The 57,671-nt window shown below is 41.9% G+C and carries 43 protein-coding genes and 1 tRNA gene (2 of these 44 cut by a window edge); 23 read left to right on the top strand and 21 right to left on the bottom strand.

Features of this window, described 5'->3' with window-relative positions; translation table 11 throughout:
• Nucleotides 1–120: the final stretch of a hypothetical protein gene (locus CYLST_RS22875; protein WP_015210115.1), read on the top strand. 243 nt of this gene lie to the left of the window's left edge; 120 of the gene's 363 nt are visible here — the last part of the coding sequence; the start codon falls outside the window, past its left edge; the stop codon is at nucleotides 118–120.
• A gap of 265 nt (nucleotides 121–385) precedes the next feature.
• Here CYLST_RS22875 and psaK read toward each other — a convergent pair whose 3' ends face one another.
• Nucleotides 386–646: a photosystem I reaction center subunit PsaK gene (gene psaK, locus CYLST_RS22870; RefSeq protein ID WP_015210114.1), complete on the bottom strand. Its 261-nt coding sequence runs from the start codon at nucleotides 644–646 to the stop codon at nucleotides 386–388.
• A gap of 454 nt (nucleotides 647–1,100) precedes the next feature.
• Between psaK and CYLST_RS22865 the strand changes: the two genes are divergently transcribed.
• From CYLST_RS22865 to CYLST_RS22820, 10 genes are all read left to right on the top strand, one after another.
• Nucleotides 1,101–1,541 carry a SufE family protein gene (locus tag CYLST_RS22865; protein ID WP_015210113.1) on the top strand — a complete coding sequence of 147 codons (441 nt, stop codon included), beginning with the start codon at nucleotides 1,101–1,103 and terminating at the stop codon, nucleotides 1,539–1,541.
• Between the two features lie 99 nt (nucleotides 1,542–1,640).
• Entirely contained in the window at nucleotides 1,641–2,624 is a 984-nt protein-coding gene (locus CYLST_RS22860; protein ID WP_015210112.1) for an alpha/beta fold hydrolase, read from the top strand.
• A gap of 33 nt (nucleotides 2,625–2,657) precedes the next feature.
• Entirely contained in the window at nucleotides 2,658–3,629 is a 972-nt protein-coding gene (locus CYLST_RS22855; RefSeq protein ID WP_015210111.1) for a CobW family GTP-binding protein, read from the top strand.
• Nucleotides 3,630–3,787: 158 nt separating this feature from the next.
• Entirely contained in the window at nucleotides 3,788–4,894 is a 1,107-nt protein-coding gene (locus tag CYLST_RS22850; protein WP_015210110.1) for a WD40 repeat domain-containing protein, read from the top strand.
• A gap of 78 nt (nucleotides 4,895–4,972) precedes the next feature.
• Nucleotides 4,973–5,245 carry a hypothetical protein gene (locus tag CYLST_RS22845; protein ID WP_015210109.1) on the top strand — a complete coding sequence of 91 codons (273 nt, stop codon included), beginning with the start codon at nucleotides 4,973–4,975 and terminating at the stop codon, nucleotides 5,243–5,245.
• 78 nt (nucleotides 5,246–5,323) lie between these two features.
• Nucleotides 5,324–6,385, top strand: coding sequence for a metal ABC transporter solute-binding protein, Zn/Mn family (locus tag CYLST_RS22840; protein WP_015210108.1), 1,062 nt, complete (start codon nucleotides 5,324–5,326; stop codon nucleotides 6,383–6,385).
• A 370-nt stretch (nucleotides 6,386–6,755) separates the two neighbouring features.
• On the top strand, nucleotides 6,756–8,600 hold the full coding sequence (locus CYLST_RS22835) for an ABC transporter substrate-binding protein (protein WP_015210107.1): 1,845 nt from the start codon (nucleotides 6,756–6,758) through the stop codon (nucleotides 8,598–8,600).
• Between the two features lie 473 nt (nucleotides 8,601–9,073).
• On the top strand, nucleotides 9,074–11,173 hold the full coding sequence (locus CYLST_RS22830) for a hydantoinase/oxoprolinase family protein (RefSeq protein ID WP_015210106.1): 2,100 nt from the start codon (nucleotides 9,074–9,076) through the stop codon (nucleotides 11,171–11,173).
• Nucleotides 11,167–11,817 (top strand): hypothetical protein, encoded by a 651-nt coding sequence (locus CYLST_RS22825; protein ID WP_015210105.1) that lies wholly within the window; start codon nucleotides 11,167–11,169, stop codon nucleotides 11,815–11,817. Before CYLST_RS22830 ends, CYLST_RS22825 begins: the two co-directional genes overlap by 7 nt.
• A 165-nt stretch (nucleotides 11,818–11,982) precedes the next feature.
• A complete protein-coding gene (locus CYLST_RS22820; protein WP_015210104.1) occupies nucleotides 11,983–13,557 on the top strand; it encodes a hydantoinase B/oxoprolinase family protein in 1,575 nt (524 codons plus the stop codon).
• A gap of 90 nt (nucleotides 13,558–13,647) precedes the next feature.
• Here CYLST_RS22820 and CYLST_RS22815 read toward each other — a convergent pair whose 3' ends face one another.
• The 8 genes from CYLST_RS22815 to CYLST_RS22785 all read right to left on the bottom strand — a co-directional run bounded on the left by CYLST_RS22815 (nucleotide 13,648) and on the right by CYLST_RS22785 (nucleotide 31,989).
• On the bottom strand, nucleotides 13,648–15,231 hold the full coding sequence (locus tag CYLST_RS22815) for a beta-barrel domain-containing protein (RefSeq protein WP_015210103.1): 1,584 nt from the start codon (nucleotides 15,229–15,231) through the stop codon (nucleotides 13,648–13,650).
• A gap of 170 nt (nucleotides 15,232–15,401) precedes the next feature.
• Nucleotides 15,402–15,545 carry a hypothetical protein gene (locus CYLST_RS34805; RefSeq protein WP_015210102.1) on the bottom strand — a complete coding sequence of 48 codons (144 nt, stop codon included), beginning with the start codon at nucleotides 15,543–15,545 and terminating at the stop codon, nucleotides 15,402–15,404.
• 40 nt (nucleotides 15,546–15,585) lie between these two features.
• Nucleotides 15,586–18,594 carry a peptidase domain-containing ABC transporter gene (locus CYLST_RS22810; protein WP_015210101.1) on the bottom strand — a complete coding sequence of 1,003 codons (3,009 nt, stop codon included), beginning with the start codon at nucleotides 18,592–18,594 and terminating at the stop codon, nucleotides 15,586–15,588.
• A gap of 117 nt (nucleotides 18,595–18,711) precedes the next feature.
• A complete protein-coding gene (locus tag CYLST_RS22805; RefSeq protein WP_015210100.1) occupies nucleotides 18,712–19,434 on the bottom strand; it encodes a peptidylprolyl isomerase in 723 nt (240 codons plus the stop codon).
• Nucleotides 19,435–19,971: 537 nt separating this feature from the next.
• On the bottom strand, nucleotides 19,972–25,416 hold the full coding sequence (locus CYLST_RS35575; protein ID WP_015210099.1) for a choice-of-anchor I family protein: 5,445 nt from the start codon (nucleotides 25,414–25,416) through the stop codon (nucleotides 19,972–19,974).
• Nucleotides 25,417–25,854: 438 nt separating this feature from the next.
• On the bottom strand, nucleotides 25,855–26,613 hold the full coding sequence (locus CYLST_RS22795; RefSeq protein ID WP_015210098.1) for a COP23 domain-containing protein: 759 nt from the start codon (nucleotides 26,611–26,613) through the stop codon (nucleotides 25,855–25,857).
• Nucleotides 26,614–26,683: 70 nt separating this feature from the next.
• On the bottom strand, nucleotides 26,684–28,252 hold the full coding sequence (locus CYLST_RS22790) for a M48 family metalloprotease (RefSeq protein ID WP_015210097.1): 1,569 nt from the start codon (nucleotides 28,250–28,252) through the stop codon (nucleotides 26,684–26,686).
• A 566-nt stretch (nucleotides 28,253–28,818) separates the two neighbouring features.
• Nucleotides 28,819–31,989: a hypothetical protein gene (locus tag CYLST_RS22785; protein ID WP_015210096.1), complete on the bottom strand. Its 3,171-nt coding sequence runs from the start codon at nucleotides 31,987–31,989 to the stop codon at nucleotides 28,819–28,821.
• Nucleotides 31,990–32,927: 938 nt separating this feature from the next.
• Here CYLST_RS22785 and CYLST_RS22780 point away from each other — a divergent pair.
• Nucleotides 32,928–33,350, top strand: a complete 423-nt coding sequence (locus CYLST_RS22780; protein ID WP_015210095.1) for a hypothetical protein — start codon at nucleotides 32,928–32,930, stop codon at nucleotides 33,348–33,350.
• A gap of 313 nt (nucleotides 33,351–33,663) precedes the next feature.
• Here CYLST_RS22780 and CYLST_RS22775 read toward each other — a convergent pair whose 3' ends face one another.
• Together CYLST_RS22775 and CYLST_RS22770 are read right to left on the bottom strand one after the other, a co-directional pair.
• Entirely contained in the window at nucleotides 33,664–34,710 is a 1,047-nt protein-coding gene (locus CYLST_RS22775; protein WP_015210094.1) for an N-acetyltransferase DgcN family protein, read from the bottom strand.
• Nucleotides 34,694–35,746, bottom strand: coding sequence for a dipeptide epimerase (locus CYLST_RS22770; protein WP_015210093.1), 1,053 nt, complete (start codon nucleotides 35,744–35,746; stop codon nucleotides 34,694–34,696). Before CYLST_RS22770 ends, CYLST_RS22775 begins: the two co-directional genes overlap by 17 nt.
• A gap of 130 nt (nucleotides 35,747–35,876) precedes the next feature.
• On the opposite strand from CYLST_RS22770, the gene CYLST_RS22765 reads away from it, so the two are divergent.
• Nucleotides 35,877–36,485 carry an NUDIX hydrolase gene (locus tag CYLST_RS22765; RefSeq protein WP_015210092.1) on the top strand — a complete coding sequence of 203 codons (609 nt, stop codon included), beginning with the start codon at nucleotides 35,877–35,879 and terminating at the stop codon, nucleotides 36,483–36,485.
• Between the two features lie 113 nt (nucleotides 36,486–36,598).
• Here the strand turns inward: CYLST_RS22765 and CYLST_RS22760 are convergent, their stop codons facing one another.
• Nucleotides 36,599–37,522 (bottom strand): nucleoside hydrolase, encoded by a 924-nt coding sequence (locus tag CYLST_RS22760; RefSeq protein WP_015210091.1) that lies wholly within the window; start codon nucleotides 37,520–37,522, stop codon nucleotides 36,599–36,601.
• 17 nt (nucleotides 37,523–37,539) lie between these two features.
• On the opposite strand from CYLST_RS22760, the gene CYLST_RS22755 reads away from it, so the two are divergent.
• Nucleotides 37,540–37,971 (top strand): nucleoside deaminase, encoded by a 432-nt coding sequence (locus CYLST_RS22755; protein WP_015210090.1) that lies wholly within the window; start codon nucleotides 37,540–37,542, stop codon nucleotides 37,969–37,971.
• Nucleotides 37,972–38,062: 91 nt separating this feature from the next.
• Here the strand turns inward: CYLST_RS22755 and rbsK are convergent, their stop codons facing one another.
• Nucleotides 38,063–39,004, bottom strand: coding sequence for a ribokinase (rbsK, locus tag CYLST_RS22750; protein ID WP_015210089.1), 942 nt, complete (start codon nucleotides 39,002–39,004; stop codon nucleotides 38,063–38,065).
• Between the two features lie 629 nt (nucleotides 39,005–39,633).
• Between rbsK and CYLST_RS22745 the strand changes: the two genes are divergently transcribed.
• Nucleotides 39,634–40,017, top strand: a complete 384-nt coding sequence (locus CYLST_RS22745) for a calcium-binding protein (RefSeq protein WP_015210088.1) — start codon at nucleotides 39,634–39,636, stop codon at nucleotides 40,015–40,017.
• A gap of 10 nt (nucleotides 40,018–40,027) precedes the next feature.
• Here CYLST_RS22745 and CYLST_RS22740 read toward each other — a convergent pair whose 3' ends face one another.
• Nucleotides 40,028–40,588, bottom strand: a complete 561-nt coding sequence (locus CYLST_RS22740) for a sugar O-acetyltransferase (RefSeq protein ID WP_041233227.1) — start codon at nucleotides 40,586–40,588, stop codon at nucleotides 40,028–40,030.
• Between the two features lie 116 nt (nucleotides 40,589–40,704).
• Here CYLST_RS22740 and CYLST_RS35570 point away from each other — a divergent pair, with 116 nt between their 5' ends.
• The 7 genes from CYLST_RS35570 (at nucleotide 40,705) to CYLST_RS22705 (ending at nucleotide 47,694) form a co-directional block, all read left to right on the top strand.
• Nucleotides 40,705–41,007 (top strand): type I restriction-modification system subunit M N-terminal domain-containing protein, encoded by a 303-nt coding sequence (locus CYLST_RS35570; protein WP_041233226.1) that lies wholly within the window; start codon nucleotides 40,705–40,707, stop codon nucleotides 41,005–41,007.
• A gap of 58 nt (nucleotides 41,008–41,065) precedes the next feature.
• Nucleotides 41,066–41,836: a hypothetical protein gene (locus tag CYLST_RS22730; RefSeq protein WP_051056146.1), complete on the top strand. Its 771-nt coding sequence runs from the start codon at nucleotides 41,066–41,068 to the stop codon at nucleotides 41,834–41,836.
• Entirely contained in the window at nucleotides 41,833–43,092 is a 1,260-nt protein-coding gene (locus CYLST_RS22725) for a restriction endonuclease subunit S (protein WP_015210086.1), read from the top strand. The genes CYLST_RS22730 and CYLST_RS22725 overlap by 4 nt, the downstream gene beginning before the upstream one ends.
• A 41-nt stretch (nucleotides 43,093–43,133) precedes the next feature.
• Nucleotides 43,134–43,349: a hypothetical protein gene (locus tag CYLST_RS22720; protein ID WP_015210085.1), complete on the top strand. Its 216-nt coding sequence runs from the start codon at nucleotides 43,134–43,136 to the stop codon at nucleotides 43,347–43,349.
• Nucleotides 43,350–43,351: 2 nt separating this feature from the next.
• Entirely contained in the window at nucleotides 43,352–43,756 is a 405-nt protein-coding gene (locus CYLST_RS22715; RefSeq protein ID WP_015210084.1) for a type II toxin-antitoxin system VapC family toxin, read from the top strand.
• Between the two features lie 64 nt (nucleotides 43,757–43,820).
• Nucleotides 43,821–44,441, top strand: a complete 621-nt coding sequence (locus CYLST_RS22710) for a Uma2 family endonuclease (protein WP_015210083.1) — start codon at nucleotides 43,821–43,823, stop codon at nucleotides 44,439–44,441.
• A gap of 13 nt (nucleotides 44,442–44,454) precedes the next feature.
• On the top strand, nucleotides 44,455–47,694 hold the full coding sequence (locus CYLST_RS22705) for a type I restriction endonuclease subunit R (protein ID WP_015210082.1): 3,240 nt from the start codon (nucleotides 44,455–44,457) through the stop codon (nucleotides 47,692–47,694).
• Between the two features lie 115 nt (nucleotides 47,695–47,809).
• On the opposite strand, the gene CYLST_RS22700 is transcribed toward CYLST_RS22705, so the two are convergent.
• The 7 genes from CYLST_RS22700 to CYLST_RS22670 all read right to left on the bottom strand — a co-directional run bounded on the left by CYLST_RS22700 (nucleotide 47,810) and on the right by CYLST_RS22670 (nucleotide 55,208).
• A tRNA-Ala gene (locus CYLST_RS22700) sits at nucleotides 47,810–47,882 on the bottom strand.
• Nucleotides 47,883–47,913: 31 nt separating this feature from the next.
• Nucleotides 47,914–48,663, bottom strand: coding sequence for an HAD family hydrolase (locus CYLST_RS22695; protein WP_015210081.1), 750 nt, complete (start codon nucleotides 48,661–48,663; stop codon nucleotides 47,914–47,916).
• Nucleotides 48,660–49,577, bottom strand: a complete 918-nt coding sequence (locus tag CYLST_RS22690; protein WP_015210080.1) for a class I SAM-dependent methyltransferase — start codon at nucleotides 49,575–49,577, stop codon at nucleotides 48,660–48,662. The genes CYLST_RS22695 and CYLST_RS22690 overlap by 4 nt, the downstream gene beginning before the upstream one ends.
• 164 nt (nucleotides 49,578–49,741) lie before the next feature.
• Entirely contained in the window at nucleotides 49,742–50,584 is an 843-nt protein-coding gene (locus tag CYLST_RS22685; RefSeq protein ID WP_015210079.1) for a nitrate ABC transporter ATP-binding protein, read from the bottom strand.
• A gap of 167 nt (nucleotides 50,585–50,751) precedes the next feature.
• Entirely contained in the window at nucleotides 50,752–52,755 is a 2,004-nt protein-coding gene (locus CYLST_RS22680) for an ABC transporter ATP-binding/substrate-binding protein (protein WP_015210078.1), read from the bottom strand.
• 179 nt (nucleotides 52,756–52,934) lie between these two features.
• Nucleotides 52,935–53,774, bottom strand: a complete 840-nt coding sequence (ntrB, locus tag CYLST_RS22675) for a nitrate ABC transporter permease (protein WP_015210077.1) — start codon at nucleotides 53,772–53,774, stop codon at nucleotides 52,935–52,937.
• A gap of 51 nt (nucleotides 53,775–53,825) precedes the next feature.
• Complete coding sequence (locus tag CYLST_RS22670; RefSeq protein WP_015210076.1) at nucleotides 53,826–55,208, bottom strand: CmpA/NrtA family ABC transporter substrate-binding protein; 1,383 nt, start codon at nucleotides 55,206–55,208, stop codon at nucleotides 53,826–53,828.
• Nucleotides 55,209–56,590: 1,382 nt separating this feature from the next.
• Between CYLST_RS22670 and CYLST_RS22665 the strand changes: the two genes are divergently transcribed.
• Nucleotides 56,591–57,671, top strand: partial view of an RtcB family protein gene (locus CYLST_RS22665; RefSeq protein WP_015210075.1) — the 5' portion only. It continues 101 nt past the right edge of the window; the window shows 1,081 of its 1,182 coding nt (coding positions 1–1,081); the start codon lies at nucleotides 56,591–56,593; its stop codon lies beyond the right edge, outside the window.

The raw sequence follows: 57,671 nt of genomic DNA, 5'->3' as shown, positions 1-57,671 counted from the left end.
GCTGAACTAGAATTTACTGAGGAAGAGAGTAATGAGGCTATCAATTTGTTTGGCTGTGATTGCCCACCCTGCCTCAATGCCGTGCGTAAGATGCGCGGTTTAGCACCGATGCCAGTTTAATAAACTGTCCAGTAACTAGAATCACGAAAATAGTATTTATCTTTACCTGAGACCCGTAAACAATCAAAAGCTAATAGAGACTCTGTTTCTAGGAAAAATCGTCGGCTTTGTCACCAAATATTTACGAATAAATTTGGTTTCTAGCATCTGCTACATAAGTCCTGAGCGATTTACTATGGCGATATAAAAGAGCCAGAGAGTTATTTCTCTGGCTCTTAGCTTGAGACAAAACAATCATTACTTGCAGGAAAACTTCGGTAAATTCTTAGATTCTGCCGATGTTATGCAGCCCTAAAATGATGCCTGCTCCTAAGATATGCCCAAAGGAGGTAGTTGCGAGTACGGCTGGTAAACCAAAACCACCAAAGAAATTGGCTGCGGGTAAGGCTGGTTCTGTGCTGGGATAGTTAATGGTAAATTTGCCAATAGCGATCGCCAAAATATTGGCAAGAATCATAATAATGCCAATGGTGGGACTCCATTCCAGGTTTGAGGGCACAGCAGCGAGTAATGTTGAGGTAAACACCTGATTTGCTCCTGAAATTTTGAATTATTGCAAATATAATCTGAGAATTACCGAAGAAATTTCAAGAGAAATCGCGATTTTGCATTAATATTTAACGTTTATTCTAAATGCTTAATCTAAACTGTTCCCGTATTGATGTTACTTAGGGGAAAATTTTTTGTATTCAGCAATACTATTACTGGCTGATATAGCAATCCTATTTGAGTTGTGAACAGCAGTATGTTTTTAACGAACTACAGAGACGCAGAGAGCGCAGAGGAAGAGAAAAAAGAGATGTGATGCCTACGGCACACTCCGCGAACACATCTAATTTAGGATCGCTATAGGGGATTTTATGTCAATGGCGGTCGGCAATCGCTAAAATAGAAGGTAGTAAGCCAAGCTGAAATCTAGGAGCAATCGCTCTCAAGATAATTTACACTCAAACTCATAGTGATTATTTCCCGCTTCTGTTATGTCCTCAACTATTGATTCCCTACCCCCAGCGCTTGCTAAAATTGTCCAACGCTTTCAACGCGCTGCTGAACCAAAGCGCCGCTATGAACAGCTAATTTGGTATGCTCAGAAGCTGCCGGCGTTTCCAGAATCTGATAAAGTCCCAGAAAACAAAGTTCCTGGTTGCGTTTCTCAGGTTTATGTTACCGCAGCGCTAGATGATGGCAAGGTGGCGTTTCAGGGCGATTCTGATTCTCAGTTAACCAAAGGGTTAGTAGGGCTGTTGATGGAAGGGTTAAATGGTCTAACACCCACAGAAATTGTCCAACTCGCCCCAGATTTTATTCAAGAAACTGGTTTAAATGTCAGTTTGACACCTTCCCGCGCTAATGGGTTTTATAATATTTTCAAAACTATGCAAAAAAAAGCTTTGGAATGCAAGTTAGATATTTCTAATTAAAGCTGATTAGCAAGGCTCAATATATTCGCTCTGGTGGTAATTAATCGGATAAAAGCAATTACCAATTACCAACTAAAAAGCTAGTGAAATTGAAGGAAAATGTCTACAAGATTTTTAAATGTCCCTGCTAGTACCGGCTTTGGGGGCGTAATTGAAGAATATCTCTGGAATTGGGAAAATCAGGAATTGGGTGTGATTTATGAAACCCTTGGCCAAGGTTCTCCACTATTGCTCCTCCCAGCTTTCAGCACCGTTTCCTCACGATTAGAAATGGGTGAACTCGCTAAATTACTAGCTCCCCATTTTCAAGTTGTCGCCGTAGATTGGCCGGGTTTTGGGGAATCTGACCGAGCGAATTTAGATTATAAACCAGCTTTATATCACCAATTTTTGGCGGATTTCGTCAGATTTGCGTTTAAAATGCCCATTAGCGTGGTCGCTGCTGGTCATGCGGCTGGTTATGTGTTGCAGCTAGCTTTTAGGCAACCAGATGTATTTTCACGGATTGTGTTAGCGGCCCCCACTTGGCGCGGCCCTTTGCCGACAATGGGCGCAAGTCAACAGATAGCTGGTATGGTGAGGGGATTGGTGCGATCGCCACTTCTCGGTCAAGCAATCTATCAACTCAACACCTCCCCCTCTTTCTTAAGTTTTATGTACGGTCGCCACGTCTTCACCGATGCGACTAAACTCACACCCAGTTTCATCAAACAGAAATGGCAAACAACGCAAATACCGGGAGCGAGATTCGGTTCTGCTGCCTTTGTCACAGGCAATATTGATCCTGTCCGCGACCAATCCGAGTTTCTCACACTTGTGCGATCGCTTCCAGCGGGGCGTAGCCCATCACTTCCAGCGGGGCGTAGCCCATCGCCTACGGCGGGGCGAAGCCCATCGCTATCTATCCCCCTAAAAGTCATCATTGGGGAATCCAGCCCCCCCAAATCACGGCTAGAGATGGATGCCTTAGCAGCGTTACCAAATGTTAGCAGTGTCGTGATTCCTGGTTCCTTAGGACTGCATGAAGAATATCCAGATGTTTTGGCAGAAGCAATACTGCCTTTTTTAAAAGGGTTATCATAGGCAGATAATGATTATCAAAGCTGCTTTGAAATTATGATTGCTGCGGAAACATCGAATTCAGTACCTGTAACCGTTTTAACTGGCTATTTAGGAGCAGGCAAAACAACCCTACTCAATCACATTCTCACTTACGAACACGGCAAAAAAGTTGCTGTGATCGTTAATGAATTTGGGGAAGTGGGCATTGATAATCAACTAGTTATTGATGCGGACGAAGAAATCTTTGAAATGAATAACGGCTGCATCTGCTGTACAGTACGGGGCGACTTGATTCGGATCATTGGCAACTTGATGAAGCGGCGTGATAAATTTGACCATTTAGTAATTGAAACGACTGGACTAGCTGACCCTGCCCCTGTGATTCAGTCGTTTTTTGTAGATGAAGATTTGCAAAATAAAATGTCTCTCGATGCAGTAGTCACGGTGGTGGATGCCAAGCATATCTGGCAACATTGGGAAGCAGACGAAGCACAAGAGCAGATTGCCTTTGCCGATGTGATTTTACTAAATAAAACAGATTTAGTCACGCCAGAAGTTTTAGAAGAATTAGAAAAACGGATTCGGGCGATGAATGCGATCGCTAAAATCTACCGCACCCACAATTCTGAACTAGCAATGGATGCTTTGTTAGGCGTCAAAGCCTTTGATTTAGACCGTGCTTTGGAAATTGATCCAAACTTCTTAGGAGAAGATGCCCACGTACATGACGAAAGCGTCTTTTCTGTAGCTTTAGTCGAAAAAGGCGCATTAGATGGGGAAAAATTAAACGATTGGATTGGCGAGTTACTGCGTACCCAAGGGCCAGATATCTTCCGCATGAAAGGCATTTTGAACATCGCCGGCGAAGATAATCGCTTTGTCTTTCAAGGAGTACACATGATATTTGATGGTAAACCAGATCGCCCTTGGAAAGACAGCGAAACCCGGAAAAATGAATTAGTTTTCATCGGTCGCAATCTGGATGAAGCCCAACTCAAGCAAGATTTTCTCGCCTGTCTAGCTTAAATACCAGCGTGAGTGTTAATAAGTTCTGGTAAAAATCCAAAATCAGGATATTAAGCACCACAGATGCACCACAAGATTTACACAGATGAATTATCTGTGTGCATCTGTGTTTATCTGTGGTTTCATTTTCCTCTTCCCTACTTGCCCTGTGTACAGATATGAACTCTACCACCAACAAATCTAAAGAATTTGAACAACTCTATTCAGGCACGCTTGCAGATTATGTAACAGCGATCGCCTGGAAACCACAAGGTAAAACCTTAGCAGCAACTTCCGCTGCTGGAGAAGTTGTGTTGTGGGATGATGGCGAACTCACCACCTTGCAGACTGGAAACGGTAAATCAGTAGACTGCGTAGCCTTTTCCCCAGATGGTAAATTTTTAGCTGTTGGCGGACAGGATGGACTCTTGAAAATTTGGCGAGAAAACGAATTAATCGCCACTTTAGAAAATGCCCCCGCTTGGGTTGACAAGCTAGCTTGGAGTCACACCAAGAACCTACTAGCTTTTAGTTTGGGGCGATACGTCCAAGTGTGGGATGCCGATACATCAGAGATTGTCATCACCTTAAATTTTGAAAACTCCTCAGTCTTGGGTATTGATTGGCGACCTGATGGGCAATATCTAGCTATTAGCGGCTATCAAGGTGTCAAAATTTGGGACACTCAAAACTGGGATGACGAACCATACGTACTCTCGATGCCTACTGTCAGTGTAGCTATGGCTTGGTCGCCTGATGGTAAATATCTAGCTTCCGGGAACATGGATCGCAGCGTTACCGTTTTGGAGTGGGAGAACCCCGACCCTTGGGTAATGCGTGGCTTCCCTGGGAAAATTCGTCAATTGGCATGGTCAGAAGCTACCAGCAAACAAAGTGCGCCTCTTCTTGCTTCCTCTAGCGTGGAGGGGATTGTGGTGTGGGAGAAGTCAGAGGATGAATCATTGGGTTGGGAATCGCGAATTTTAACTAATCATGTCGATGTGATAAATGCGATCGCCTTTGCACCCAAAAGCTTCCTACTCGCCTCCGCCGCAGCTGATGGCTGGTTGTGTTTGTGGAACAAAGCCCAGGAAGTATCCCAAATTATCACAGGTGTTTCCGCCGGCTTTTCTACCCTAGCTTGGCATCCCAGTCAGGGCGGGGAGACCCCGAATCAGCCAAATCAGGGCGGGGAGACCCCGCCCCTACTCGCCGCAGGTGGAGAACAAGGCGAACTACTCATTTGGTCAAAAGTATTACCAGGTCAAGGTTTCAAACGTAGTTAAGCAACGCGCACTAATTGAGGTTGAATGTAACTAATAAATTGGCTATGCTGTATCAGCAGCAGCCCCTATGCGTAAATTATGAACATAGCCAAACTAATTTTGCTTGCTTGTCCGGCATTTCTGGCATCTATGCTACTGGTGGTCAATCCGTCCCATGCATTCAGCCTGAAATCTGCACCTACTACACAAATGATTGCAGTAGTATCTGCACAACCAATTTCCCAATTGGCAACACCAAAGTTGACTCAAGCAACAAATACAATAATTGATCAACTTGGTTGCAATTGTGGTAGCTGCGTTCAGTCTAAATTTCAGATGCTGCAAGGTAAATTACCTGTTGTTGACTTTTAATAAAGTTAAAATGTTGAATATTTTAGGGGCACAGCAATGCTGTGCCTTTATTAATTTTAAAATTTCTAAAGCCGATTTGTGAAAGATAGTGCCCGCTTAATTACTGGTAATTCCCGCCACTCAATTTTGGATTTTAGATTCACCCCATGCCTCAAGACAGGGGCGCTAAACAACTTCTTACGCGCCACCCTTTTGGCACTCACATTTGGATTTGTTGGCTGTGGAAATCAAGTAGTAAATACCTCCGTCACCCAGGCTACTCAGCCCACTAAGGTGAACAAAAATCTTCCCCAAGTTGTGGCAACTAGCAGCGTGCTATGTGACTTAACCAAACAGGTTGCGGGGAATACAATTAACCTCACCTGCTTAATTTCCGCTGGTGCAAACCCCCACACTTATCAACCAAAACCAGAAGACCGCAAAGCCATTGAGCAAGCTAAACTTATTTTTTATAGTGGCTATAATTTTGAACCAAGTTTGCTCAAAATAATTAAAGCGACTAAAAACCCTGCGCCCAAAATAGCCGTTGGTCAACTTGCAGTGCCTCAGCCACAAAAAGTTCTAAAAAAAGGCAAGAAAGTCGCCGATCCTCATCTTTGGCATAATGCCAAAAATACTATCAGAATGGTAGAAGTAATTAATCGCAATCTGGGAAAATTAGCACCCAGTAATGCTAAAAATTATCGTAGTAAGAGCAAACAAATTACCAATGAACTAACCCAACTAGATAGCTGGATCAAGTTGAGAATTGCCAGTATTCCCGACAAGCAGCGCACATTAGTTACAACCGATAATGCACTGGGTTATTATGTCAAAGCTTATGGTCTTGCTTATGCAGGAACTTTAAAAGCTGTTAACACCAACGCAAAACTAACAGATATACGAGAGAGAGATTTAGTTGAAAATATTCAAAAGGCTCAAGTGCCGACAATTTTTGCCAAAACAACAATTAACCCCGATCTGATTGAGTCTATAGCCACAAAAGCAGAAGTGAGAGTTTCAAAAAGGGAACTTTATACTGATGGATTAGGTAAACCCGGAAGCGATGGGGAAACCTATCAAAAAATGATGGCGGCCAATACACGAACAATTGTTGAAGGTTTGGGAGGAACTTACCTAAAATTTGAGCCGAGGTTATGAGAGACCGTAAGGGATAAGCAATGACAAGTGTATATTATATGCATTTAAGCTCACATACTTAGGGATTCGTAACACTTTTCTCAATTAGAATGGATGCTGATAACACTGCTATGTGCTGCTATGTAAATAGCAGAGATTGCGTTTTTCACGAAGTTTCTTTTACGTTAGATTGTTGAGATTGTTGAAAGCCAAAACACTTGTTCTGACAGCATTTCAGTCAGCGAGATTTTAGATGAATTAACATGGATGTGAAATTCGTCAGACATACCTCAACTTATAACGACATCTGTAGAAATTATTTCCACATCAATAGTATAACCTGAACTGAAAATCAGACTAACATTTTGAAGAAAGACGAAAACATCTGAATATGTGTCAACATTGTCGGCAAGTTATAGAAAAGCTAGCTATTAACATTGAACTTTTATTACATGATTTAGATTCTATTGCTGCTATCGCTAATAGAAAGAAACTCAGTGAACTAGATAGACTAATTATTTGTCACTCTTTATTGGGATTGTCTCGACAACAAATAGCTAATATATTCAAATTACCTGACCAAAAAGTTAGAGACCGATTAACTAATAACATTTATCCGAGACTCTCAGATCTAATGCGCGTTGAACAAGAGGAGATAGCTGGCAATTGGGTGAAAATTATTAACTTTTTACTCGACCCAGAGAAAGGTTATAAGTTAAATCCTGCGCCTCAATTAAATAGTGATAACTTTCAAGGAAGTTTTGGGAGACAAATTTTTCTTTATCCACCTAATCAAGAAATCGTTAAATATCAGATTGAAGGAACAAATTTTTATCAACAAGGGCTTTACTACCAAGCATTTCAATGTTTTTTAATAGCTTGGAATCAAGAACTAAAGATTTATGGCATTGGTAATCCAGAAGTATTAATCTACATTAATAACTGCTTAATTGAATATAAGAAATCTTTTTTACAAGGAAAAGGTATAAAAATTTATACTCTAGCTGTAGTTGTCCCATTTTATCATAATCAAGGTCACGTTGCTGCCGAGATTTTACGAGGAATTTCTCAAATACAATTACAAGTTAATCTGCCAAGCTTTGACAAAATTTCTTTAGGGACAGAGATAAATTTAGATGATATCAGACCTAATATCTTCTTGACCTTGATATGTAGTCAAATAGCCTTACAAATTCTAGTTGTTAATGATCCTAATAATTTATACACACCCTATAACCAAACAGCAGAAAAGTTAGCCGACTTAGCACCGCAATTAAACCTGATTGCTATCATCGGTCATTACTCAAGCGAAATGACCAAAAATGCACTGCACTTCTATACGCAAAAAGGGTTAACTTTAGTAAATTCTAGTAGTACATCTAATGAACTTTCCGAATTATCTATAGGTGAGAGTTTATCTTTTTTTAGATTGACTACCCCAGATAATATCAATGCTAAAAAACTTGCTAATTATTTGATAGAAAAAGTTTCCAACAAACCTCCCCAAAAAGTAGCTGTTATCTATAATCAAAATAGTAGTTACAGTATTTCCTACAGAAACAGTATTAAAAAATATCTAGAACAACATCAAGATAAATTTGTTTTCCTAGAAGAATGTAATTATATTAGTGAAAATTATTATCAAGTCCAAAAATATATAGAAAATATTAGAGAAGATAACGTTGATATTATCATCATAATTCCCGATGGAGGAATTGAACCGAATTCCCTCGATAATGCTGGGCTAATTAGCCGATTAAATCTCAATAACTGTTTAATAGCTGGCTCGGCAACTTTTTATCATGATAATGTTTTACATTGGATTCATGAGCAAAACCCGTGTAATGCCACAAATCAAAATAACCGCACAATTATAGCTTGTATTCCTTGGCATTGGCAGAGTCAAGAAAACGGGTGCGAGAGTTCTAATTTGATAGCACAGAGTTTTTGTCAAATAGGCGCTCAGTTTTGGGGAACAGAAAACTTAACATGGCGCAGTGCAACAGCTTTTGATTCAGTATTAATAATTTTAAAAGTTATAGAAGAATATCGTAGCCAAGCTAGCCAAGCTTTACTTACACACATGAATCAATATTTCAAAGAAAAGAAAAAACAGTTAAAAGGAGTCACGGGGCTTATTCAATTTGATAAAAGTGGTGATCGTCTCCATCCTCCAGCCGAAATAGTAGCCGTAAAATGGGATGAAAACCAACAAAAATGGCAATGGAAAATATAAAGTATTGAAATTTTACCTACAATCCATTATGAGCAGTTTTAGCATATACAGTCTCGGTTGATTATTCGGTGAAAACTTATTATTTAATGACTAGGAATGATTCAAGTTATCAATCTTAATTTATCTAAAATATGCTTGACCGGGGCTTCTTAGGACTCCAGTCTTGCTAGAAGGAAATGGATGTCAGTTATAAATTTATATCTTTATATCGCTTCTCTATGGGGTGCAATACAGTTTGACCTCTCTCCCCGAACCTGCAATAAAAGCTTTTCCTTTCCCCTCCCCTAGGAGGGGAGGGTTAGGGAGAGGTTGTTGGGGTTGGGGGTTAGGTCTGTATTGGACTCAACTGCAAACCGCTATAGGCAATTGTCTATTAGTTATCCACACCCGTCGTTAAAATCTTCCACACATGAAGTAGAAATACTCCTAATCCTATTGTTACTCTAGTTCCATAGCATTGAGGAAATTGAGAAATGTTAAAAGTATTTGCTGACCGTGGCGGAACATTCACAGATATTATTGTTGTGACGAATAATCAGGCAATTATAGATAGACTCTCAAAGCATACAGAACGTTTTTTGATTGTTCCTCTTCCTAACCAAGAATGGGTTATTGTCTACAAATTACTTTCAGAGAATCCGGAACAATATCAAGATGCAGTTATCCAAGGCATTAGGGATATTATGAGTCTTTCAAGCAATGAACCCATTCCCTATACAGAAATACAAGTAGTCAAAATGGGAACAACAGTAGCAACGAATGCCCTGTTAGAAAGACATGGCGAACGCGTTGTACTCATCATCACCAAAGGCTTCAAAGATGCGTTGCGAATTGGTTATCAAAACCGCCCTAATATATTCGCCCGTCAGATTATCTTACCCACGATGCTTTATGAACAAGTAATTGAGGTTTCAGAACGTTATGATGCCAAAGGAAATGAATTAAACCCTGTAAATGTAGAACAAGTTAAAAAAGACCTACAAGCAGTTTACAACACAGGAATTCGTAGTTGTGCTATTGTTTTTATGCACAGCGATCGCTATTCCTCCCACGAACAAGAAGTAGCCCAATTCGCCAAAGAAATCGGATTTACGCAGATATCTGTATCCCATCAAGTTAGTCCTTTAATGAAATTGGTTAGTCGAGGAGACACAGCAGTAATAGATGCTTATTTAACTCCTATTTTGCGTCGCTATGTCAACCAAGTAGCTAGTCAGTTACCCAATGTCAGATTAATGTTCATGAAATCTGATGGCGGCTTAACAGATGCCGAACAATTTCAGGGAAAAGATAGCATTTTAAGCGGACCGGCTGGCGGTATTGTTGGCGCAGTACAAACTAGCAAAAGAGCAGGTTTTGACTTAGTTATTACTTTCGATATGGGTGGAACAAGTACAGATGTAGCCCATTTTAAAGGAGAGTATGAACGTCAATTAGATGCCGAAATTGCTGGGGCGCGGATGCGAGTTCCTGTATTGGCGATTAATACTATTGCTGCTGGCGGTGGTTCAATTCTATTTTTTGATGGTTCTAGTTATCGTGTTGGGCCAGAATCCGCTGGTTCAAATCCTGGTCCAGCTTGTTATCGACATGGCGGGCCGTTAGCGGTCACAGATGCCAATGTCATGTTAGGCAAAATTCACCCCCAATATTTTCCTTCTGTGTTTGGGACTGATGGTAACTTACCTCTAGATAAAGAGATTGTCATTCAAAAATTTACCCAACTAGCTCAAGATATTGCATTAGTCACAGGAAATCATCGTACTCCTGAACAAGTTGCAGCTGGATTTATTGCCATTGCTGTAGAAAATATGGCAAATGCGATTAAAAAAATTAGTTTGCAACGGGGTTATGATGTCACCCAATATGTCCTTTGCTGTTTTGGCGGTGCAGGCGGACAAGTTGCCTGTTTAATTGCCGATACTTTAGGGATGAAAAAGATATTTCTTCACCCATATGCTGGAGTTCTCTCCGCTTATGGAATGGGATTAGCTGACATTCGAGCGACAAGAGTTGGGGGAGTAGAACAGCCTTTAAATCAAGCATTGATTCCACAATTAATGCAGCTGATGGAGTCTTTAGAAACCCAAGCTAGAAGCGAACTAAGTCAAGATGAAAGTAGTGGTCAAGAAAACATAATTCAAAAACTGAATTTAAAATATGAGGGAACTAATTCTACTTTTAGCATTGATTTTGATTCAGATGTGACGGCGATGCAAACAGCATTTGCAGATGAACATAAATCTCGTTACGGTTTCATTCAGTCAGAAAAAACCTTGATTGTGGAATCTATTTCAGTAGAACTAATTCAGAAAATGGAGACTCCTGAAGAACCTTTAATTACTTATAACCGTCCTGTGAAACAAGCAATTCAACCTGTTGAAATAGTCAAGATATTTACTGCTGATAAATGGCATGATACGCCAGTTTATCGCCGGGAAGATTTACAGCCGGGAGATTGGATCAACGGTGCTGCCATCATTGTCGAAAAAATTAGCACAATTATAGTTGAACCTAACTGGCAAGCAATATTAAATCAGCGTAATCATTTGGTTTTAAAACGTCCATGTTAAGTAACGAAAATATTCCTATTGGATTCAAACTATTTTGTGCAACACCAGAGCTTAGAATCAGGTACTTTGCACAAGCGAACTGTTGTGTCATCATCTTCTTACTACCATTTATTGTCCTTTTTATGGGACATATTTTCCTCTTGTTTTTCACGTTGTACGAAATTCTGAATATTGGTATTGTGCCAGTAATGCAGGAAATATTGCAGAAAATTACAGAGTACTGGATATTCCCCTTTAGTTTTTTACTATTAGGTGTTGCTACATCTCATGCTCTATGGATAACTTTTGGAATTACGGAGTTTTTAGCGGTTGATGATTCATTAATTGTGATTAAACGTTTATTGTGGATGTCTAAAGACCAAGAAGTTACTAGGATGAATATCCAATACTTCCAACAAGTTAAAGATGGAGGTGAAGGAGAGGACTCATTTCCATCGTGGGGTTTAGAATTGATCACAAATCAAAAAAAATATGATGGAAATATTTCTATTCCATCCTGGATTCCAGAAAGCACAATCAATGGGATGATTTATAAGAAAATTATTCTGCTAGATAAGCAGTCAATTGAAAAAAGCGATTGGTTAGGTACTGTACTAGCAGATTTTTACAAAGTTGAATTTCATTCCTCTGAAAAACGGCAATAGTACTAAGTCCCGACGACTAGAAGTTGTGGCTATAATTCTGCAAGCCAAGCCAGAGCCAGCAATTACTCATTCCCCTGGACATATGTTTATTAGTAATTTGCAGGATGAGTCTCTTACTTTTTAGGGTGTTATTTCACAAATTCAAATATCAAACAGGAGTCAAAAATGTACAATACATCTCAACCCGACCCCGTCCGCTTAGAAATCTTCAAAAACCTCTATCAATTTATCGCTGAACAAATGGGGATTGTTCTACAAAATACGGCAGCATCGGTAAACATCAAAGAACGCTTAGATTTCTCCTGCGCTGTTTTTGACTCTTCTGGATTATTAGTCGCTAATGCTCCCCATATTCCCGTGCATTTAGGTTCAATGAGTGAAAGTGTTCGGAGTTTAATTGATAATAAAGGCGACACTATAAAACCAGGAAATGTGTATCTATCTAATAATCCTTATAACGGCGGAACACATCTTCCTGATGTCACAGCAATTACCCCTGTGTTTCTGAATAATAATGAAAACACTTTAGGCTCCAGTCCCCTATTTTATGTTGCTGCTCGCGGACACCAAGCGGATATTGGCGGCGTTACTCCCGGTTCCATGCCCCCTCATAGTACTACGGTAGAAGAGGAAGGAATTATATTTGATAATTTTCTCCTAGTTGAGCAGGGAAATTTTCGGGAAATAGCAGTCCGAGAGTTACTGTTAAATCATCCTTATCCTGCTCGTAACCCCGATCAAAATGTCGCTGATTTTAATGCACAAATTGCCGCCAATGAACGAGGAGTGCAAGAACTCCGTAAAATGGTTTCCCAATACGGACTCCAGACAGTGCAAGCTTACATGAAATTTGTCCAAGATAATGCCGAGGAGTCAGTTAGAAGGGCAATTGATGTTCTCAAGGATGGCTCATTTATTTATGAAATGGATAGCGGCGCTTTAATTCAAGTTAAAGTGACGATTAATCGAGAAAATCGCAGTGCAATTATTGATTTTACTGGCACATCTGGGCAACTAAACAGTAACTTTAATGCTCCCAAAGCTGTAACTCAAGCAGCAGTTTTATACGTCTTCCGTACTCTAGTTGATGATAGTATTCCCCTCAATGCCGGGTGTCTTAAACCTTTAGAAATTATCATTCCTGAAGGCTGTATGCTCAACCCAACCTACCCAGCAGCAGTGGTAGCAGGTAATGTAGAGACATCTCAAACCATTGTTGATGCTTTATATGGTGCTTTGGGTGCGATCGCTGCTTCTCAGGGAACGATGAATAATTTTACTTTCGGTAATCAGCGTTATCAATATTATGAAACCATCTGCGGTGGTTCTGGCGCAGGGGCTAACTTTGATGGTACTGATGCAGTCCAAACCCACATGACCAACTCCCGCTTGACCGACCCAGAAATTTTAGAAACTCGTTATCCTGTACAAGTAGAGAGCTTTTGTCTGCGTGCCGATAGCGGGGGTAAAGGAAAATATTTAGGTGGTAACGGGGTGATTCGCCGCATCAAGTTTCTTGAACCCATGACAGCTAACATTCTTTCTGGTCATCGCCGTGTCCCTCCCTTTGGATTAAATGGTGGGGAAGCAGGACTTGTCGGACGCAACTGGATACAGCGTCAAGATGGAACACAAGAGAATTTAGACAGCACAGCAACAGTCGAGATGCTATCTGGAGATGTTTTTGTGATAGAAACTCCTGGTGGAGGAGGATTTGGTTCAATCCATAATTCACCTTGAGCCAGGGGAATAAAGATAATCCTGATCATCATTCCCCTCATCCTCAATCAAAGCCAAGGTGAAGTCGGCAACGGACTCAATATTCAGATATTATCGCATCTGTTTTAGAGTATCAACCTGCTTAGTAAATACCTCAGTAAACAAACTCATCACTGTTCGTTCTTCGCGGACTTTAATATTGGCACTAATCGACATACCCGACTGCAAATCGATATTTTTACCCTGAATCGTTAGAGATTGACTATCCAATTTGATTCTGGCAGGAAATCGATAAAACTGATGGTTTTGGTCTGGGGGTAATGCGTCTGAACCGATGCTCAGAACTTGTCCTTTAATATCGCCAAACTCGCTGTAAGGAAAAGAGTCAATCCTCACATCAACTTTCATATCTTTCTTCACGAAACCAATATCTTTGTTAGTAATGAAAACTTCAGCAATATAGTTTTCATTGGGGACAATTTGCAGCAGCTTTTGGGTAGGGTTTGCTACATATCCTATGTTTTTTGCTTGTAAATCAAAAACTGTCCCCCCTACAGGAGCGCGAACTTCTTGATATTTAACATTCAACTGTGTTTGAGATATTTTGCTATTGACATCTGCCAATTGCTGTTCATTCCCCAGAATAATCTTCATGAATTGGCTATCAATCTCGGCAATGCCCTTTTTATTATCAGCTATCTTTTCTGAAATGCCTTTATCAGAAAAAGCTACTGTATTGGTTAACTGTTGACGTCCTCTAGCAATATCAAACTGGATGCGTTGCCCTTCCTCTACTAATTGTGCTACTTCTGCCGTGAGGTTTTGTACCTGTTGTAGCTGGTTAAGATATTGGAGCTTAGAAATGCCCCCTTCTTCTGCCAATACTTTAAGTTTACCTAAAATCTGCTCTTGGATGGCTAAACTGGCTCGAGTATCTTGCAGTTTTATTTGAGTTTGAGAAAGTTGTTTTTTAGTTTTTTCAACTTCTAACTGTGCCGCAGCAGCACGAGAGTCTAATTCCCTTTGGGCAATTTGTAGACGTTGTTGTTCATCAAACCCCAGTCCAGTACCCCCATTTGAGGTTCTTAATTCAGTCCGCAACAATTCATTTTCTGCAACTAATGCTGCCCGACTTTTTAGAAGAAAAGCAGTTTCTGCTGGCAAGTTACCACGCAAAAAATTAGATTCAGATTGAATAGCAAAACTTGCCGCCATCAAGCGGCGATAAATATTGTTTTCTCTAATTAAACCAATGCGAATCTGATTTAAAGAACGTAATTCTGCTAGGGTGGCGATCGGCTCAAAACTTAGTAGTAAATCTCCTGGTTTTACTTGTTGTCCATCTTTCACATAAACTTCTTTCACGACTCCACTAATAGGAGCTTGAACGTCTTTAACTGTTCCTTCTGGCTTTAATTGACCTACTGCTGGTATTACTTGCTCGATTTTAGCAATACAAGCCCAAGCAATTCCAAAACAGGCTAACCCCATCAGGGTGAGCATAATTGTCCGCGACCAAACAGGAGATTGGCGTAAGACAACAGATTGCTCAAAGTTATCATCGTTGAAGTTAATTAAAGGCTTTTTAGCAGCGTTTCCTGGAGATGGAAGGGAGCGCAAATCTTGCTTGAATTCGTTGGTGTGCTTTCCATTCTGATGATTGCCGTTGAGGTGGTTACCATTAAGTTGAGCCATATCGATTTTGGATTTTAGATTTTGAATTGAAACTTAGTAATTGGTTATTGTGCTTATGTTGATAGACGAATCTTGTAAAGTAAATTTTGGCTAAGAGAAAATACATATTTGTTGCAAAATTTCAAACATCACTTTTACAAGTCCTGATTTACTACCCCATAGAACCTGCATTAATATCTAATTATCAGTGATGTAGCTGTACCATCTTCAATCCCATTCTTACCTGGGTTGACAGCGGCAATTTCTTTCTGTTTTTTTGCTGTGGTGTCGTGGGATTTCGACGATGTAGTTGTTCTGTGCTTTCTACTGTACATTTATTCAATCCTCTGGTGACTTTTAACAAATTATGATTAATTACAAATTCACTTCTTGTTGTTGATACAGATAATAGTAATGACCTTTGCCAGCCATTAATTCTTGGTGGGTTCCTTGTTCTATCACCCTGCTATTGTCCATGACGACAATGATGTCTGCATTACTAACGGTGTTGAGTCTGTGGGTGATAAAAAAGACTGTACTATCTTTAAATGCTTGGGCTAAATTAAGGCAGATTTGGCGCTCGGTGGGATAGTCTAGAGCGCTGGTTGCTTCATCTAACACTAATAATTTTGGTCGTTGCAAAACAGAACGTGCGATCGCAATTCTCTGTCTTTGTCCTCCGGAAAGGGCTGCACCTCGTTCACCCACGCGCGTATTGTAACCGTTGGGCAAATTCATGATAAATTCGTGAGCAGCGGCAATCTGAGCGGCTTCGATGATTTCATCAGTTGTGGCATCGGGATTCGTCAGGGCGATATTATCCTGAACGGTGCCGTCAAATAATAATGTCTCTTGGGGAACGATGCCAATTTGCCGGCGCAGTGAATAAAGTTCAACTTTAGAAATGTCGTAACCATCAACCAAAATTCTCCCAGACTCAGTTTCATAAAGCCTGAGCAGTAATTTCATCAGCGTACTTTTGCCTGAGCCGCTTTGTCCGACAATACCAATAAATTTACCTGCGGGAAAATCGAGGTTGACATTGCAAAGTTGCAAAGGGCCACTCGTGGCAAATCGGAAGGAAACATTGTCATACTTTACAGCACCGACAATTGCAGGTAAGGGAATGTTATCGCGGTCTGTTTCTGCTTCTTGTGGGGTATCAACAATATCGCTTAAACGCTCTAGAGATAACCCAGTTTCTTGGAAGGTTTGCCAGAGTTGAGCCAAGCGTAATATCGGGCTAGTGACGTAACCAGATATAATCCGAAAGGCGATTAATTCACCTAGGGTTAAATCTCCTTGCAGTACTAGATAAGCTCCTGCCCATAAAACCATTAAGCTGCTGAGTTTGTTGAGAAAATTACTGGCTGAATTGGCGAGAGTAGAAGTGGCAACGGTTTTAAAACCAGCCGCCACAAAACGAGCATAACGCTGTTGCCAGGAAAAGCGCGATCGCAATTCGATATTTTGCGCTTTTACTGTTTGAATGCCTGACATGACCTCAACTAAATAAGATTGAGTTTCGGCATTGCGTTCAGCTTTGGTGCGTAACTGTCGGCTGATGGTGGGAGCGGCAATTAAAGTGACCAGTACAAATAAGGGAATCGTGCCTAAACCTACCAGGGTGAGTTGCCAACTGTAAAACAGCATCACGATGATATAAACCACCGAGAAGAGGGCATCTAACACCACTGTTAAGGCAGTACCGGTGAGAAATTGACGGATATTTTCTAATTCATTGATGCGAGTGGCCAGTTCACCCACTGGACGCCGTTCAAAATAGCGCAGCGGTAGCCGGAGTAAGTGGTCGATAATTTGCGACCCCAAACCCATATCAATGCGGTTGGTAGTATCGACAAATAAATAAGTTCGTAAGGTGGTTAAAACTGCTTCAAATAGTCCAACTACTAATAGTAAAATTCCCAAAATATGTAGGGTACTAATACTATTTTGAGCGATAACTTTATCAATAATTAACTGGACAACTAGGGGGTTAGCTAATGCTGCCAATTGGACAAAAAAGGAAGCAATAAAGACTTCTATCAGGACTCGACGGTGCTGTGATAGATAAGGAAGAAACCACCGTAAGCCGAAGCGCTCCTGGGGTGTTTCTTTGGTTGCAGTCAGCAGTAATACCCTTATTTGTGGTGGAAGATTAGTTTCATCAACTTCTAATTGGGCAATTAGTTGAGCGGGTTTGCAGTACACAATGCCTTTAGATGGCACACCGACGACAACACTATTTGCATCTGCTGCATATAAAACAGCAAAACTCTCACCATAGCGAATTAATGCTGGTGTCGGCAGCCGCGTCACTGAGGTTGTGGGGATATCTACTAACTGTGATTTGAGTCCAATTAACTCTGCTAGGTAAGCACAAAGTTGGAAAGATATATTACCTTGGCGCTTTGTTTGCTCAGTTAAAATGCGCCGCACTACTTCCCGACGAAAGGGCATGTCCAAGTGCTTTGTGAGCATTTGGAAACAGGCCAGAGTGGCATTTAATTCTCCCTTACCGGGGAAAAATGGGTATTTTTGGCGTTTTTGTCTACTCTTTGGCAGCTCATCGGGATTTGATTGGGGGGTTTCTGCTGCTGGTGCGTAGGGTATATCTAACTCGTCTGCTATTTGTGATTTGGTGTTGTTGAGTTGCAGTTCTCCGTGATCACTATCTAGCAAGAATAAATCTGAGGGATGTACACTAAGCAACCGTGCTGGACTGTTGCCTGTGACTTCGATTGTTGCTCTAGCATCGCTTGCTTCTAAGCGAGAACCGGGGGGAAAATTGGTTACTGGACTGCCGCCGCTGACAAACCAGATTCTGTCACTTGCCAGTTGCTTAAAGGAAGTTCTTCCGGGGGGGAGGTAATGGATTTTTGTATTTAATAGTGCTCTTTGGGCGAGTTCTTTGAAGTCGATACTGGCATTAGCTTGCTGTGCTAATTGGGGGCTGAGAACATCGAAAACTTCTGCTAAATGACTATTGTTTTGGCGGGCATTGGCAAAAGCTGGGTAGGCAGAGAGAAAGCGTAAATAGCCGGTTGCATTCAATGTTAAACAGATTACTTCTGTGGAGGCGATCGCAGTTTCGCAGGCAACTTGGCGCAATAACCCAATCTCGCCGATAATTGCCCCTGGTTGCAGCTTGTTTAAGGTAATTGGTAGTTGGGTTTGGGGGTGGTATCCCAACAGCCGCACTTGTCCTTCATAAAGGATGACTATTTGTTCGGGGAGTTGTTCTTTACTGATGATTTTTTGACCGAGGCGGTAGCGCCATGCTTGTATTTGTGCTGATAAATTGGCGATCGCTTCATCTGGTAATTGATCAAATCCCTCAATCGTGGCGAGAAATTCGGGAAAAGCCGTCTTAATATAAGTCATGCCTAATTGGGTTAATAAGTTTATTTAAGGAGATCGGGCATTGCTAATTGTGCTTTCGTGCGTCATTTATTATGCCCAATACTCACTCTTTGTTTAAACAGTTGCAATATCTGGGGGTTAAAGAAGCCAATTTTGAGACGCCATCTCTGTTTGCAGCCAAGTACTAAAGCGTTCATTCAGTAACCGCTGACGCATTGAGCGGTCTAATTGAGCTGGTAGTAGCTTTTCTAGGCGAACGATGACAATCCAGTCTCCTATTTGAGTCGGCGGTACAAGTTGCTGCGGTTGGCTGATAGATAATATCTTCGCTAAAACTGGATGGATGGTTTGCAATTCCACTGGACCAATTAAACCATCTGTTTGGGACTCAGGCCCTTGAGCATATTCCCGTGCTAGTTGGGCAAAGGACTGTTCACCTTCTTGAATGCGGAAGTAGATTTCTTGGGAAATACCAACATCATTCGTGCTAATCAGGGAATAGATCGCCCTAGACAACTGAGATTTCCGTTGGAAAAAGTAAGCGTCTATATCCCCTCCCCAAGCTGTTTCTTTGAACTTCTCCAGTTTTAATTGGCGGATCGCGATCTGCTGTAACTGCTGCGGACTCATAGCCGGCTGTTGTCGCCCTTGATATTGTTGGGCTAATTGTTCACAGGCGAGCTTTTCTTCTTGTGGCGTTGACTCAATTTGTGCGATCGCTTGGTCGATGATCATCTCTTTTACTAATAGCGGCAGGATTTGGTAGTCTGCCAGCAACGGCAAAACCTCTGTCTTCGTCATTGTCCGTAGACGCGCGGCAGCTTGTTGGCAGACATCGCCCAATTGCAAAACTGGATTCATATCATTTGTACTCAGTGTTGCCACTGTTATAATTTATCTGGCTTCAAAAAAATAATAGAAATCGGTTGAGATTAAGTTATCTGCTGGTCGAGGTCACATAGCTATATCACAACCTTATTCTAAGTATTATCCGTTGTATATTTCTAAACACATAATAATGATCACCTAAAAAATTATACTTGCCCTTGTTAAACTTATTAACAAGAGTTTTCATAATTCATAGATGTAAAACAAAAATATCACAAATTAGTAACATTGCAAATATCCGGAAATATTAAAAAAACTTTCAAAATGAAAATTTATTTTCTACCTGCCTTTAAGTAACACTAATAGGGAGACAGAGAGATGGTAAAGTGCCCAACCTAGGTGAACGCGAACAACGTGCCAGAGGCCATGGCATGCGTGACTTGTCGTCCTGTTACAAACCATTACAAAACGACATTTGTCTGAGCTAAAAAACGTCCAAAATTCATCTCTACTGGTCTAGTTGTAGAAACCCCTGATTTTTCATCAGGGGAAGATCAAAAAGTTAATAGACTAAGCAAGACTCAAATTGGCTCTGATAATGAAATCATTGAAATCTTGATCACCACCATTTAGCAGATCCTCAAAACCAAAGACGTTATCCCCTAACAGGCGAATATGATCAGATTTATCTGCATTAGCGCCTAAGAATGGGAAGTAAACGGCTGGATCATTATTTAGATCACTATCAAGAACGGCATCAGGTCTGCCATTAACGATAATAAACGGAGCGAAGATGAAACCCGGCTGAAAAGTTCCGCTAAAAGTTGCAGTACCTTGATTATTTACCGTTAATTCAATACCCGCTACACGTCCACTCACCGCTGCTTGAGTATAACCAGCCTGTCCAGGGAGAATATCTGCCTGACCATCAGCATTGATATCAATACCACCATTCTCATCACTCACCTGATAGAAACCGACAAAGTTGTTAAAAGCAGCTTCTCTGTTGACCACAAAATCAGCCTTCACCTGAGTTGTGACATCTCGCAAATCAATCAATTCGCCCTGTAAATTATCTTGCAGATTCGTACCCAGAATTAAAGATTGATTTGTAGCTTTAATCTCCACCACTAAATTTTCAAAGTCTGCAACACTGTTATTAGATCCGTCTTTCCAAGCCAAAGAAAACCCATCATCACCCAAATCGGTAATATTTTGGTTTGAAGGGTCAGCAAATAATATATCTGTAGTTGGGGATACTTTAGCCTGTACAGCATCAGTTGAACTGCCTTTGACCAAATAAAATCTCAGGTTAGCACCAGAGTTCAATTCCAGTACCCTTGTGAGATTATCAGCATTAAACCCATTAGGCAAATTGGCAATAGCGGAGAAAATTACCTTGGCTCGGTCTAAAGCGGCTTCAGTGTAACCTGCGGCACCGGGACTAATTCCGTTAATCCTACCTTGAGCATCATCCACAGTGAAACATCCTAGTTCATTCACCGCATTAGCACTACTGCCTGTGAGAGTGACTTGGAATTTGGCTTTAATGCTGTCACCTTTGATAGTAAAGATATCGTTGTCAGCATTCTTTGTCAGGGTGGTTGGTATATTGAGGTCATTGACATTGATTGCTAACAATTTCTCAAAAGAGAGTCCACTTTGGTCAGTGCTGCTAACCAGAATATTGTAAATTGACTTAGTTTCAAAATCTGGGGAATTTTTTATTTTCAGAATATTACCATCAATGATGAAGGCGTCATTATCAGTTGCGGTTGTCCCAGAAACAAAGTTGTAAATGAAAGTGTTATCTTCGTCGGGGTCACTGGTGATAAATGTACCGACAATTGTCTCGGCTGGGACATTCTCGTTGATACTAATGGCGCTCAATGACAAATTAGTCGGGGCACTATTTGCAGACAAATTAAACCTAGCCACACTGGGGTCATGGTCACTATCTTGGTCAGCAAACTCGGAGTTGATGTGAACCACATCATACCCATCCAGCTTGTTGAGCAAGTTGTTACTGACTAAAATGTGGTCAAGAGTCTGGGCATTGCCTTCAAAATTGTAGGTGTAACGCTCGTTTGCAGGTAGAGTTTCAATTAAGGTGTTCAGTCCAGCGCTTTCTAGTGTGCTCAGGGGATGAGAAAACTCAAAATCATTTAAGTCACCCATCACCACCACATTGGCGTTGGGGTTAATTGCCAAAATGCTTTCGACAAAGTTTTTCACCACCGTTGCTTGCTGGTTGCGTTGCGTTTCACTGGTGAGAGTTGGTGATTGATTCGGCCCATATAAAGGTTGGTCACCACCTTTAGAATTAAAGTGGTTGCCAATCACATAGACAGTCTGACCGTTGAAAGTAAATTCACCAACTAAGGGTTTGCGGCTGTTGTCGAAAGCGGAGTTAGTGGGGTCAATGCGTCCGGGACTCGCCGAAAGGGTGGGAACACCATTGACATTGGTGACTGTGGTGTTAGATGTGGAAGTGCCGCCAGCATGGTCTACAAAGCTGACGCGACTGGGATTAAACAAGAAACCTTGACGAATATTTCCCCCAGGTTCCCCACCGTCTTGATCATCTACTGGGTTAATTTGTCGATATTGATAGGTGGGGCCGCCCGCTGCAACAATGGCATCAATCAACTTCTGGTAGGTTGCACTAGCATCTACCAAACTATTATTTGTCGCCCCATTGTTGTCTTGAATTTCTTCCAGAGTAATGATATCTGGTGATTTCAGGTTATTCACAATCCGGTTAGCTAAGTTGTTAAACTTAGTTGCACTCTCACCGGGGTGAAGATTTTCTACGTTAAATGTGGCAACAGTGAGTTGATTTGTTGTGGGAGTTAGGTTGGTGACTTCTCGTTGCAAACCGCCAGAGGTGACGCTGGGTAAAGCTTGGGTATTCAACAGCTTGAAGTTGCTAAAGCTGTAGTCAATCACTCCTGTAATCGAGCCATTGAACTGATCACCGACATTAACTTGGGGTTCATTGGTGATAATTGCATCATCAATGATGATGCGTTCTGGGTTAAAGTCACCAGGTTGAATGATAATCCCACCACGAGCCGTGCGGAGACCTGCATTGACGCCGTTATCGGCTAATACCGGAATTTCGCCAAAACTATTCGTTGGCCCCACTGCTACAGCATTATTTACCTGAACGAGCATTCCTTCTAAACTTTCGTAGAAGTCAATTCCATCCTCAGATGGGTCAAATGTGCCGCTAGTGGCAACGTTGCCAGTGGCATCATTTTCAATGGTTGTTGTGGGGATGGCCCGGCCGCCGTTGCCGAGGATCGTGGCTGTTGGCAAAGGGTTTCCACTGGATAGGGTGACAATTGTCGGGCTAGTAATTTCTGTGGTGGTTAAGTTGTTAGTACTACCACCAGGGAGAAACTCTGTAACCGTGCCACTGACTTTAACTGAGTCTCCCACTTGCACGGTTGGTGCTGATGAGGTGAAGACAAAAATCGCCTCGGATGTGGCATCATTACTATCTGGGTTGGGGTCTTGGAGGTAGAAACCGTTGCTGCGGATAACGGTGACAATACCGGAGACGTTATTCACTGTCTGATTTTCTAGGGGAGAACGGTGTGCGGCACCTTGAATGTCACTAATGCGAGTTGGCGGATTTACTTGATAGACGGTGACGGTTTTGCTGACTTCGTTGGACAAGATGAGCAAGTTTTTGCCGTTTGGGCTGTCGTTAGCAGCGATAAAACTGATGCCTTCAGGGGCTTGGTCTCCTGGTTGCGCGGGGGAATACTCGATAAACTGCGGTTTTTGCGGATTGGTAATTTCATAGACCATGACTCCGCCAACTCGTTCTAAACCGATGAAGGCGTAAGTTCGATGATTGACGATACCGATTGTGACGCCTTCTGGTTCTGGGCCTTTGTTATCGCTGCGGGTGTCGATACTGCCAGCAATACCATCAGAATTGAAGAGATTGGGGACTTGTTGAGCGGTAATTTTTTCAAAGTCTGCACCGCTGTTGTAGACTAAAGTTCCTTGGTCGTCCCAAATGGTGAAGGAGCGAGTTCCGTAGGCGTAAAGGCGATCGTAATCGCCGTCACCATCGATATCACCATCAATATTTGAAACCGTGAGCCGACCGAGGTTAGCATCTTGTTTGAGTGTGGCGGCATTGGGAAAAATTGTCGGGTCGAGATTTAAATCTTTTACCCGTGCTTCTTCGTTGCGGGCGTCTCCTTCGTTAGCTGTAACGTAGTAGGTGCGATTATTGGCGGTAAAAGAAGCGATCGCATCGGGCATATACATCCCGAAGACTGGTTGGTTTTTGATGTTGATGCCATCTTTATCGCTGGGGTCTAGTTCGTTTCCTGGCAAACTATGGTCAACTAAACCCAAGGGGATAATTTTGCTGACTGTGGCTGTGGCAATATCGATCACGGCGATCGCATTATTTTCTTGCAATGTTACCCAAGCTTGTGTCCCATCCTGGGAAAAAGTAATATATTCTGGTTCCACATCTTGAGAAACAGTTTTACCAGGAAAGATGCGAACGCCTTGACGAATCAATGCAGCTTCTTGACCATCAAAGCTGGTAAAGCTAGCGGTGGCTACAGTCGCAGCCGCTGCCCCTTGGGAAACATCAATAATGCTCACAGAACCGACAGGATCACCGGTGCTAGTGGGTTGTCCTTCATTAGCGGTGAGTACTTTGCTGCCATCGGGACTAAATGTCACCATGTCAGGAAGTACCCCAACAGTCACGGCTTTAATGAAGGTGCCATCGGTGTTATAGAAAACAACGTTGCCGGGGTCATTGGCATTAGTGGCTTCAATCGCGATCGCCACTAAACCGTTTTTGACAGCGACGCTGTTGGCACTGATACCGTAGGCAGAGAGATTAATCGTTGAAAATACTGTCGGGTTGGTGGGGTCACTGAAATTGATAATTTGAATATTTGCCGTACCATCCACCACGAATAGTCGCTGGGAAATCGGATCATAAGCAGTAATCTCGGCCCCACTACCACCAAAGCCACCAATTTTTATCAGAACTTTGCCCTCACCCCCATCACTATCAGTGATGGTGATGTTTTGAGAAATGGTGCTACCGAGTGTCATACCTGCCGATGGGCTGCTGATGGTGAGAGTTGCAGTTTCTGTGCCCTCAACTACAGCATCATCCACAACTGTAAAGGTGACAGAACCTATGGTGGAACCGCTAGGAATTGTCATGGTGTTGTTGCTGAGGGTGTAATCTCCTGGGGTGATGCCTGTTCCTGTCACAGCCAAGTTTACAGTTTGATCACCTGAAACCGCGCTGGAGGTAGTAGCGGTGACGGAGATTGCTGTGGTGCCGGCTTCGGTTCCTGCGTTGGTGCTGACTGATAAGTTGACTGTGGGAGTGGGAGTTACACCTGCGATCGCAAAGTTAGTGGTATTGGGAACGGTTGGATCATAGTTACCATTAACGCTATCGACTGTCCAATTGCTGAGGTTGTTAACCAGCGGTTTGTAATTGGCAAAACTGCCCTCTCCACTGCGCGAACCATTGTACTCACCATAGTCAGCGCTACTATTGAGCAAAATTGAATTAGCCCCAATAGTTAGACCCGCTGTAGTTAAATCAGTTGTCCCTTGTGGAGTCGTATCATTTGAAACTCCTGCTAAAAATACAGTTGGACTGGCAGCATTATTGCCAAGATAAGCATAAACAGTTTCATTACTTCCACTGAGACCGTAGTTAGAACTACCAGACACGGTAACCCGGCTAAATGTACCAATTGACGCTGCTAAATTGGTAGCACTATCAATTGCACTAAAGCGAATGACATTACCAGCAGCAATTGTATTAGCGCCTGAGTTCCACTGAAAATAAGACTCCCCAGTGTTAAAAGCCGTCAGGCTAGTAGCTTCGTTATCGCTGAAGTAAATGATCGTATTCGGGGCTATGTCTACAAACGTGACAATAGACCAACCATCCTCATCAGCATTGAAGGAGGTAAAAGCAATATCCCCTTGTGTCAAAACCATAATCTAGTGTCTCCTGGTAATTAATTAATAGTGAAATTTGTCTTGGTAGCTGTGGCGATCTTCCCAACTAAAATCAAAATTTTAGAGATGAATTTTGATTTTTAAATTTTTCCAAGCAAAACAACATCAATGGTGAAGATATACCTTGCTGTTAGGGCGATTGGAATAAAAGTTTGAGTATCTGAGGAATGTATTTTGTACACCATCGCCCAAGATATTTATTCTAGAAAACAGCAGCATTATTTACTTGGTATGGATTTGGATTTAACACACCAAAAATATGCTAATAAGATTAAAAAATAGCTAGCGAAAGGTTAAGGATATAAACAATTGCAAAAACCCCCTTGTAAAAATATACAAAGGGGCTAAACTTTAGACTTATTGACTTTAATTTATGCTTAATTATCCGAAAATATTCTCTGCAAACAGCACCTAAAATTAACGGAATATTCGAGGATTTAAGCGAATGGGGGTTTGCGGTTGGGTTGGACGAATTGTTGCTGCTGGTTTTCGCAGGCTGGTGGCGGTTCCGCCGTCTTTGGGGTCGAGGTAAGGTTTGAGATTGATGCCATTTTTAGTTGCAGTCACTGGCTTTTTGCTACCGCCGAAAATGGTGCGACCTAAGTTGTATAGTTCGCTGGTTCCTCCCTGACGGCTATTCCGATAAGTGCTGACTGCTGTGGTTTGTTGTCCACTGTCAGCAGTAGTCAAATTTTGGAATACGCTATTGCGGACGGCGATGGGGTCTTTGTTCCGAGGAACTGTCAGCACAATGCGACAGCCGGTGTTAGCTTCGGTTGTGACACAGATGATGTTTTCGTTATTTTCAAAAGCTGTTTGCAGTTCTTGCAAGCCATCTGGGCGATATAATTCTAGGCGAGAGGCGATCGCTTGACAACGCTTTTGTGCATCCCAACCACCACCCAAGGTTGTCGGTGCCGCCCAGGGGTAAAATTGACCTGGTTGGCTTTGGGGCTGATACATGACGGTGTACTGGCCATTGTTATTCTGACAGCTAAACCGAGTTGCACTGTCAACGGTGGTGGATGTCGGAATGGTTGATGAGTCTGTTGATGTGCCTGTGGGGACTACAACACTACCAGAATTATCAACTTGGGCAAATGCCACGGAATTGCCTAGGAATAAAGATAAACCTAGACTGCTCAAAAATACAAACTTCAGCGGTTGTAATGACATAAATTTAGCCTTCACTGGAAATCCCTAGGGACATTGATAGTTCTAGTGACGCAAAATTTTGGTTTTTGATTCATTCACCAGGTTCCTTTTTTTCCTCTTGTTCTTTTTTCTCTTTCAGTAGCTGTTTAACCTGTGCTTTAATTTGTGTATGTCGCTCTACTCCTTCGTAGGCGTAGCGGTTGTAGCTATTGCGAGTAATCAGGTTTTCTAAATAATTAACGCGATCGCTACCGCCAGGGTGAGAAGATAACCAAGGGGGAGGAGCATTTTTTTGTTGTTTATCTAGTGTCACCATTAAGTTACGCAAGCCATCAGCAGCGTAGCCTGTGCTGACAATCAACCTTGTACCTAATGTATCTGCCTGTTTTTCCATATCGCGGCTGTAACTGAATGCAAACAGTTGACCGATGGTGCCGCCGAGGGGTAGATATTGGGTAACGTTAGAGATCAGGTTGCCTTGGGTGGCTAATTGGAAACCGTGGGATAACACGACGTGGGATAATTCGTGACCGATTAAGCCGGCTAATTCGGCTTCTGAGTTGGCTTTAGCGATCGCACCGGCATTAATGAAAATTTTACCTCCAGGCAGCGCAAAGGCGTTAAGTCCTTCCTCGGCGATGACAAAGAACTCATAATTAAACTCATCACGTCCGGCTGCTTTCACCAGTTTTTGACCGATGTCATTGACATAAGCCAATATCTGATCGTCTAAAATTAACTCCAGTTGTTTTTTCGCCTGTTTAGACACCGATTCACCGATGGCTTTTTCACCCTGTAGCAGCATGATGCTGGAATCAAGGGCCGAAAAGGGGCCGAGTAGACTACCAGTGAGGGCGTAACCGACAGCGCCGGTGATAATGTTAGCGAGGGCATTACCTCTAATTTCTTCTTTGATATAAGATTTATAGCGTTTGAGATTGTCTTCTGCTAACTTGGTAAACTCAGGTGCTTGGGGGTCTTGAGGGTTGAGAATGGCAAATTGACGCGCAGCTATTGAGGCTTCCATCCATTTTTTAGCATCTGCCAGAGATGTAACTCTGGCTTTAACTAATTCTGGTTGATTGGGATAAAGAGAAACCGCCCGTTCTAAAATATCTATTGCTTCTGTGTTGCGATCGTATTTTTTCAGTTCTTGAGCAAATCGGATATAACCAGGGATAAATTCAGGAGACTGTTCAACCAAAAGTCGCAGAGGTACTAAAGTTCTGGTTTGCAACTTCTTTTCTATCCCCGCCTCTGATTCCCGCCAGTATACCTTACCTGCTGGGGATAGTTGCGTGGGGTCAACTATTGCCGTTTTGCGTTCTTGAGGTGCGCTAGTTTCCGCAACAGGTGCTTTCACCTGACGATAAATTTTTTCGGCTTCGGCGGTTTGTCCCGCCAAATAAAGTTTATCCGCTTCCATCAGTTTTTGCTGACGCGCAAGTTCTTCAGGACTGGGTTCAGGTTCCTTACTTTCTGGTGTAGCACTAGGCTTTGGTTCAGATTCTGTTGTTGGTGCTGGTGTTTCCTGACTTACAGCAGGTGCTTGTGCGGGAACTGGTGCGATCGGTTGCGTTAGGATAATCACAATTGATGTCCCAACAGACAGTAATAGCCAGTTCAAGGATAGCAGCAGAGATTTCCAAGTTCGTTTCATGCTGGGGTCTAACTATGCAAAAAGCTATTTTTTCAATGCTATGAGCAACGACCCACAACCGCCTAGAGCAAAAGTTATCTTTATTACCCGATTTCTATAAATTATCAAATAATCTTAACAAGTAGGGTGCGTTCCCTAACGCACCATTTTGATAACTAAAACCCCACCTTTAACCCCTCTTATCGTTCGTACTTGGTGAAAGGTTTAATTTTACGTCTTGTATATTCTTCTATACGCTCAATACATTCTTGAATATTACTCAAATATAAACGCAATATTGAGTATTTCTTCACGAAATGGTAGTAATAATTCTTCAATTAGCATAATTTAGTTGCTATATTGAATTTACTGATTATCTTCTCGTAACTGACATTTCATATATTTTATCCCATTTACCCAAACATGAGATAAATCATCAGTAATATCATATTTGGTAAATCAGATATTTAAAAGATTCCCGACTTCTTAGAGAAGTTGGGAATCTGAGGTTTTCAATTTTCATCAAAAGAGATTCAAATAATTAGTAGGGACACAGATTGCTGTGTCCCTAGGATAATCTGTGGTGTTTAAACCAATAGATTGGGAGTGATTACGGCTAAAACTCCACCTACTGCTGAGGCTACTAGAGAGACAACAGCGGCGTTAAATAACCACCAAGCAGCATCTGCAACGGCTTTTTTGCTGTCAATTGCTTGCTTTTTCGCTTGTTCTCTAATCGCTCTGAGTCTTCTTTGGGTTTCTTGCTGGATGCGTTCGGCTCGGTGTAATACGCTATCTCGTGCAGATTCGATGCGATTGATAATCTGATTGGCTTGCTCTTCGGAGATATCTGAACGCGAACTGAGGAGAGCAACTAAGGTATCACGGTCAAATTGTGAAAGGCGATCGCGCAATGCTTCAAATCCGGCTTGCGGATCATCAAATATTTTCGCAACATCTTGCTGAATCCCTTCATAACTGAGTTCGGGACGCTCCAGAGAGTTGAGATAGTCGCGAACCTTGTCGAAAGTTCTGTCAACTAGCGATCGCACTCTTCGTTGAATCTCTTGGTATTGTTCGACAATCGAATGACGCACAGAGTCGATTTGGTCTACAATGCGGTTAGCTTCTGCTTCTGAGATATCCTCACGTCCAGAAAGCAGCGCCACCAAGGTATTACGGTCGAAGTGAGAAACGCGATCGCTTAAACTACCAATACCCGCGCGGGGTGAAGACAGCAACAATTGCAAATCGCGCTTGATACCTTCAGGATTAAGTTCTTCCTTGTTGGTATTGCGGAGGTAGTTTTCTAGATTTGCTTCAAACTCAACCACTCGTTGGCTGGTGCGTTGCGCTAAACGTTGGGGTGCTTTAACAATATTAGCGATCGCTTGTTGAACCGAGTCGATGATTTGGTTAACTTGCTCTTCACTCAAATCTTCCCGCTGACTGAGTAGTTTAACTAAAGTTTCCCGGTCGAATTGCGATAAGCGATCGCGTAATGCTAAAGTCCCTTGTCTGGGGTCACTCAGCAACTTTTGCAAATCTTCCTGGATACCTTCTGGGTTGAGTTCTTCCAAGTTGGTACTCCGCAGATATTCAGCAATAGCTGAAGTTGTTTGTGCATACTGCTCTTTCGCCTTATCTGCAACTTTTTGTGGCGCTTGGAGAATATTATCTCGCACCTCTTCCAAAGCGTCTAGAGTTTGGTTGACTTGTTCTTCACTTAAATCTTGACGCTGACTCAAAAATTGTACCAGAGTATCCCTGTCAAATTGCGATAAGCGAGAACGAAAAAGAGTTATTCCCACTTGCGGATCTTCCACCAGAATGCGAAAATCACGCTTAATAGCATCGGGATTAAGTTCTTCTTTGTTAGTATTCCGCAGATAATCTTCTATCCGTTGACGCAATTCATCAGCTTTAGTTCTTGCTTGTTCTTGCAATTCTCTAGCACGATTGATCAAATTATCACGAGTGCTTTCGAGTTGACCAACAATATTATTAGCTTCTTCTTCGCTGATATCTTGGCGTTGCTGAAGTAATTGTACAAAACTATCCCGGTCAAACTCACCCAAGCGATTCTGTAAATCTTCAAAACCAGCTTCTGGGTCTTCCAACAAAGTACTAAAATCGCGCTGAATACCTTCTGGATTCAATTCTTCCTTACCAGTATTCCGCAAATAATCTTCAACTCTACTGCGAAGGTCTTGAGATTTTTCCTGTCCTTCTGCCTGCTGAACAACTTGTAAAACTTCTTGACGAATGCCTTCTAATTGTTCGGCAATTTCTTTAATTCTGTCTTCGCTGAGGTCACCCCGTTGTTTCAGCAAATTAGCAAAGTAATCTTGATTGATTTCTTCCAACTGACGTCGCGCCGTTCTAGCGTCTGCATTTGGGTCATAAATGACTTCTCTGAATTCATCTTGAACCGTAATCCGGTTGAAGTGCCAAGGAAAAGAATTGAGAATATACTCTTCTACATCTGTTTTAATCGTATTCTCAGGTTGTGTTGGTAATTTACCAGCTAATTGAGTACGAATCTTACTCGTTTGCTCAGTTGTTTTATTAGCAAAATCTTTCAGTTGACGAATAATTCTATCGATATCAACATCTTGAACCTTACCGCCAAGCTTTTTCAATTCAGTTGAGATTTCTTGAACATTGACATCAGAAATGTTAACCCTCTCTAACACTGCTGCCCCAGCAGCACCCAAGCCATATTTAATAGCTTGATTCACGATACCATTAGTTTGCTTGCCATTACCGCCACCCACAGTTATCAGTTGTTGAAGCCTTTCACTTAACTTTTCTGAAGTTAATTCTTCTGGACTAGCAGACTTCAGCAAATTTAGGACTTTCTCTGTTGGATTTTGGCGATTCAAAACTTGCTTCCAAGCATCTTCTAGTTGGTCGGCAATTTGATTTACCTCTTCTTTAGACAAGTCTGTGCGACTGCTAGCTAAATCAACAAAAGTCTGGCGGTTGACATTTTTGAGTAATTCACTATCGCCAATATCCCGCAAATTTACATCTTTTAAAAGCTGGTCAAATTGACTCCTAATTTGTTTGACATCTAGTTTTGGTAACTCTAGAGACTTCAAAGAAGTTTGCAGGGTATTTCTAATACCGTCAGCGTCAAAACCTGAAGTTAATTCTCGACGAACTGCGGCGGTAATTTCTTCAGCCGTAGAAACCATTTGTCTTTGAGTAGCACTAGCACCAAGAGCAGTAGTTGCTGTACCCAGCAAATTTTGAATGCCAGAAGTTACAGTGCTAACAAAAGAACCAACGAAAGAGCCTAAAGCACTGGAACCCAGCCACATGATGACTGTGAAGTAGCTAGACCAAATAACTACACCGATAATTGCTCCCAAAGCAGCACTTTCGATTAAGCTAATTTTCACCGCTAGAAAACAAGCGATAAATAATGCAACGCTGGAAGTAACAAGTGCCCAAGTACCAACTTTTGCTTCAGCTTTGCGAATTGTGCCTCCCAATGTTTCGGCATCATCGTCATCAGAATATGCACCAGTTCCGATGGCGGAAATTCCCAAAGCCAAGGAAAGATTAGTTAATAATAATTGAAAGGCAAACGCCATGACTATTCCACATAGCAATGCCACCAAAAATTTGGTACTAGAAAAAACATAAGGTGCTTGTTCTAGTGTGAAAATCTCACCAGTCGTTGTTATCGGTGCTAACCCTAATTGTAAAGCGCACCATTTGAAAGGAATTATCGTACTTTGAAAAATCATAGTTTCCTCTTATTACTCATATCCAGAGGTAAATTTAGCAGTTGATGTTAGACTTGTTCACCTGTAAGCCCAATAAGGTTCGGATAAGATCCCCCCATCTTCCGGGGGTAAAAGAGAGTTAAAAGTCCCCCTTGTCCAGGGGGGTTGGGGGGATCTTCGATAGATTCAGACTTTAACCGAGCCGTATTGCCTATAAGCCGACATGAGCAGACAAATTTATTTTAGGAGTTATGATTTTTTTGTCTGCTTCGGTTGTTAGGTGATTAAAATCTGGCTGGTTTTAGTCGAATTTTAGTTTGTGATCCCATACACAGATTAACTTCATTTTTTCTCTAAAGTCTTCTACCATTCGATACATAGGGTTCTATGCTGGAAGATGAATATATTTATCTGGCGACCAGTTACTCAGTATTAATTTTTAGATTGAGAGATAGGGGATTTCCAGGAAATAAATTATCCATCTTGTGGGGTGGGCTTCTAGCCCGCCCGGAATATTGTAAGTGTGGGGACACCCATCCCACAAGAAAATTTGGGATGTTTTTTTTATTTGGAAGTCCCTAGCAACACTACCCAGCAATGCTGGGTTTTTTCTGTTGCTTAAGGTCTTCCCAAAGAATACCTGTATATCTGTTTTTGAATGATTACTATTGCCCTTGGCTACTTGTAATCACTGGTATTACAGCCGCAAAGCCTATCTATCCAACCTGAAATCATGCCAGATAATGCAATGCCGATTAAGGTTGTTAATTGACAATATGTTGATCTATTTCCAGCTTAGACTAATATTGCTGAATTTTTATCCATAAATTGGGAACTTTCTTCTTATCTGGCTTAAGTCAGACATTTAGCTAAATCGTAACTCAATCCGTAGAATGATGATTTACAAGCAATTTTTTGTAAATCTTATGACATCAGTTTATTACCAAGAGGTTTCATTTATGGCTATCAATCGTGTAGGAATAGCATCTGTTGTTGGTGTTGGCTTGCTTATGTTCGGTGTTCCAGCTATCACAATCAGCCAACCGGCAGCGGCAGAGGAAACAACAAATCAAGCCACCTTCGACAATCTCATAGCTGCTCTCAACAACGTCACCATTGAGATTCAGGATTTGAGCATTCTAAATAATCTCACCCTTAGCCAGGTGAAGCTGGTTAATGTTGAGGATCTACTCAATAACGATAATGTAGAAGCTTTTAATAATGCCCTGAATAAAAACACTGTTCAGATCGTCACATTACGCAATGTTCTTAATAGTAATCAGGTGATTAAGAATGTGCTGAACAGCAACAATATCAATATCGGTCAAGTAGTTGCCATTAACGTTCTCAGCGGTGGTGACGTCATTGTCTTCTACAAATAGTTAGAGTTTATATCATGTCCGGTTGAATACTTATCATATCTGTGAGGGCTGGTAATGGGTAATGGGTAATTGGGAAAAAGGGAAAAAGGAAAACAGCAATTACCAACAAGGCCAAACTTATTATAAGTAATTAACCGGACTTGATATTAGACGACAATGTAGAGACGTTGCATACAACGTCTCTGCAAGATATGTATTCCATTCACATTCCCAGCGCTGTCAGGTTATTTCTCAGGGTTTTAGCCGTGGGAATGTCAGCAGTAGTAATTAATAACTCACTGTTGCCAGCGAGTTATTAAATTTATCTCGATATCTAACTTTGCATTACCGCATCTAACAGCATCCCAGCACCAAAGCGCACTGGATCTGTGCAGGGTAGACCGGTTTCTGATGTTGTTTGCGCGATCGCATCCCGCGCCCTTTCCTCATCCAAATCCCTGGTGTTCAAAGCTATAGCCACCACAGGCACAGGTGCAAAAGCGCCCCCCGCACCAGCCACAGCTTCATATAGCCGAATTACCTCTGGTAATGGGGGAATCAAGACATGGGGAAAATTCCGCACATGAACCTGTCCGGCCCGATGTACTAGCACCAGTTGCGTGGGTTGGGAACCACGAATCAGGGGTAAAGTGGCTGTTGAACCAGGGTGCAGCAGTGAACCTTGTCCTTCAATGTGTAAGATGTCGTAGTTCTTACCAAAGCGCATAATAGTCTGTTCTACAGCACCGGCAGCAAAATCTACCCGCACAGCATCTAAAGCGACACCATCCCCTTCTAACATCAAACCAGTTTGACCGGTTGCCAGAAACTTAGAACGCCAACCACGCAACTTTGATGCCCAATGCATTTCTAAGCTAGTTGACATTTTACCGATCGCCATATCGGTGCCCACAGTCAACACCCGCCGACAAGGCAGAGTGCGGGCCATGGCCGTTGCCACATCTAAATTAGGTGGTTCTTTCCGCACATCCCAAATTAATTGCCCTGGTTTCAGCAATGCTTTTAACTCAGGTATATTTCCCAAGGGAGTGTGTAAACCATTCACCAAAGACATCCCAGCTTCTAGGGCATCTTTGAGTTCAGGCCAGTAATCATCTGGTACAGCACCACCTTTCGGGGCAATGCCAATTACCAAAACTTCCGGCTTATACTCCAAAGCTGCGGCTACCGATGCCACAATCGGCACATCACGCTTGATACCTGTTAACTCTGGCAAAGATTGGCCCACACACTCGCGGTCAATGACTGCAACAATCGGGGCGTCGCTGTAGCGTAAAACTGATAAACCAGTTTTGCCAGAAACCCCACTAACACCTTCATGCAGCAGAATAGCTATTTTTTGATTAAGCGGCAGACGCACTGTATTGCACCCCCAAACCCGGTAAATTGTTTGGTAAAACTCTTCCTTCTTGCACCAATGCACCTATAAAAGGGTCATCGATTAAATTCAGGTGACTGTCTAAATCTAGATAATCAGCTAGTGGCGCCAGTTGGGCCGCCGCTGTATTCGCTAGGGAACTATCAGAATAGCAGCCGAACATCACTTGCAACCCATAAGCCCGCGCTGTATGTACCATCCGCATGGCTTCACTTAAACCCCCTGATTTCATCAGCTTGATATTAATGCCATCCACATAATTTGCCAAATGGGGAATATCGGAACTTGTAAAGCAACTTTCATCAACAAAAATGGGTAAAGGTGAATCTTTCTTGAGTGTTGCTAAATCTATTTCCTGACCTCGTGGTAGTGGCTGTTCTACATACTTGACACCAATATCAGCCAGCCAATGGCACATCTCCGTGGCATCACCCAAACTCCAACCCCCGTTTGCATCCACAAATAATTCTGTTTCTGCTGCTTCGGCAATGACCGCTGCGAGCATTTTCCGGTCTGCATCTATGCCATTGGGACTGCCTAACTTCACCTTGAAAAGCCGCACATCCATAAATTGCAACCAGTCCCGCACCCTAGCCGCTGCCCCTTCAGGGGAATTAATGCCAATTGTCACCGAAGTCGGGACAATCGCATCACCATCAAGTCCCCAGATTTGCCACAATGGTAGCCCCACCAGCTTACCCAGCCAGTCGTGCATCGCCATATCTAGCGCCGCCCTGACAGATGAAGGAACCTGATTTTGTGCTAATACTTGCTCAACTTGCTGCCGTTCCCAAGGACTAAAAGCTTGCAACAGCGGCGCAATTTGCTGTAAAGCAGTTTTAATGGTATCAGTGGTTTGTCGATGATTGCCCACACCAAACGGCGATGCTTCCCCCCAGCCTTCGATACCAGCTTGAAAAATTTTTACCCATACATTCGTCGTCTGTGCCGTTGTTCCCCGGCTAATTGTCAATGGAAACCGTTTATTAACTGTAAATAATGTGAAACCTATCTGCATAATTATGCTGAATACCAGGGTCAAAAACCGTGTGATTTCAAAGTTTAGATGATTCTAATGCATCTGTTATACTTTTTACACTTGCTTTTTAAATTATTTTTTTATACAAACTGCATCGGTTACCTAGTCTATGAATAACTTAAAAAAATGGAAAACTATCAAATCAAAAATGGTCTTAGATCATCACTGGTGTAAGGTAAGACAAGATGAAATAGAATTACCTAACGGGAAAATTATAGATGATTATTTTGTTTGTATTAAACCAGATATAGCCTTGATTTTACCCATCACCAGTAGTCGAGAGATAGTTTTTGTCCGCCAATACAGACACGCCGTCGGTGAATTTTTCTTAGAACTCCCAGCAGGAAGTTTCAATCCAACTAAAGAAAGCGCCCAAACAGCAGCAATAAGAGAATTAGCAGAAGAAACTGGTTATATTGCCCAAGATGTCATAAAAATCGGCACACTTTACGACAAACCCAGCAAAGACACCAATCAAATACATTTATTTCTCGCCGAAAATGTCAGCAAAGCGGGAGAGCAAAACCTAGATATTACAGAAGAAATTGAAGTTGTTTTAATTCCTATAGAATCAGTTTTAGATAAAATTGCTCAAGGCGAAATCTCTGTAGCTGGAACTGTAGCGGCTCTTTTCTTAGGCTTAAATTTTCTCATGAAAAAAGAGTATGATTTTTCTCAATCTGTCAAGAATCCGTACATTAAAAAGGTTAAGAATTAAGTAAATCACCCATAACGTAGAGACGTTGCATGCAACGTCTCTACATTGGTTAGTCAATTAAATGGACATCATATTAATGATAGAAGTCAACATTGAAGTTTAACTTTAAGTTTTCACCTGGCAAATTGCTGCAAGATGTAAGCGTAAAAAGCCGCTTTATCAACTTGATCCATTGCCGAAATTTTCCGCCCACCAGCAACTACTTTAGTCCGTCCTTGACTCAAACCAGTGGTGATAATTTCCGTTTCCCATTCGCGCAATTGATAATATTCTGGATGTCCCAAATAAGCTGTTGCCAAAACATCCCAAAAATAATAATCTTGAGGAATAACTAACGCATAACATTGTCCCGCCAAATCAGAAAGGGGGTATTGACGTTGTTTTCCCATTTTTTGCACTAACTCAGATGTCACTGGCACATTGTTAGTTAAATCTAAAGGACACATAATAATTTCAATCTGAGTTTTCCATACCTGCGCTGCGGAAACTGCATCCCAATAAACATTCCATTCGGCTGAACCATCTTGTCCAGGTTCGAGACTTTTCTCTACATTTCCCGGAACATTTAACGCCCCCCCCATCCAAACAATTTTTTGAATTTTCGCTTCAATTTCTGGCGCTTTTTCTAAAGCTACTGCTACTGTAGTTAATGGCCCAGTTACCATCAACGTTACTGGTGCAGACGCTTGACGTAACACCCGCACCATAAAATCTTGCCCTGTTTCTGCAACCAGAGGTGTATTAATAATTTCACTTTGATTGAGAATGGGGAGATGATCAACAATAAAGGAATCGCGGCGATAAAGACGGGGGAAGGGATTAATACCGCGCACAGTACTTTCTGCCACCGGGATCTGAGAAAATCCCATCAAATCAATGATTTTGCGTGTAGCGCTAACAGATGGTTGAATATAGCAATCAGCGGGAGTGACAACAACGCCGAGAAGTTCGATATGATCCATTGTCAACAGCAGCATAGTTGCTAGATAATCATCTACACCGCCATCATGATCTAATAGTACGAGTTGTTTTTTCATATTAGGAGAATAGAGAAATGGACGAATTTATGCAAGCTGCAATTACCGAAGCCCAACAAGGCAGACAAGAAGGGGGAATTCCCATTGGTTCCATTCTCGTCAAAGATGGCAAAATTCTCGGCAGAGGACACAATAAACGTGTGCAAGATGGTGATCCTGTTACCCATGCCGAAATCGATTGTCTCCGCAATGCTGGCAGAATTGGCAGCTACAAAGGTACAACTCTCTATTCAACCTTAATGCCGTGCTATTTGTGCGCTGGTGCTGTGGTGCAATTTGGCATTAAAAAAGTTATTGCTGGGGAATCGAGAACTTTTCCCGGTGCTAAAGATTTTATGGTATCCCACGGTGTGGAAGTAATTGATCTCAATCTTGATGAATGCGCACAGATGATGAGTGAATTTATTACAGAGAAACCAGAACTCTGGAATGAGGATATTGGTAAATAACAATTCAAAATTCAAAATTCAAAATTCAAAATTCAAAATTAATGATCTAGAGACGTTGCATGCAACGTCTCTACATTTTGAGAGATGTAGTTCAAATAGATGAAAACTGCTGTAATCCTTTTTGCCGAAGAAAGGCATCAAAGGTAGACTTGTCGGGTAGCGAAGTTTGTGCGCCTTGTTTTGTTGTTGCTAAAGCACCCGCTGCTGCACCCCAAACAACCGCCTGATGTAAAGAAAGTCCGGCGGTAAGTGCTGCTGCTAAACCACCGTTAAAAGCATCACCAGCGGCGACTGTGTCAACGGCTTGAACTGGGAACGCTCTTAGAAAAAAACTTTCTTCAGCGGTGGCACAGTAAACGCCTTTTGCACCCAATTTAGCGATCGCGCATTTCACCCCCCTTTGTAATAAAATCGCAGTAGCCTGAGCTGCTGTTTCTTCCCCATCCACCGCAAAACCCACCAACTGCCCCGCCTCAACCTCATTTGGTGTGATAATATCCACTAACGGGTAAAGTTCCTCTGGTAAATGCGATCGCGCCGGTGCTGGGTCGAGAATTACTGTTATATTGGCATTACGTGCCGCTTGGGCAGCTGCCACCACCGCCGCCATCGGAATTTCTAGCTGTAAAAGTATTGCTGTCGCTGTTGGTAATAACCGAGATAATCGTTCTACATCTTCTTGATTAACTCTCCCATTTGCACCGGGAACAACAACGATTTGATTTTCACCATGATGATCTACGTTGATGATAGCAACTCCAGAACTCACGCTTTCATCAACTAAGATATTATCAGTTTGTACACCCGATGCTTGCAAATTGCTAACCAGTTCTTCACCAAAACTATCTGCACCAACACGTCCGACAATTTGAGTAGGAATTCCCAACCGCGCTAATGCTACCGCTTGATTTGCACCTTTCCCTCCCGGTACTTTCAAAAAACTTTCTCCTAATAGGGTTTCGCCGGCAACTGGTAAGCTCTTGGCTGTGGCGACTAAATCTATATTGATACTACCAAAGACGATTATTGTCATAATATTAATTCTGTTGAAACGCTAAGGTTCGCTCTCTTGATAATTTTATCTGTGTTCCTCTTCCTTTAAATTTAGCTTGATTTTCATTAGGGATTTCCAAGAAATAAATTACCCAATCTTGTGGGACGGGCCGGAAAGCCCGTCCCACAAGAAAATTTGGAGTGTCTCAGGGGATGTCTGAAAAGTATCAAAATTGATCGAGATCCCCCCTAACCCCCCTTTTTAAGGGGGGAACAAGAGTCAAAGTCCCCTTTTTTAAGGGGAGCCAGCGCGGTCTTGGGGGTCTCCACGCCACATGCTTCAAGTCGGCGGAGCCGCCCAACGCAGTGGCTCCCCATGAGCGACTGGCGTGGATTTAGGGGGATCTACCAGTGTTTGATTTATCACTAACAACTTCTCAGACATCCTCTCAGCGGATGCGATCGCACCGCGCCATCGCCTTTTAAACCTCCAGCAAATTTCTTTTAAGGTCAGAAATTACCCGTTTTATGGCAGAAAAGCGAAAAAATAGGAAAATAACGATGATTCGCTCCTTTTATACTACGGTGAGACAGCAGCTAGAAAATTGACAGGCGTTCGCCAAAACGCTATACCAGATTTCAGAATTCATCATTGCCAGCATTTGTCTTATGCCTAGTGTTGAACCTGAAGCAATCCGCGAGCATCGCATTAAAACAGAAATAATTGTCGATGCTGATGATAAAGAAGAACGGGCCATGGGTTGGTACTACTACCTCGATGACACTCTCAACGTTCCTTTTCTAGCTAAGTGGAAAAAGAAGGGACGCAAATCAACCGCCGCCGTTGAGGAGAAACAAGTTGAAGTGCTAGGAATGGCACCGGAGGATGAGTGTTTAAAAGATATGTTGGTGGAAGTGGTTTATCCAGATGGTAAAGATGAAGATGTGTTTACTGCCAAGCTATCGGAAATAGAAGCAATTGATGCTGATAGCGAAACCCAAGAAGCGCTTGCAGACTGGCAATATTGGCTCGCTAGAGGCTACAAATTCTAAAAAATCAGTTTTAGGTCAAATGGCGAATAATCCGGCAGGGATTACCCGCAGCAACGACATTTGCAGGTATATCTTTAACAACTACACTACCAGCCCCGATGCTTGAATGATCACCAATGGTTACGCCTGGACAAACGATCGCACCGCCACCAATCCAGACGTTATTACCAATTGTTATCGGGGCTGCTAGTTCTTTCCCTGTCAGGCGAATTTCCGGTTCTGTCGGGTGATAAGCTGTGTAAATCTGCACATAGGGTGCTAGTAAGACATTGTCTCCAATGTTAACTATGTTGCAGTCTAAAATCACGCAGCCATAATTAATATATGAGTTGTCACCAGCATAAATATTACTGCCATAGTCGCAGTGAAAAGGCGGTACAATCGTTACTTTTTGCCCAATTTTGGCGAATAATTCTTGTAGGATTTGCCAGCGATTTTTTTGCTGTTCTCCCGTAGTTGCATTGTATCTTTTTAGCAGAAGCCCAGCACGCAGATGTTCGGCAGCTAATTCCGGATCTGTTGCCAAATATAACTCACCTGCGAGCATTTTCTGCTTTTCTGTTTTCGCCATGTCAGAATTTAAGGGTTTCAGCATCTGCTTTAACTCACGTCATAACATAACCCAGTTGTGCATATAATTTCAATGTTCATGTTCTCGCAGAACAGATAAATCACCCACTCACAGCTTTGACCCCAGAAGAACTAAAACGACTTGAAGCGAACCTTTGGCAGAGTGCCGATACCATGCGGGCAAACTCTGACTTGAAATCTAGTGAGTATTCAACGCCCGTGATGGGGTTAATATTTCTCAAGTTTGCCGATAACAAGTATCGTCAGTATGCGGCAGAGATCCAGCAAGAATATGAAGCACTCAAAGGAACTCGCAGAGAAAAGGCGATCGCCGAAATTGCCATTGAGAAGTGTGGGTTTTATCTGCCAGATCATGCCCGCTATGACTATTTGCTAAAGCTATATTTTTACTCAGGTTGACCGCGCACATCGGGAGTTTTCCACAGAACAAATTAGTAATATTGCGATTATCAGCCATTTGCGCCGGGGTAAAAGCCATCGCTTTATTGAACTGATTAATAATTATTTTCAGCAAGGGATGGTGAAGCTAAGAGAGAATCAAGCACAGGTGCAGCAAGTTTCCCAGCAGCTAATCACTGTATTGAATGATGGAACGGATGATGTTAAAGCTAGGAAAGCGGCTGTTGATTTTCTCAATTTGTGGGATGATTTGCCAGATTTAGAAATTCAGTATCAAGGTTATTTAGATAAATACAATTTCCCCGAAATAAATATAGATATACAAAATCAAGTACAGCAAGAACTCAGCGCGGCATTTAAACCATTTTTTGATGACATCCATCTGGGATTGAAGCAGCTTGATAAAACTATCCGCGCCCATGAAACAGCTTTAGCAGAAAAGGCAAAGGAAGAGAGGAAACGGGGACAGATTGACAAGCAAGTTAAGACACTCAAAGCCACGCTGGAAACCCTGCATACAGATGTAAAATCGGCGGAATCATTTTTTATCCACATTCGCTGGTTACAGGAACGCTTCCCGAAGGCAGAATATGAGGATGTGACGGGGTTGTGTAAGTTGGCGACTCCAGCAGATGTGAAGGAACAGGATTATTCCCTAAATCCTGGGCGGTATGTGGGGGTGGTGATTGAGGAAGATGGGAAGACTGAGGAGGAGTTTATTGAGGAGATTTTGAGTTTAAATCAGGAGTTGGAAAAGCTAAATCAAGAGGCGCATTTGTTAGAGGGGATTATTGCTCATAATGTGCGAGAGGTAGCAGGGGATTTATGAGTGATTGGGAAATTATACAGATAAATGACCTAGTAAAAGAAAATCAGGCTGAACTGCAAACTGGGCCTTTTGGAACTCAGCTCAAAGCTAGTGAATATATTGCTAATGGTATACCAGTAATAAATGTGAGAAATATAGGTTATGGATCACTCACAGATGCAAAGCTTGAATTCCTAGATGATAAAACTGCTGAAAGATTAAAAGTACATAGGTTAGTTCTAGATGATATTGTCTTTGGTAGAAAAGGTGCTGTTGATAGACATATTCTAATTACAAAGAAAAGCGAACAATGGATACAAGGTTCTGATTGTTTAAGATTAAGAATCAAATCTAATAAATTGTCTACTAAATTCCTTTCGTATTATTTCACTACTAACGCTCATAAATATTGGATGGAAGCTCAAGGTTCTTTTGGCGCAACGATGAGTTCACTGAACCAAGATATTGTCAAGCGCATAAATATTCCTATTCCTCCGCTTCCTGTTCAGAAAAAGATTGCGGCGATACTTTCTGCTTATGATGACCTGATTGAAAACAATAATCGCCGTATTGCCATATTAGAAAAAATGGCTGAGGAAATCTACCGCGAGTGGTTTGTCCGTCTGCGGTTTCCGGGTCATGAACAGGTTAAGTTTCATAAAGGCATCCCGGAGGGTTGGGAATCGGTAAAAATTGAAGCTATCTGCAAAGAGATTCGTAATGGAGTTAAAATCAAAAATCTTGATGGAAGTACAAAGTATTTAGGCTTAGAAAATTTACCAAGAGAATCAATATTAATTAAAGATTTTAATACTGCTGATTCTGTTCAAAGTGATAAACTTTTGTTTAAGGAGAGAGATATTTTATTTGGAAAAATTAGACCATATTTACATAAAATGGCTTTAGCTAATTTTTCTGGGGCTTGTTCATCAGATACAATAGTTATAAGACCAAAACTAAATGAATATGAAGGATTTATATTATTTACTATATTTAGTGATACTTTCATAGTATTAGCCACAATCTCCTCAAAAGGCACAAAAATGCCCCGCGCCGATTGGGATTTTTTAAAGAAATTACAGATTATATTACCAGAAACAAAAATACTCACTTCATATCAAAAAAAATTTGATGCTTTGTTCTCATTGATGTGTAAATGTAGTAATTCAAACGAAATTCTCAAACAAACACGCGATCGCCTTCTAACTCGTCTCATATCAGGTAAGCTTTCCGTCGAAGACTTAGACATCCAATTTCCGCCCAGCATGACAGAATAATTAGAATAAATCGGTTAAAATTCATGTAGGAGGTAAGCTATATGTTAAAAACAATTCAAGGAATTTATAAAAACGGCAAAATTGAACTAGATGAAACACCAGAAGGTATCGCTGAAAGCCTAGTTTTCGTCACCTTCCTAGAAACCAAACCCACGAAATGGCCAGAAATGATCATGGAATATCAAGGTGTAAAAGAAAGTATCATCTTTGAATCATATCGAGATGAACTGATACCACCTAACGAAATAGAACTTTAATTATGGGTTATCTACTGGATACTTGCGTTATTAGTGATTTTGTCAAAGGAGAAGAAAACACCCTCAAGCGAATAAAATTAATCTCCCCTGCTGAAATTTTTGTTTCATCTCTAACAGTTATGGAGGTGAAATATGGATTAGCTATAAATCCACAACGCGCTGTTAAAATTCAATTAATTATTGAAACATTATTAAACTCAATTACAATTTTACCTTTTGGCTCAAAAGAAGCAGAACAAGCAGCCGAAATCAGAAGCTTTCTCAAACTAGCAGGTTCACCTATTGGTGCTTATGATGTACTCATCGCAGCTACAGCAGTAATCAATAATCACATTGTGGTGACATCTAATGTCCGAGAATTTCAAAGAGTACCTAACTTGCAAATCGAAAATTGGCGTTCTGAGTAAATAGCGATCGCCTCCTAAATTGTCTCACTATTAGCCTATTGCATAATTATGAGGAAAAATCATCATGGTTCAATCAGCCTCAAAACTTATCACCGTTAATGAATTTATTACTCAGTATGGCGATCGCGATCGCTATGAACTTATTGATGGGGAATTAATCGAGATGGAACCAACAGGGCCCCATGAACAGGTATCATCTTTAGTCGGGCGAAAACTGAATGTAGAAATTGACCGCCAGGACTTGCCATATTTTATCCCCCATCGTTGCTTGATCAAACTATTGGGAACAAACACGGCTTTTCGTCCCGATGTGATTGTGTTAGACCAAACGCAACTGGTCAATGAACCATTGTGGCAACAAGAACCCGTAATTACATCAGGAAGCTCAATTAAACTAATTGCTGAGGTTGTCAGTACAAACTGGCAGAACGACTACGCCCGCAAAGTTGAAGATTATGCCCTATTAGCTGTACCTGAGTATTGGATTGTCGATTATTTGGGCATTGGTGGCAGAGAATATATTGGCAAACCCAAGCAGCCAACGGTTACAATTTGTACATTAGTAGAGGATGAGTATCAAAAGCGATTGTTTCAAAACAACGATCAACTCGTTTCCTCAATCTTTCCTAATTTGCAACTAACAGCAAAACAAGTCTTTGCGGCTGGGGGTGCTGTGTCCATGTAGTTTCAGCTAAACAATGCCTAACTTTATCTCTGAAGATGACATCGAACAAGCGGTACTTGCCAAATTAAAGCAGCAAGGCTTTAAATTACTCAACTGCTTCACCACCAACCCCGACGATCTCAACGACAGATCCAACCGCACAGATAAACGGGAGGTCATTTTTAGCGATCGCCTCCAATCAGCAGCAATTCGCCTCAACCCCAGTTTACCAGCAGATGCGATCGCCCAAGGTTTAGAAACTCTCACCAATAAACGCCACTTGATGTCTCCCATCGCCGCAAATCGGGAAATAGACAGGCTAATTCGTGACGGTATCCCCATTGAGTATGAAAACGCCCAAGGTAGAACCGAACACGGGAAAGTGCGCGTGATAGATTTTAACGACTTGAGTACAAACGGAAATAATGAATATTTAGCCGTTTCTCAACTTTGGATTCAAGGAGAAAGAAACTATCGCCGTCCTGATATCCTGCTATATATCAACGGTTTACCCCTTGTCTTCATCGAACTGAAGAACTCCAACATCAAACTGCAAACAGCCTTTGACGACAACCTCAGCAACTACAAAAAAGATATTCCCCAACTCTTTCTCACCAACGCCTTCTGCATTCTTTCCAACGCCCTAGAAACCAAAATCGGCAGTTTTACCGCAGAGTGGGAACACTTTTTTAACTGGCTGCGGGTGGAAGATGAAAAGGAAAAAATAGATCGTCAGCAGATTCAAGAATCTGGTACTAGCCTAGAACTAGCCATAGACGGGCTTTGTCACCCTTCTAAAGTACTGGACTACATCGAAAATTTTATTCTCTACCACAAAGAGACTCAGAAAATCATCGCCCAAAACCACCAATTCATCGGTGTGAATCGCGCTATTGATGCCTTCGACCACCGGGAAGAAAAACAGGGTAAATTAGGAGTTTTCTGGCACACACAAGGCTCTGGTAAAAGCTTTTCGATGATTTTTTATGCTCGGAAGATTTTCCGCAAGCTCACGGGCAATTTTACCTTTGTCATCATTACCGACCGCGACGATTTAGATGGGCAGATTTACCGCAATTTCTTAAACACCGAAACCGTCAAAAAGAGCGAAGCAGCCCAACCTAAAAACAGTAAACAGATGCGGGATTTTCTCTCGCTCAACAAGCGTATTGTCTTTACCCTGATTCAAAAGTTCCGCTACGAGAAGGGTAAAAAGTATCCACTATTGAGCGATCGCAACGACATCATTGTAATTGTCGATGAAGCACACCGCACCCAGTATAAAACCTTAGCGGAAAATATGCGGGCAGGTTTACCCCATGCCAATTATCTCGCCTTTACAGGTACACCCCTATTAGGTAAAAAACGCAAGACTAGCGAATGGTTTGGCGATTACGTCAGTGAGTATAACTTTTCTCAGTCAGTAGACGATGGCGCAACCGTCCCCCTGTTTTACCAGAAGCGAGTACCAGAGGTACTAATTCAAAACGAGGATTTAAGCGAGGAATTTTACCAAATACTCGAAGATGAAAACCTTGATGACACCCAGCAAGCCAAGCTAGAGAGGAAATTTGCCCGTGAAACCGAGGTAATAAAACGCGATGATAGGTTAGAGACAATCGCTAAAGATATTGCTTACCACTTTCCCCGTCGTGGCTATCTTGGTAAAGGCTTAGTAGTTTCTCTTGATAAATTCACTGCGGTGAAAATGTACGACAAAGTACAGTATCACTGGAAAGCAGAAATTAAAAACCTGCTGGGAAGAATTAAAAAATCTGCTAATGACATTGAGAAAGTTCGCTTGAAAAAGATTCTCGAATTTATGCGAGAAACCCAGATGGCTGTGGTGATTAGTCTGGAAGGAAGCGAAAGCGAAGTTGAAAAATTTGCGAAACAAGGACTTGATATTAAACCCCACCGAGAACGAATGAATGCAGTTGATGCACAGGGGCATGATATCGAGTATCAGTTTAAAGATGCGGAAAATCCCTTGCGGTTGGTGTTTGTCTGCGCCATGTGGCTGACGGGTTTTGATGCGCCCACTCTCTCGACGCTTTACCTTGACAAGCCGATGAAAGACCACACGCTGATGCAAACTATCGCCCGTGCGAACCGCGTCACCTCATATCAGATTAACAACGTCACCAAAACCAACGGCGAAATTATTGATTATTACAACGTCTTCCGCAACATGAAGCAAGCCTTGGCAGATTACGCTTTGGGCGATGATGGAGAGAAGGAAGACTCACCCATTCAAGAAAAGTCTAACCTGTTTGAGTTACTGGATGATGCGATCGCCCAAGGGTTGAATTTTTGTCGGGAACTGGGGATTGATTTAGAAAGTATCCTCAAAATTCAGGAAACTTTCCAGAAATTAGGGCAATTGAACCAGTTTGCTGACACCCTACTGCAAAAAGATGAATGGCGTAAAGCATTTTTTGTCTATCAAAATACCATTACCTCACTCTATGAAGCCTGTAAACCAGAGATAATCAAGCAACCACGTCCACTGGTTTTCATCTTCCAATATCTGCGCGGGGTAATTGATAGCATCATTGAACGCAAAGATATTGATAGTGCAAGTTTAAAAATTGCTGAACTGCTAGATGAAAGCGTAGTTGCTGATAATCAAGGGTTTACCACTAAAGAATATAGTGCAGAATACAACATTATCGAGACGAGCCAAATTTGGGATTTAAGTAAAATCAACTTCGAGCAACTAAAAGCCGAATTTAGCCACAAACCCTATAAAAATATTGAAATTACCGATTTAAGGAGTTTTATTGAAGACAAACTGAACAAAATGATTCAGCAAAACACCACCCGCACCGACTTTGCCCAAAGGTTACAAGCAATCATTGACAAATACAACGCTGGTGGTTCATCAACTGATAACTACTACGAAGCCCTGGTAAATTTTACCGAAAACTTGAAGGAAGAAGCCCAACGGCATATTCGGGAAGGGTTGACAGAAGACGAACTGGAACTATTTGATTTGCTCAAGAAAGACAAAATGACTGCTGATGAAACCCAAAAAGTCAAGTTAGCAGCACAGTCTCTCTTGCATCGTTTGACAGCAGAACAGCCAAAAGTATTAGTCCAAGACTGGTATAAAGATATGCAAAGTCAGGGCAAGGTGAAGTCCGCAGTTGAAGCAGTTTTAGATAAAAACCTGCCTGTAAGCTATGACCGAGTGTTGTTTAAGTCTAAATGTGACACCGTGTTCGATTTAATTTATGACCATGCTAGTAAAGGTGTCAAATGGGCGGTGTAAGTAAGGGAATCACACGGGAATTACTGTAACCTTAACCAAGACAAAGCAAAAATATGACTTCAATGACAAACGATGCGAGTTTGGGAAAACGACATAATTTGCGAATGTACAAAAATGGAGAATAGGGAGCTCGAATCCCTGACCTCTGCGGTGCGATCGCAGCACTCTACCAACTGAGCTAATTCCCCTTATGCAGTAATCTGACTGCCATATAACATTCTAACACTCAGATAATGCCAGCTGGGAGTCTTTTTGAGAATAGACTTGCTGCACCCAATCTAAATCCAAATCAGTCAGATAATCCACAGTCCAGTTACAGCAGCGCTGAAGCATGTGAAATGGGTAAGTATTCGCTACACCCACCACCTGCATTCGAGCGCTTTTTGCTGCTTCGATACCAGCAGGGGTATCTTCAATTGCTAGACATTCTTGTGGTTGGAGATTTAAATCAGGATATGCTTGATTGAAGCGTTCCACTGCCAGCAGATAACCCTCAGGTTCTGGTTTACTGGTGGTGATGTCATCGCCCGCGACAATAATTTTAAAGTATTCAGCTAGTTTGGCGCGATTCAGTACCAGTTCTATTTCTTGGCGAAAAGCACCACTAACTAATCCCAACTTCAGAGGGTGCGAATCTGCGGAGACGCTGCGCGATCGCACTTGATAGATTAAATCCTCTACACCCGGATACAAAGGCAGTTTTTCCATTTTCTCTAGTTCCAGCACATAAGCCTCGGCCTTGCGGTTGAGCAACAGAGATAAATAGTCTTCGCTGACTACGCGGCCCCGATTAGCCAGTAGCTGTTGAAAACAAGCGCGATCGCTACGTCCGAGAGCAGCTTGGCGCTCATTTACCCGTTGGGGCTGGAGATTTTCCTGAATCAGAATCTCATCTATCAAATGCAGATGGATTGGTTCATCTTTAATGATGACGCCATTAAAATCAAATAGAACTGCCTTTAAACTCATACCACTACGCCAAAAGCTGGAGACCCAACACCCTCCAAATCATTATTATCTATTGTGGTCTCTGTTGATCTGGGAGCGGACATCTGGAAATTTTTTTGATTTCTCGCATCTGCTGCGGGTATTGGTTTCACACCGCTAGTTAGCTGATGTATCCACCAAATATCCTGGGTTCGCACTGCTGCAAACCCGGCTGCACCCATACTTGCATCCACGCTACCAGCAGCATATTCACGAAGATAAGGCTCCTCAAAAACATCATTGAGCATTTCTACTTGACGTAGGGTTTTCTGATTACCATCGAGCATCAATATTTGCCCACCCACCGCTAACAACCGGAAACTTTCTCGCAAAATTGCCTGAGTTACCGTAGCGGGTGTTTCGTGAAATAGCAAAGAAGCTGTCACTAAATCGAATGTAGCATCCTCCAAGCCTGTTGTTTCGGCATTGCCATGTTGCCAGCAGATATCTAAACCAGCAGTTTTGGCTTTATCTTCTGCCCTTACCAGCATATAAGGTGATAAATCCAAACCGATCACTTCTGCTTGGGGGAAAGCCTGCTTTAACATCAAGGTAGTGGAACCTGTGCCACAACCTAAATCAAGTATGCGTCGTGGTTGGACTTTGATCGCATCAATCAAAGCCTGACGTACCCAGGTTTCATTCGGTGGTACAAAGTATTGAGTAATCGGATCGTAGGAAACCGCCGCACTGGAGTTGAGATATCCGCCCTCAATGCCGTGAAAGTTTTGGCTGCTGTAGTAGTTGGGAACTGTGACATCATTGCTGCGGATGCGATCGCTTTCTTGCTCCCAGTCAATACTCAGCGCATAACGTTTCAACGCCTCTTCATCAATCAAAAGACGCACCACAGGCGATAAAAAATTGTCCCAGATTGTGTTTTGAGGCACTGCCATAAAAATTTAATTTATTAGAGATTTGCAAAACCTATCAAGATCCTAGCATCACTGCCTGATAGAGAGCGATCGCTAATTGAATGCTAACAGCAAAGGTAGACGGTTCTTGAAAATCTCAATTTTTCCCTTGATGTCCGGGCGAACAGTGGTTCGCCCCAAGTATATTAACCTACATCATCATGGGCAAAGCGGTTAAACAAGAAGTCTAACGCATAGTTCCGCAGTTGGTAATATTGAGGATCTTCCATAATGCGGGTGCGATCGCGTGGTCTGGCAAACGGAATTTCCATCACTTCCCCAATTTTCGCATGAGGGCCATTGGTCATCATCACCAATTTATCTGCCAAAAACAGCGCCTCATCAATATCATGGGTAATCATCAGCACAGTACAACGATTATCACCCCAAATTTTCAGCAATTCTTCCTGTAATTCTTCCTTAGTAATCGCATCCAACGCCCCAAAAGGTTCATCTAAAATCAACACTTTCGGACGAATAGCCAAAGCACGGGCGATAGAAACTCGTTGTCTCATCCCCCCAGACATTTGCATGGGCTTCTTTTCCATAGCATCACCCAAACCCACCATTGCCAAATGATCCCGGACAATTGCCCGTTTTTCGGCTTCTGGTTTGGTTGGATAAACAGCATTTACAGCCAAGTAGATATTTTCAAACGCAGTCCGCCAAGGTAATAACGCATAGTTTTGGAAAACCACCATCCTATCAGGGCCAGGCTTAGTAATTGGTTCTCCTTCTAACAGCACTTGTCCAGTGGTGGGGAAGTTAAAACCAGAAACCATATTTAACAGCGTCGATTTACCGCAACCAGAATGGCCGATAACGCAAAGAAATTCACCTTTTTCAACGTTGAGGTTAACACCATCAAGGACGGTAAATGGCCCTTTCTTGGTGGGATAAACTTTGCAAACGTCCTTAATTTCAAGGAAAGGCTGACGGCTGATTGTGCTTGTAGCGGTGTTGGTAGTTCTCAAGTTACGGTTTTGCATTTTTAATTTTGAGTTTTGAGTTTTGAATTATCTCGCTTATCTCGTTCCCAGTCTCAGACTGGGAATGCTATCAAGAGGCTCTGCCTCTGGTGTCGCGGAAGGCAGAGCCTTCCATAATTCATTCCCATACAGAGTATGGGAACGAGAAATTTGGAATTTTGAATTGATTAAGCTGCTGTTCTTCTGGGTGCATCTAGAACAACTTCGGCAATAGAGAAATCGCGTTTAATTTCTAAATCGTTGAGATAGCTAATGGGGTCATCGGCGTTAAAGGGTTTACCATCAAATAGTTGAATCGGTTGCCGGGTGTAACTAATATCTAAACCCAATTCTCTAGCGGCGGTACTAAAAACACGAACTCGACAAACTCGTTCAACAATTTCTACCCAATTTCTGGGGAAGGGAGTATCACCCCAACGCGCTAATTGAGTCATAATCCAAATTTGTTCAGTCCGACTGGGGCGGTTAATCGCCGACTCAGAATAAAATTGGTGATGGGCATACTCTCGCATCGGATGGTCTAAGTCACAGGTAGCGCCATTAACATCTTCAATTTGGATATAGTCAATATCTGTGCTGACATATTCCCGACTTGCTAAAATTTGGCGAACTTCTTGGGCGTTGGCACGATTTGCACAATATTGGCAAGCTTCTAGTAAGGCTTTGGTTAAAGCAATATGGGTATTAGGATAAGTTTCTGCCCAATCTTCTCGTACTCCCAAAACTTTGCCGGGGTGTCCTAACCAAACTTCTAAATCAGTCGCAATTGTAAAGCCTGAACCTTCTACCGCAGCGCGATAATTCCAAGGTTCACCTACACAGTAACCGTCAATGGTTGCGCCTTTTAAATCTACTACCATCTGGGCAGGGGGGATATTTTTCATCGCCACATCACTGTCGGGGTCAATTCCACCTGCTGCTAACCAATAACGTAGCAATAAGTTGTGCATCGATGCTGGATGGACTACCCCCATTCTGTGTTGTTGTTCGCGGGTTTTGATCAGGTAATTTTTGAAGTCGGATAAACTGCGGACACCTTGATCATAAAAGCGTTTTGCTAAGGTGATGGCGTTACCGTTGCGGGTCATGGTCAGGGCGGTGACAACGGGTAAGGGTTCATTTTTATTCCCTCCCAAACTTAACCACATTGGCATCCCTGATGGCATTTGTGCCGCATCTAAATAACCGCCTGTCATCCCATCCACAATTCCCCGCCAACTGCTTTCCCGGACTAAATTGACTTCATCTAAACCATGTTTGATGAAAAAGCCTTTTTCTTTGGCTATAGCTAGGGGGGCGCAAGCGGTGAGGGGTAAGAAGCCAATGTCTAAATTAACTTTTTCTAAACCATGACGAACAACCGCAGCAGTTTTCCGCGCCCGTAATTTCTTGATGCGCTTTTGTTGGTTGAGGAAGTAAATCATTTCACTCCGCAAGCTGTAGTAACTGGGATGTTCTACTACTTCCATGCGTTTGCGGGGTCTGGGAATATCAACTTCGAGAATATCGCCAATTTTCGATTCGGGGCCATTGGTTAACATGACAATTCTGTCAGATAACAAAACGGCTTCGTCTACGTCGTGTGTCACCATCACTGCTGTGACTTCGTTTTCTTCGCAGATTTGCATTAATTGTTCTTGCAAGTTACCGCGAGTCAGTGCGTCTAAAGCGCCGAAAGGTTCGTCTAGTAGTAATAGTTTAGGACGAATTGCCAAAGCGCGTGCGATCGCTACCCGTTGTTTTTGTCCACCCGATAACATTCCCGGTTGTTTGTCTGCATGGGGACGCAAACCCACCATATCTATATGTTTGTCGATAATGGCTTTACGTTCTGCTGCCGGCATCCCATTTAAGACTGAATCTACAGCTAAGGCAATATTTTCTCTGACTGTCCGCCAAGGTAAGAGAGAATAATTTTGAAACACTACCATTCTATCTGGCCCTGGTTTGCTGATTCTTTGTCCTTCCAAGGTCACCAAACCTTCTGTTGGTAAATCCAAGCCGGCGATCATATTTAAAAGAGTGGATTTTCCGCAACCAGAGTGACCAATTAAAGAAACAAATTCGCCTTTTTTAATTTGTAAGTCAATACCTTTGAGGGCAATGTATTGACCACCACCGGTTAATTCAAAAACTTTATCAATTTGCTCAACGCCAACAAATATAGACATATTATTCGGTAATGGGTAATTGGTAATTGGTGATTGGTAATTGGTAATTGGTAATTGGTAATTGGGTATTAGGAATTTTGAATTTAGGATTTGATATTTGGGATTTGGGATTCAAAAAATTACCCATTACCCATTACCTATTACCCATTACCCATTACCCATTACCCATTACCCAATCTCTATTTTTGTTCAGTAGGTAAAATCCAGTTTTGCAGCGCTACCATGAGTTTATCTAGTATTAGACCAACAACACCGATATAAACTAGAGCTAAAATAACTTCACTGACGTTGTTATTTTGATAAGCATCCCAGATAAAAAAGCCAATTCCTACAATACCGGACATGACAATTTCCGCTGCAATAATTGCCAACCAAGCCAAACCAATGGCAATTCTTAACCCAGTAAAAATGTAGGGTAATGCCGAGGGAATGAGAATGTTAAAAAAGTACTCTTTCCGGCTTAGTTGCAGCACTTTAGCAACGTTGTTGTAATCTTGGGGAATTTGAGTTACACCTACCGCAGTGTTAATTAGAATCGGCCAAATGGCGGTGATGAAAATTACGAATAATGCTGCTGGTTCGTTTTGGCGTAAAGCTGCTAAGGAAATAGGCACCCAAGCCAAAGGTGGTACAGTTCTAAGTAACTGAAACAGCGGATCTAAAGCCTTTGACATAGTTTGATTGACACCAATCAAAACACCCAAGCCAATACCAACAATTGCCGCTAATGTATAGCTAATAGCCACCCGTTGCAGACTGGCTAAGATTTGCCAAAAAAGACCTTTGTCAGTTCCTCCTTTGTCGTAGAAGGGATACAAAATCAAGATCCAAGTGTCTTGAACAACTTTTATTGGGCCTGGTAGTGTAGCACCTGGAGTCCAAGAAAATAGTTGCCAAATGGCTAAGAAGATGAGGATCGCAATAACTGGAGGAACAAGATTAGGAAATTGCTTTTGCAAACTTGATAAAAAACTATTATCAAATTTAGGACTTGTGGAACGTTTTTGGGCTAATGTCATAGATGTTGTTCTCCTCAAATTTACTAATGACTAATAACCAATGACTAATGACTAAACACCAACTTTTTTTATTTTCAGATTCTTGAGATATTCTTCTGGCTTCGCAGGGTCAAATTTAATCCCATCAAAAAAACTTTCTACTCCACGAGATGTACTGGTGGGAATATCAGCAGCAGGTACTCCAAGTTCTTTAGCAGCTTCTTTCCAAATATCTTCGCGGTTAACTTTTTTGATTAATTCTTTAGCTTTGGCTGCACCATTGTCTAGATAATCTTTGGGCAAAAATCCCCAGCGCACGTTTTCTGTGATAAACCACAAATCATGACTTTGGTAAGGATAAGAAACACTGCCTTTTTCATCTTTCCAGTAATAAGCAGCCATTGATTTATCATCAATTTGGCGACCATCACCCATGTCATATTTACCTTGGAATGGGTCAGCAAGAACTTCTGGTGAAGATAAGCTAAAATACTTTTTAGCAGCCAGAATTTGCGCTGCTTCTTGGCGGTTTTCAAAGTTATCTAGCCATTGCTGGGCTTCCATGATCCCTTTAAGTAGGGCTTTTGTGGCTTTGGGATTTTGGTCAACCCAATCGCCTCTCATAGCAAAATATTCTTCGGGATGATTTTTCCAAATTTCGGCAGTTAATGCGGCCATGAAGCCAATTTTGTCGTTAACGAGGCGAAATGGCCAGGGGTCGCCGGTGCTGAAAGCATCCATTGTGCCAGTTTTCATGTTGGCTACGGTTTGCGCCGCAGGTACTGTCAGCAATTTGACATCTGCATCTGGGTCGATTCCACTTGCTGCTAACCAGTAACGAATCCACAAGTCTTGGTTAACATGGGGGAAGGTAAAGGCGGCGGTGAAGGGCGTGGAAGATTTGAGTTGGGCTAATAAGGGTTTAGCACCATCGAGTTTTAAGCTGATACCTTTCCCTAGATGCTTGTTAGCGATCGCAATTCCGTTACCATGTGTAACTAACTGCGCCAAGACATACATGGGAATCGGTTTATTCCCTTTGGTAATTTTACCTTCTGTAATTAAGTGTGGCATGGGCATTTGCCATTGACCGCCATCAATACCACCACCAGCAGAACCAATTTCTACGTTGTCTCTTGCTGAACCCCAAGAAGCTTGTTTAGAAAGTTCAACATCGTACATTCCATATTTAGCAAAAAATCCTTTTTCTTTAGCAATAATTAGAGGTGCAGATTCAACAATGGGGATATATCCAAGTTTGGCTTTGATCGTTTCGGGTTGTTGTTCTGGGCTAATATTAGCTGCTGGTTGAACGGAGGATGTTGTCGAAGTGCCAGCATTACCACCAGGTTCAGGTGGATTTCCTAAACAGCCTTTCAGGAACACAGCACCTGCTGATGCGACCGCTGTAACAATAAATTTACGGCGAGGAACTTGATTAAAAAATTCTGTCATAACATTTCCTTAACTCACAATTTGGTTTTTTAAACATGAAAATTCGGGCAAAGAAAAAAATAAGCTCTTTGCTTTGCTATTGAGATTTACCGCTATATCTAGGCATTAAAAGTCAGCCATTTTTACGCAAAAAAGGCTTGCTTGTATACCTAGAAACTTGGTTTAATTTCTTGACGGGGTGTGACCAAGAGACATCACTCAGCTAATTGAAATTAGTTTACAGGTTTTTTTGTGAAAGTTGTCAATTCTGAACCGGAATTATTAAATAAATATTAGATTAGATATATAAGTAAAAACTTATATATTTGCCTAAATTATTTCCAAAGTCTCTATTCTATAGATTGCTACTTATAATGACTATTATATTTAATCTATGATGAGGTGTTTTTTGAGTTAATTAATTAGCACAAGCAAGAAGTTTATAGATTTTTTGCAATGATAACTATCAGATATATATAGTCATGGGAAAAGGGATCAGGGGGAAAGAGGGTAGTAATTTACGTCCTAGACACAACCCCACACCCTGCATTGATAAGATTTCACGAAATGCCTGATAAGTAGATCGTTGCAATTAAATATAAAATAGAGATAGGATTTTCATATTCAGGGTGTAACTGAATGCTGCCCCATTAATAGTAGTCTGAACAGAAGCGGAAAACTTGACGTTAGCACAATGGCGTCAAGCAACAGTAGTGGCTGAAAGGACAGGAGATCAGCCGGAGGCAAAGATGCCCCTCACTTCAGATAGATCCCTCACTTCAGACAGATGAAGAGGATAGAATATTTGTAACCCAGATTCCGCACCCTAAACTCAAGTTACCTGTTGCAGATATACTAATATAGGCTGTAATCTTTATGGGGCAATGAATACAGTCATTAATAGCAGAATATTTGAGTTGTGAATGGAGTTGGCTGAAAAAGCTTGTAGTGCTGGCTTCTAGCCTGCGCGTGTGTTTATGAATCACGTAGGATTGCTATAGCAGAATATTTGTACCCATGTAATTTAAGATTATTTGTGGATAGACACAGAACCGGAATGGAAGCCCGAAGTATCAAATTTTTCTGATAAAAATTTTTCCTGGGTTCCTGAATCCCCGACTTAACAGCAGTTGAAACCTAAAAACTGTTTGGGTTTTCAGCCAACATGCTTATAAGCTACTGAAAATGACAAGATCTTCTTTACAGATTTTAATACATCCCCAAAAATCTGCTCTTCTCCCGCCAGCAATTGGTTGACATTTATAATACAGTATACTACAATTGCAATACATTTGCAAGTGTTATACAAAATTTCAATTGTGATAACTAGCTAAATTACAAACATGAAATTGAACATTCAGCCCTAAAAATTCCCAAAAAAATAATTTCCAAAAGAGATAATTATGCCCTACGAAAAGTTAGAAATTACCACACCAACGCCTGTTTTATCTTGGGCGAATCACTCCTTGGGATCAGACGAAACCAAGATGGCAAAAAATATGGCATCGCTGCCATTTGTGTTTAAACATATTGCATTAATGCCAGATGTTCATCTCGGTAAAGGTGCATTAGTCGGTTCTGTAATTGCCACAAAAGAAGCGATTATGCCTGCCGCTGTCGGCGTGGATATTGGTTGCGGTATGAGTGCCATCAAAACTCCATTTACTGGTGAACAACTCGAAGGCAAACTCAAGAAAATCCGCTTGGATATTGAAGCAGCAATTCCTACAGGATTCAACGAAAACAAAGAAGTAGAAAAATCTGTTACCAACTGGCAACGCTGGGGCGATTTTTCTGACTTGCATCGAGGGGTGCAAGACTTACAAGGCAAAGCAATGAAACAAATGGGTTCTCTTGGAGGAGGAAATCACTTTATTGAAGTTTGTGTCGATACAGAAAATCAAGTTTGGTTAATGTTGCATTCTGGTTCGCGGCACATCGGCAATAATCTTGCACAATGCCATATTAATACAGCCAAAGAGTTAGCTAAAATGGCTGGTAATAAACTTCCTGACCCAGATTTAGCTCACTTTGTGGCTGGTACACCAGAATTCCAAGCATACTGGCATGATTTGCAATGGTCACAAGACTATGCCCGTGTTAACCGTGATGTGATGATGGCGCGATTTAAGCGCATTGTCGAAAAACATTTAGCGGGAGGAAAGGCAACTAAACCTTTATTAGAGGTAAATTGTCATCACAATTACGCCGAAAAAGAAATACATTTTGGCGAAGATGTGTATGTGACTCGCAAAGGTGCAGTCCGCGCCCAAACTGAAGACTATGGCATTATCCCTGGTTCAATGGGAGCAAAATCTTTCATTGTTAAAGGTAAAGGAAATGCTCACAGCTTTTGCTCTTGTTCTCATGGTGCTGGGCGTTTGATGTCTAGAAATAAGGCAAAAAATGTCTACACACTTGATGATTTAATTGAGCAAACTCAGGGTGTAGAATGCCGCAAAGATACGGGGGTTTTGGATGAAA

The organism is Cylindrospermum stagnale PCC 7417 (assembly GCF_000317535.1).
In the GTDB taxonomy this organism is placed as follows: domain Bacteria; phylum Cyanobacteriota; class Cyanobacteriia; order Cyanobacteriales; family Nostocaceae; genus Cylindrospermum; species Cylindrospermum stagnale.
The sequence above is the reverse complement of the archived record's forward strand: the minus strand, read 5'-3'. Positions and strand labels throughout refer to the sequence as shown.

Excerpts from the sequence above, each read along its gene's own strand:
- CYLST_RS22865 (WP_015210113.1), top strand. The coding sequence starts at position 1,101 with ATGTCCTCAACTATTGATTCCCTACCCCCAGCGCTTGCTAAAATTGTC.
- CYLST_RS22860 (WP_015210112.1), top strand. The coding sequence starts at position 1,641 with ATGTCTACAAGATTTTTAAATGTCCCTGCTAGTACCGGCTTTGGGGGC.
- CYLST_RS22855 (WP_015210111.1), top strand. The coding sequence starts at position 2,658 with ATGATTGCTGCGGAAACATCGAATTCAGTACCTGTAACCGTTTTAACT.
- CYLST_RS22850 (WP_015210110.1), top strand. The coding sequence starts at position 3,788 with ATGAACTCTACCACCAACAAATCTAAAGAATTTGAACAACTCTATTCA.
- CYLST_RS22845 (WP_015210109.1), top strand. The coding sequence starts at position 4,973 with ATGAACATAGCCAAACTAATTTTGCTTGCTTGTCCGGCATTTCTGGCA.
- CYLST_RS22835 (WP_015210107.1), top strand. The coding sequence starts at position 6,756 with ATGTGTCAACATTGTCGGCAAGTTATAGAAAAGCTAGCTATTAACATT.
- CYLST_RS22830 (WP_015210106.1), top strand. The coding sequence starts at position 9,074 with ATGTTAAAAGTATTTGCTGACCGTGGCGGAACATTCACAGATATTATT.
- CYLST_RS22825 (WP_015210105.1), top strand. The coding sequence starts at position 11,167 with ATGTTAAGTAACGAAAATATTCCTATTGGATTCAAACTATTTTGTGCA.
- CYLST_RS22820 (WP_015210104.1), top strand. The coding sequence starts at position 11,983 with ATGTACAATACATCTCAACCCGACCCCGTCCGCTTAGAAATCTTCAAA.
- CYLST_RS22815 (WP_015210103.1), bottom strand. The coding sequence starts at position 15,231 with ATGGCTCAACTTAATGGTAACCACCTCAACGGCAATCATCAGAATGGA.
- CYLST_RS34805 (WP_015210102.1), bottom strand. The coding sequence starts at position 15,545 with ATGTACAGTAGAAAGCACAGAACAACTACATCGTCGAAATCCCACGAC.
- CYLST_RS22810 (WP_015210101.1), bottom strand. The coding sequence starts at position 18,594 with ATGACTTATATTAAGACGGCTTTTCCCGAATTTCTCGCCACGATTGAG.
- CYLST_RS22805 (WP_015210100.1), bottom strand. The coding sequence starts at position 19,434 with ATGAATCCAGTTTTGCAATTGGGCGATGTCTGCCAACAAGCTGCCGCG.
- CYLST_RS35575 (WP_015210099.1), bottom strand. The coding sequence starts at position 25,416 with ATGGTTTTGACACAAGGGGATATTGCTTTTACCTCCTTCAATGCTGAT.
- CYLST_RS22795 (WP_015210098.1), bottom strand. The coding sequence starts at position 26,613 with ATGTCATTACAACCGCTGAAGTTTGTATTTTTGAGCAGTCTAGGTTTA.
- CYLST_RS22790 (WP_015210097.1), bottom strand. The coding sequence starts at position 28,252 with ATGAAACGAACTTGGAAATCTCTGCTGCTATCCTTGAACTGGCTATTA.
- CYLST_RS22785 (WP_015210096.1), bottom strand. The coding sequence starts at position 31,989 with ATGATTTTTCAAAGTACGATAATTCCTTTCAAATGGTGCGCTTTACAA.
- CYLST_RS22780 (WP_015210095.1), top strand. The coding sequence starts at position 32,928 with ATGGCTATCAATCGTGTAGGAATAGCATCTGTTGTTGGTGTTGGCTTG.
- CYLST_RS22770 (WP_015210093.1), bottom strand. The coding sequence starts at position 35,746 with ATGCAGATAGGTTTCACATTATTTACAGTTAATAAACGGTTTCCATTG.
- CYLST_RS22765 (WP_015210092.1), top strand. The coding sequence starts at position 35,877 with ATGAATAACTTAAAAAAATGGAAAACTATCAAATCAAAAATGGTCTTA.
- CYLST_RS22760 (WP_015210091.1), bottom strand. The coding sequence starts at position 37,522 with ATGAAAAAACAACTCGTACTATTAGATCATGATGGCGGTGTAGATGAT.
- CYLST_RS22755 (WP_015210090.1), top strand. The coding sequence starts at position 37,540 with ATGGACGAATTTATGCAAGCTGCAATTACCGAAGCCCAACAAGGCAGA.
- rbsK (WP_015210089.1), bottom strand. The coding sequence starts at position 39,004 with ATGACAATAATCGTCTTTGGTAGTATCAATATAGATTTAGTCGCCACA.
- CYLST_RS22745 (WP_015210088.1), top strand. The coding sequence starts at position 39,634 with ATGCCTAGTGTTGAACCTGAAGCAATCCGCGAGCATCGCATTAAAACA.
- CYLST_RS22740 (WP_041233227.1), bottom strand. The coding sequence starts at position 40,588 with ATGGCGAAAACAGAAAAGCAGAAAATGCTCGCAGGTGAGTTATATTTG.
- CYLST_RS22725 (WP_015210086.1), top strand. The coding sequence starts at position 41,833 with ATGAGTGATTGGGAAATTATACAGATAAATGACCTAGTAAAAGAAAAT.
- CYLST_RS22720 (WP_015210085.1), top strand. The coding sequence starts at position 43,134 with ATGTTAAAAACAATTCAAGGAATTTATAAAAACGGCAAAATTGAACTA.
- CYLST_RS22715 (WP_015210084.1), top strand. The coding sequence starts at position 43,352 with ATGGGTTATCTACTGGATACTTGCGTTATTAGTGATTTTGTCAAAGGA.
- CYLST_RS22710 (WP_015210083.1), top strand. The coding sequence starts at position 43,821 with ATGGTTCAATCAGCCTCAAAACTTATCACCGTTAATGAATTTATTACT.
- CYLST_RS22705 (WP_015210082.1), top strand. The coding sequence starts at position 44,455 with ATGCCTAACTTTATCTCTGAAGATGACATCGAACAAGCGGTACTTGCC.
- CYLST_RS22695 (WP_015210081.1), bottom strand. The coding sequence starts at position 48,663 with ATGAGTTTAAAGGCAGTTCTATTTGATTTTAATGGCGTCATCATTAAA.
- CYLST_RS22690 (WP_015210080.1), bottom strand. The coding sequence starts at position 49,577 with ATGGCAGTGCCTCAAAACACAATCTGGGACAATTTTTTATCGCCTGTG.
- CYLST_RS22685 (WP_015210079.1), bottom strand. The coding sequence starts at position 50,584 with ATGCAAAACCGTAACTTGAGAACTACCAACACCGCTACAAGCACAATC.
- CYLST_RS22680 (WP_015210078.1), bottom strand. The coding sequence starts at position 52,755 with ATGTCTATATTTGTTGGCGTTGAGCAAATTGATAAAGTTTTTGAATTA.
- ntrB (WP_015210077.1), bottom strand. The coding sequence starts at position 53,774 with ATGACATTAGCCCAAAAACGTTCCACAAGTCCTAAATTTGATAATAGT.
- CYLST_RS22670 (WP_015210076.1), bottom strand. The coding sequence starts at position 55,208 with ATGACAGAATTTTTTAATCAAGTTCCTCGCCGTAAATTTATTGTTACA.